Below are 54,946 nucleotides of genomic sequence, written 5' to 3' on the forward strand. Positions count from 1 at the left end.
CAACACGCGTCCTGGGCAGGTAGCTCAGTCGGTACGAGCGTCCGCCTGAAAAGCGGAAGGTCGGCGGTTCGACCCCGCCCCTGCCCACCTCTCTGAGCAGCTAAAACGCCCCGGAGCCACACGGCCCGGGGCGTTGTCTTTGACGGCAACGGACGATAAGTCGCGAGCGGACGGTCGAGGCCCCCAGGCATCTCGCCAGCTCTCCCTATCCAGGGCTGGACAATCTTGGGTTCAAGGCATACCGTCGATAGTATATATCATCAGCAGTATGTTCGAGATCGAGATGGAACCTGAGGTGGTCGCGTGGCTGGACACGTTGACGTTCACCCAGTACCAGCGCGTCATGCGCAACGTGGACGACTACCTGGTCGACCGAGGTGACATGCTCGACGGAGACCACACCAAGGCACTGCGCGACGGCGTCCGTGGACTGCGCCTCCATCTGGAGGAAACGGCCTGGCGAATCACATACTGGTTGCCGACCGGACCTGAGCGCGTGATCGTGCTGCTTACCGTGTTCCAAAAGGTTCGCAACGACGCGCAACCCCGGGACGTGGAGCGAGCGGTGAAGGCACGACAGGCCTGCGAGGCGTCCCTTACAGGCCCAGCGAACCACGTCTACGAGAGAAGCGAGTAATGGCAAACCACGCCAAGTGGAAGCTTGACCGTGCACGACGGCTACGCGAGGGAGTACCCGACCACCCTGAGTACGACCTGGCCGGCCTCGATCTCCGACTCGGCGACATGGTCCGCGAGCGCCGTAGAGAACTCGGACTCACCCAAGCAGAGGTGGCCGAACTCGCAGGCATCACACAGCCCGCACTGTCGCGCATCGAGGGCGGCGGAGGCGTGCCGACGCTAGCGATGCTGGACCGGATCGCCAAAGCCATGCACACCACGTTCACCATCACCGTTGGAGAGCACGTGGCGGCCTGACCCCCAACGGCCTTGATCTGCTCTGTATCGGCCTGATGCAGCACCACGCTGGCCGACCGGCGCCGCCGGACGACGAGTGGGACGTCAGGTTCGGCACCCAGTGACGGGCTGCGAGAAGGAGGCTGGACGATGAGCACCGGACGCCGTTGGCAGGACATCAAAGCCGAAGCCCACCGCCGCAACCCCGAACTGGCCGACCCCGAACGCCAGGCCCAGGCCCGCGCCGAACTGGACGCCTACGTCGCCGGCCACCACCTCAAGGAACTCCGCAAGGCCATCGGCAAGACACAGTGCCTCGCCACCCTCGGACTCACAACCGGCCATCAAGACCCATAATGCGAGAACGCCGGAGCCCTGCCGCCGCACCGCGTCGCCCGTCCGCCTACATGCAATCATGGCGACATGACCGGGACCTCACGAGTGACGTTCTTACGGCCAAAACTAGGCGGCCGGGACTGGCTCCGCGCCTATCGCCTGTTCATCGACGGCACCCCCCACGGAAAGATCAAACGAGGTCAAGAGATAAGCGTCGACATTGCGCCAGGACCACATGAGGTAGAGGCCCGCATCGATTGGACAGGCAGCCTTCGACTGGCTTTCACTGCGTCCCCCGGGGAGGACATCCTCATTCGGGTTGAGCCAGGAGGCCACGCTTTCCTGGCGGCGTTACGGCAAGCCAGGGCAGGCACGGGCTACATCAAGCTCACTCTTCTGCCACCCAAGGGGTGAGCGAGCGCGTACCCGGGGGCTGCGCCGCCCCCTGGACCCCCGCGAGCCGGTCTGCGCGGGGTGCTCTGGCTTGCTAACGCGGGTGCTAACGGCTGGTGTGGACGAGCCTTCTTCTGGCCACCACGGTCTGCGCGATTCGGTCAGCGATGGTCGGTACTCCGAGAATCCTGACTCCGTCTTTCTTTGGTATCGGCACCGCCCGCACCGGCGGCGGAAAGTGCGATCCCGATGACATCCGATTCCAGATCCGATACAGATTGTCTTTCAGATCCTCCTCGAACGCCTCCAGGGCCGTCCCGTCCACTCCCGGAGCGCCCTTATTGGCAGCAACTCTCTGATATGCCTGCCACACCTCCCGCTTCGAAATATCGAACGGTTTCCCGTTTGGCTGCGGCTCGCCCACTCGATCCCTCCCAGATTCCTCTGGTCGTCCGAACGAACATCACCTGGACGGTCCGGCAGCTTCGCTCCGCCCCTATTACAGGGACTTCATCGCTACTATGGGCCGGTCCGACTGCACGCCCCGCAACGGTACTCAGCACCTCACGGTTTCTGCCGCTTGGCGCACTCCCTCTCGTCCCGGGCATGACCGGAACGGTGTCAGGGCGTGCCCTCTCACGTTCCGCATGGAAGCCGCAGATCGGACTCGTGCCGCCATTCATACCGGGCACCGCCTGGCCAGTAAACGGGTATCTGCCAGACTTATCCCAGAGCACACTCTACACTCTGGTTTTGATGCCGTCTTGGCACTTTCGATGCTTCAACAGCGGAGAGCTGAGCTCATCTTCCTGATCCCCAGCTGGCGCATCTCGTGCGCCTTTTCCTCAACGCTTACCACGCCAGTCTTCAACTAACGCAGCTTGAGGTGCTTTGAAGCCTCCCCCCGTAGGGCGGCTCCGGAGGGCCACAAAACCTCCATCTCCCATGCAGTTACACGTCTCGCGAGTCCGCCCCGCCTATCGGAACGACCCACTCAACGTTCGTGACACACAGAGAGCGTGCCATTTTCCCACGATCTCCAGGGCGGCCCCGGTCTGCTGAAGTTTCTTCGCCATGCGCTCTTTCTCCCGGAGCGTCCTGGCGTGTTCCTTACGTAGCTGTTCCAACTCGACCTGCTCGGCCGTCTTCTCCGCCTTCGCCGGGCTCGCCGTTCCCGAGGCGGACGACTGGCCGCTGTCGCGCTGACGGCGCCACAACTGGATGCTGGAGTCGTACAGCCCCTCCCGGCGCAACAGGGCGCCTTTCTCGCCGTGCTCGGCCGCGTCGTGCCCCTCGATCATCCGGAGCTTGTAGGCGGCCGTGAAGGTCCGCCGCTTGGGCCTGCCGGCCCGTGGTCCCTCACCCGCGTGGAGGTCATGGTCGGTCATCGTCAATCTGCTCGGTACCCGTTCTCGCCCTGCTCATGTCAGTCTAGGAACTTTATCCACTTGTGTCCCACGTGAGCTTGGCACAGAGGGCGTCGAAACGACCGACTCAGGGCTTCAGCGTTGCAGCGATCTTGCGTGCGGCGGCATAGACCAAGTTGAGTTGCCGACTCCGCTTGTCGTCGGGCGACTGTACCCGTACCTCCACCACAAGGTTGCGGACTCTGAAGACCACCTCGGCCCCGGAGTAGTGCAGGTAGCCGTGCAGGTTGGACTGCATGTACGTGTATCTGGCGAACGCCTGCTCGCCAGGACCGGTCAGCGCACTGAAGAAGTGCTTGAACTTCGCGTCATTCTCGCTGAACGCCGGGCCGTGGGCCTCGCGGGCCAACGCATCGTACCTACGAACGGCTTCGGCCACCGCCCCACCGTCCGTTGACTTGGGAACCGCAGTGGCCCTCACCTCGTAGGTCTTATACCCATCCCCCACCTCGCTGACATGCTCGCACGACCCGCCGCGTTTGACCGGATTGGTGAAATCGCCCAGCAACTGCAGTAGCTTGCACGGATCGGGAGCGTGCGAAAACAGCGATGAGTCTGTCAAAGACTTGTTAGCGCCGTCCGAGTCGGCAGGGCGGACCGGGGCAGTCTTCGTGAACGCCTCGGCGATCGGACCGCCGATGGGCGGCTCGTAGAAGAACTTCCACCACGTTGCTGTTGCAAGCGTCAGCAGCAGGATGGAAGCCACCACTACCGTGCAAATGATCATTTTCGGCCGCATCTTGTTGATCTTGCCAGCTCGTCAGCCGTGGCGTGGTGTTTGGCCGGATCAGGTGGCCAAGATGAGACACCGGAGGCGAAGCGCCCCAATTTTATTGGAGGCTCTAGGTTGTGACTGTGACCTGCGGCTCTGTGGTGTTCTGGCGGTAGTAGAAGGCTTCCTTCTCGGCGGGTGGTGCGTGGCCGATCCCACCGTGGATCCAGGTGGTGCTGTACCAGGCCAAGTACTCGCCGGCGGCTGGCTCGACACCAGACAGGTTCTTACACGGTCCGCACCGTTTGATCAGCTCGGTCTTGTACAGCCCGATCGTCGGCTCCATCAGAGCGTCGTCGAGTGCGTCATTCGCGGTCACGTGCGGCATGGCTCAACACCAGGCCAGCGGTCATAACGGCCGAGATCGGAATGACTCCCAAGCCGACAGCGCGGTTGGATCCGAGCGATTGTCGTGCAGCAGAGAAGTACAGCAACAGTGGCACACAACGACTTACGCGACCTTCCACCGGCGCGCGTCACGGCCTGGGCAGGACCGCGAAGACCCAGGTCGCCGGTGGTCCGCATTCAGGTGACGGCGCGGCAAGCAATTATCGTCGGAGTGTGGACGAGGCCGAGGCGAGCGAGGATCTCTGGCGGGACCACGTGCGCCGGCGAGTCACCGCCGAGCAAGATCGAAACACGTTGGCTTGTCTCATCGAGTACGACGCAGATCCGTTCGAAGTCGAGCTGTACGAGTTGGCGGCCGCCCCGCAAACGTTGCTCATCGACCGTGCCCAGCGGCTCCGCGCCGCGCAGCACGAGCGGCACGTCCAGCGGTTGAAAGAGCGACGTCGGCGGGTCGATCAGTGACGGCAGCCTTGACGGCAACAACCGCAGCCAACCGGCACCACGTGCGCACGTCAGGCACCGTCTGACCTTGGTGCACGGGGCAGCCGCAGGGAGGTTGTTACTTCTGAAAAGCGGAAGGTCGGCGGTTCGAGCACGCCCTGCCCGCCCTCACCAAGCAGCAACAAGGAGCGCCCGATCTGCAAGAACAGGTCCGGGCGCTTCTCTCGTCCGTCCGACCGTGTCCGACCATCACCGGCCCTCGGCGAGCCTCCGTGCCGATATCGGGTCCACGGAAAGGGTCGCAGTCAAGTACGTCCAGGCAGCGAAAGGGCCGGCAGCCCGGCAGACCGCACGAACGCCGGGGAACCACGGCTCCAGCCTTCAAGTGACAGGCCACAAGCTGGGCGTGGTCGCCGAGCGGAAGGGCTCGAAGGCGCGGCGAACCGCCAAACGCTGTGGGAGCACGAGAACGGCGACATGCACCCAGGTCCGCACGCGCCTACTGCCTCTTGTACGAGGCCACCGAGGCGGCCGACACGATCTCGGGGCTCGGCCGGGTCTTCGACCAGACCCAGGTCCAGCACGGTACCGCCGGCGACGCACTGAAGTGAACCGGCGAGGCCGAGCCACGAGCGGCAGCATCGCGACGACCACCGTCCTCCTGGTCGGTTGATACGCCGGATCGGGCAAGACCGAGTTCGCGCGCTTCGCGGCGACATTTCGGGCTGGCCTTCCTGGACGAGGATCCCCTGACGCCACCCCTCGCCGAACGTCTGTTCACCTCGCTCGACAGCGACCCGCACGACCGCCGCACCGACCTTCACCTGAACGAGGTCAGACGCCTTGAAGGCAAATGTCTCAATCGCGAGATATGCACCCCTTGCGCATGACGCTGATCCAGCTCGCAAAGTCCCTCTCGTGAGATTCACAGCGGAGCAGATCGCAATGTCCAGTGGCAGGCCAATCCAGCATGGAAAGGGCTACTGCAAAGGTGTAGGTATCTGACGCCGCCACCTGCTCGGTTGTGCGCATCAATTGGCTCGCGCCGATCCCCACGCCGACACGATGGCCGAGGTCCGAGATGATCGCCGTGCGTGGTCGGGCGGGTGGGAGCGGGGCGATCGCTGCCGCGGGGCCTCCGGCGCCGTGACCGGGGACCTCTGCGCTCCGGGCGCCCTTGCCCTGACTTCCTGCAGCTCGGCCCGCACGTTGGGTGCCAGGGCGAGCTGAGTTGATTGTTCCATTTCATGAGGATTGTCCTCGGGCCCGGGTCTACCGGGCGGTGCGCCGATCGAACCGAACGTAAAGCGGCCGTCGTTGTTGGTCAGGATTCCGTCGCGTGGTGCGGCAGCCGGGTTCGCCGAACCTGCCCGGGGTAATGATCGCCGCGGTCCCTCCGGACCGGCTGGTCGATTCAGGGGAGATCTGAATGCGAAAGACTTTAGGTATGCTCATGGCCGCCCTTGCCTTGCTGGCAGGAATGGCCCCCACCCGTCCCGCATCCGCCGGAACCCAGAACCGCGCCGACGAATCGGGCTGGCGCACCCGGTTCACCCAGACCGACCTGATCTCCGACATCCCGGGCAGGGCGCCTCTTCAGGACCCCAAGCTCGTCAACCCGTGGGGCCTGGCGCTTGGCCCGAAGGGGCCGCTGTGGGCCGCCAACAACGGCACCGGCGTCGCAACCGTGTACACCGGTGGCGCGGGAGGCGTGACGAAGCAGCCGCTGGAAGTCACCGTCGAGGGCGGCGCGCCCACCGGAGAGGTCTTCAACGACACCGCCGACTTCAGGGTGAAGGGCGCGCCGGCCAACTTCATCTTCAGCAGCGAGAACGGCGCGATCACCGCGTGGAACCCCAACACAGGGACCACCGCGGTCCGCGTGGCGGGCACGCGCGGCTCCGTCTACAAGGGACTGGCGCTGCTGCACACCCGCCACGGGGCGTTCCTGCTGGCGACCGACTTCCACAACGGACGCATCGACGTCTTCGATGGTAGGTTCCGGCAGCTCAGGCTGCCCAAGAAGCGCTTCCACGACCCGTCGATCCCACCAGGCTTCGCGCCGTTCAACGTCGCCGTCCTCGGCGGCTCCGTGTTCGTCACCTACGCCAAGCAGGATGCGGACGCCCACGACGACGTGCCCGGCCCCGGGCTCGGCTTCGTCGTGGAGTACCGGCGGTTCGGCCGCTCGCATCACCGCTTCGCCTCCCGCGGTCCGCTGAACGCGCCGTGGGGGCTGGTGATCGCGCCCCGATCATTCGGTGACTTCGCCGGAAACGTCCTCGTCGGCAACTTCGGCGACGGCAAGATCAACGCCTTCACCCCGCGTGGCCATTGGCGGGGCGCGCTGCGCCGACCGGACGGCCGCCCGATCGTGATCGACGGTCTGTGGGCGCTTCTGCGCGGGACGCAGACGACCGGCGGCACCGACGCCGTCTGGTTCTCGTCCGGCCCGAACGACGAGACGCACGGCCTCGTCGGCCTGCTACGCAAGGCCTGCCTGCACTGAGCTTGGGACGGACCAGCGGCCGGGGCCGGCCGCTGGTCCGTCCCAATGTCGAGGGGCCTGTTCTGCCAACTGACGCCCCGCCGCGCGCCGCCTTGGACTCCTGGAGCCATGACCGGCAGGAGCCCCGGTCGCTCGGCCGAGCTGCGGGTTGAGGGACGTGCCGGAACTTCGCACGGCGGTTGGCAAGACGCAAGCCGAGGTCGCCCAGATTCTCGCCGTCCTCCAGATCGAGAACGGCGTCCTCGATGCCATGGAGTTGGAGACGCTTCGTGCCTACGCCACCGCACTCGGCGCAGCTCGATGGGTCACGCAGGCCGTAGGGATGCGTTGTTCAGGGTGGTGTAGAGGGACGAGTCGGTGAAGCCGGGGCCGGTCTCCTCGCCGATGTAGAGATCGACATGACGGTCGCCGCCGAGGCCGGGGGTGAACTCGTCCGTGATCGTCCAGCGGGAGGAGCGGAAACGGGCGCACACGTCCGCGTCGATGGCGGCGCCGTCGTCGTCCTTGCCGCACCCGGTGATGGTGAACCGGCGGCCGGGCGGCAGGACCGAACGGTCGGCGGCCGCCGAGCTCCACGGGCGCAGCGGGCGTCCGTCCGTGTCGCGCGGGGCCGAGTCCAGCCAGTAGCCCACGTCGTACGACCAGTTGAGGTAGCGCCCTCGATGGGGACCGCTGGTGACGCGGCCGGTGCCCTCGTCGCGCACGGCCTTGACGAAGTCCGACGGGTAGGAGCCGAGGGGCTCCCGCCCGCGGTCGCACCCGAGCCGCGGGCACCCTCGTACGACGCGCCGCGGACCGCGGTGAAAGGACTCGACGGCCGTGTAGTAGACGGTGACCGTCCAGCCGGCGGACTCGGGGGGCCGCGGGCGCGGGTGCCGGCGCTCGGGACCGGTGCAGGCCATTCCCGATGCCGCCGTCAGGACCAGGGCGGAGACGGCCACGGACGACCGGACCGGGCCAGGGCGACGAGCACGAGGGTGGGGTGTCCTAGCCATAGGTTGCGCCGAAGCTCCCGCACGCTCGTTGCCCTACGCCCGATGGTGGTGACCGATCCGCGAGCGCCTCACCCGAGCCGCCGGCCGCGTGCCCGCGGCCTCGCTTGACCCGCATGCACTCGGGTCGGCCCGGACGATTTTACGCAACGATCTTCAGACGACACATCCGCTACCGGCGCTCCCGGACGACCCCGCCCACAACTCCCCATGCGGTGACCACGACCGTTCACCGGGTGTGTGCGTAGATCTTCGTAGTCACCTCAGTGTCGTTGCGTCCGACGATTTCGCGGACGACGTACGGCGGTGCACCGCGGCACGCGTCGGGACGGGGAGGCTGATCGCCGCTTGGTTCGGATTCTGTTTGTTCGGCGGGGTCTGCCGGCAGGTCGCGGGTGCCGACTCCTCCCAAAGTCGGGGGTCGAAGTCTCCTAAGGGGAGGACGGCGCGGCCGGCGGTCCGATGTGCCGGCACTGCCCGCACCGCGATGCTCATCGGCATGACGAACGACACGCAGCAGACCGGGATGACCCAGACCACCGCTCGGCGTACGGGCCGCGCGATCACCGTCGCGGCGGGAGCGGCCGGCGCTCTCCTCCTGTGGGCCGTCAACGACCCCTGGGCCGGTATCGACCTCGCGGTCCGCCAGGGCGACACCGTCCGGCACATCGGCCCGGCCGCCGTCGCGGTCAGTGCTCTGGCCGCCGGCCTGGCCGCCTGGGGACTGCTCGCTCTGCTGGGACGTACCGTCCGCCGCCCCGCCCGGACCTTCCGGGCCATCGCACTGATCATGCTGGTGCTCTCGCTGGCCGGCCCGCTGGGCGGCGTGGGCCTCGGCAGCCGGCTGGTGCTGCTCGGCATGCACCTGACCGTCGGCGCGGCGTTGATCATCGGGCTGCCCGGCCGGCGGATCTGCCGGTAGTCGCCAGGCACGCGTGTGAGGGCGCGCCTCCCGCTCCCGAGGCGCCAGTGGGCGGGAGGTGGACGGCGATCATCCGTAGAGCGTGCGGGCTCCCGGGCTGTCGCCCTTGAAGCGCCGGCCCGCGGCGATCTCCTCGGCGACCACCGACCAGGCGGTCTCGTCGTCCTGGAAGGGGAGCGGGTCGACGCCGCTCGTCTCCTGGCTGATGCGTGTGACCTCGCGGTCCAGGCGCTCGAACTCGGCCTCCTCGTCGCCGCTGAAGGCGAACTCTTCGAGCAGGCGCTGGAACCTGAGGGTGACCTGGATGAGGGAGGAGGCGTCCGTGTGGAGTTCCCGCGCGGTCTCCTCGTCGGCGTCGAAGGCGTGCACCTTGCCGGAATCGGGGTCGAGGGCGAGGTGGGCGTTGAGCAGCCAGCCGATGACGGGCCATTCGCCCGTCTCCCCCGGAGCATGGACGACGTCCTGGACCAGGGCCAGCCGACCGGAGTCCTCGTCGGGCTCACGGAGCCGGAAGGTCCCGGTGGGGACGCCGACGGTCTGGAGAAGACGGGCGCCCCCGGTGTCCGCGGCGGTGGGCGGGAAGGCGGTGGCCGGCAGGGTCGCGAGTCGGTCCGCGCCGAAGAAGCCGGCGTGTTCGCTGCGGGTGACGTCGAAAAGCACTGCCGGAACTCCGGTGGGCCTAGGGGTAGGACGTGTCGTGGACACCTACCGGGGCGCCCATGGCCTCCTGTAGTGATTCCAGGAGCCTTGTCAGGTCGCGGCCTTCGGACTCGTTCAGGAACGCGGTCACGGCGGCGTAGACGTCCACCGTCGCGTCTGGATGATTCGTGTCGTACTCGCCCATGAGAAACCGAGCGAAGGTGGGCGATTCCGGGTCCTCGTCCAGCACCCATCCGCCGCCGGCCTCGCTGAACATGTACTCGGCGCAGTACGCGGTCAGATGCAGGTCGAAGGGCCCGTAGCCGATCATCTCGAACGGGGCCAGGTCGCCGGAGGCGCAGATCGTGCTCATGTGCATGAGGCCGTGGCTCGGGTGTTCGAGGAGGATCTCGGGCGGATCCCAGCGGGACAGCCGGCCCAGGTGGACGACCAGTTCGCGACTCGCCTCCGCCCAGGCCGGAAGCAGTTCCCGCCGCTCGTCGCGGACGAGGGCCGCCGCGCCCGGGGTCAGCGGGTCGGGCGGCGGCTGCTCCGGGTCGAACGGGAACGCCATCGACTCTCCTGATCTTGGAACGATCGAAGAGTGCACACTAACGCACCCGGTGCCGAGCGATCAGCCGGGAAGACGGTGCACCCGCCGGGATGGCGCGCGTCCGCCTCGGGGGCCGGGGGCCGCGGAGGCCGTCGACCAGGATCGGGAGCAACCGGGGTCCTCGGGCGTCGAGTTCGGCGTCGTCCAGGCGGGGCGACCAGCTGATGAGCACGATGACGTCGCGGGCTTCGGCGGTGGCGCGGGCGATCGCCTTCGCGATCGACCAGCCCGACGACGTCGAGATCGGCGACCTGACGATCCGGCCGACTCGCCAGGGCCGAGGCGGCGTCGGCTCCCCGGCCGCCTGCCGGGGCGCCGCGGTCACGCCGTGCCGCCGTCGAAGAGCACGGCCATGCCGGCGATCAGCCCCAGGACCGCACCGACCGCCAGGACGCAGACGAGGATCAGCAGCCACCCCAGGACGATTCCCAGCAGCGCCATCCCGCGCCCGTCCCCGGCCAGGCGGCGTCCCCGGAAGCGGCCGGCATGCCCGGCGACGATCGCCGTCAGCGCGCACAGCACCGCGAGGCCGACGAAGACGGCCGGATTGATCCAGGCGATGCCCGTGGCGAAGTTCGCCAGCGCCGCGATGCCGGAGCAGGCGAAGAACAGGCTCACCTTCGCCGGGCGGTTGCCGCTCGGCCGGGTTCGCCGCGCCTCGGCACCACTCATGATCACTCCTTCGGATTGCCGGGCACCCTACCAGCGAGAATCCGGATCGACGGCCCCCGTGGCCGGGTGGTCATGGCCATGCTCGCTCGGCGCGGCGCCACCGCTCCGGGGTGACGCCGTAGCGGTTGCGGAAGCGGCGGACGAGATAGGTGGCGTCGCGCAGGCCGGTTCGGGCGGCCACGGCGTCGAGCGGCAGGTCGGTCTCGCGCAGCACGCGCCGGACTTCGATCATTCGCCGTTCGGTGATCCATTCGAGGAGGGGACGGCCGGTGCGCCTGCGGAGGACGGTCGTGAGGTGGCCGGGGGTGTAGCCGAGGGCGCGGGCGACGTCCGCGGCGGAGACCGGTTCGCGGAACGTCGCCTCGATCTCGGCGAAGACCCGCTCGACGAGCGGGTCCGGCGCGCCGGGCGCGGAGGGCGCCAGCCGCGCCGCCGCCACCAGGAGCCGGGTGAGCGTGGCGGCGACGGCCTCGCGGGCCCCGAGACGGCCCGGGTCGGCGAGTTCCTCGGCCAGGTCCGCGAGCAGCGCCGGCCAGGTCGCCCGGTCGGGTTCGGCGACCCTGCCGTGCCCCGGGCCGAGGGCGAACAGGGCGAGGAGGGGGTGGTGCGTCCAGGTCAGCGGGGAGACCGAGGCCAGGGCGGGGACCGCGTCCGGTGTGAACGCCACCGACCAGGCGCGGCTGCGGGCGAGTCCGGTGACGTCCGCGACGCCGATCACCTGCCCGGGCGACACGGCGTGCACATCGCCGGCGCGCAGCGGCCGCTCGGCGCCGCCGATGGCGACCGTGCCCGCGCCCTCCTCGACGTAGACGAGGACGAGGAAGTCGTGGGCGTGCCGGTGGTCCGGCGGCAGGTCGGCGTGGACGGCCTCGGCGTCGAAGCGGGTCACCGAGACGGGAGGCAGGCCGGGGCGCTGCTGGTAGCGGTAGACGGGCGTCCCGTCGAGCCGGACCGTGCGCAGCCTCGACGGGTGGCCGGGCGGGCCGCCGACCGAAGAATGTCCCATGACTGCCAACGTATGTCCTGCTCGACAGCCGTGGAATGTCCAAGACTCGGAGGTGAAGGCAACAGGACCGTCACCGGACGCGCGAAGGGGCACCCATGGACGTACGCATCCTCGACCAGCGAACCCCGGAGGAGCGGGACCGCCCGTTCCTGCCGGGCGCGGGCAAGACGTGGCTTCTCCCGTTCTATGACCTCTTCTCCGGGGTGGCCGGCATCCGCGCACTGCACCGGCGCGCGGTTCGGCTCGCCGAGATCGAGCCCGGACAGGCGGTGGTCGACGTCGGCTGCGGCACGGGCAACCTGTCGCTCGCTGCGCTCGCGGCCCAGCCCGCCGCGCGGGTGACGGGCCTCGACCCCGATGCGGACGCCCTGCGCCGGGCCGCCCGCAAGGCGCGGCGCCGCAAGGTGGATCTCACCCTCGTCCAGGGATACGCCGACCGGATCCCCGGCCCGGACGCCTCTCTCGACCATGTGGTCTCGTCGCTGGCCCTGCACCATCTCGACGACGGCGGCCGGAGCGCGTTCGCCCGTGAGGCGCTGCGGACCCTTCGTCCAGGAGGGACGGTCACCATCGTCGACTTCGGCGGCCCCTCGTCCGATGTCGAGCACGGCGACCACCACGCGCACGGCCACGGCGGCGGCCCGACCCACGCCCTCCGGCACCTGCCCTTCCGGAAGCGTTCCCGGGGAGCGCACGGCCCGGCCGGTTCCCGGGACCACGGCGACGGCGTCGTCGCACTGCTCGCCGAGGCCGGTTTCGACGACCCCCGGGAGGTCGCGCACGCCGACCTGAGGTTCGGCCGCGTCACCTTCGTGCAGGCCACCCGTCCGGCCGTCTGAGGTGTCGCACCGGAGGGCCGCCGGGCCGGATCAGGGCGGGTGTTCGCGCCCCCCGCACCGGCCGGCGGCGCCGACGCGGAAGGGGCGCATCGTGAGCCGGTAGGCCTTGAGCACCGGCACCACGACGTTCTTGGGGTCGACGATTCCGATCGCGCGGGCCCTGGCGTCGCAGCCCCGGCCGCCCCTGTTGGAGGAGCCCACGGCGGGTATGAACGCCGCCGACTGGGGCGGGACCGGAGAGCTGATCACGAGACCGCGCGACGACGGCACCACGGTCGTCGTGGTGGAGCACCACATGCGACTGATCCAGACCATCTGCGACCAGGTCACCGTCCTGGCGTCGGGCGGGGTCATCGCCTGCGACGACCCCGATGTGCGCCTGCGCCGGCCCGGGATGCGCAAGGCGTGCTTCGGCAAATGAGAGGAAGGGGCCCCACCATGCCGACCATCGAGTCGCTTGAGGTGACCTACGGTTCCATCCGCGCCGTCGCGGGCCTCGACATCTCCAGGGGAGTCACCGCGTGAGCCCCCGCTGGCGGTCCCTGTACGGCGCAGGCGTTCCCGAGGAGATCGACGTCCGGGCGGAGAACGTGGTGGAGATGTTCCGCCGCCGCGTCGCCGACCGCCCGGACGCACCGCAGCTCCACTACTTCGGCGCGACCCTCGACCGCGCCGAGACCGACAGGCTGAGCGACGCGTTCGCGGCGGGACTCGAACGCCGCGGCGTCGGCGCCGGCGACCGGGTCGCGGTGGCGTTGCAGAACACCCCCGTCTGCGTGCTGGCCGTGCTCGCCGTGTGGAAACTCGGCGGCACGGTGGTGCCGGTCAACCCGATGTACAAGGCGCGGGAGCTGGCTCACCTGCTCGCCGACTCGGGCGCCCGGGTCCTGGTGGCGCACCCCGCCGCGCGGACGGCGATCGCGGCGCTTCCGGCGGGGTCCGCCCCCGAGCACGTCCTGTACTCCGGCGCCGGCGCGTTCGCCGGCGACATGGGCGGCCCCTGGCCGCGGGAGCCGGACGACGTCCTGGCGATCCTGGACGAGGGCGGCGCGCCGCGGGCCGCGCGCTCTCCGGGTCCCGGCGACGCCGCGCTGCTCAGCTACACGTCCGGGACGACCGGCCCCGCCAAGGGCGCGGTCAACACCCACCGCAACCTCGCCTACCAGGTCGACGCGTGCAGCGCCTGGATCGGGTTGGACGAGCGCGACTCGATCCTCACCGTCGCCCCGCTGTTCCACATCACCGGGCTCGCGATGCACCTGGCCCTCGGTCTCGGCGCCGGCCTGCCGCTCGTCCTCACCCACCGCTTCGACGCCGCGACGACCGGCGCCCTCATCGAGCGCCACCGGCCGACCTTCGCCGTCGGGTCGATCACCGCCTTCATCGCGCTGCTCGACGAGCCCGCCACCCGCGACCGCGACCTGAGCTCGCTGTCGAAGGTCCTCAGCGGCGGCGCCCCCGTCCCCGCGGCGGCGGTGCGCGCGTTCGCCGACGCGTTCGGCATCTACATCCACAACGCCTACGGGCTGACGGAGACGACGTCGGCCGCCGTGCTGGTGCCGCTCGGCAGGACGGCGCCGGTCGACGAGGCGTCCGGCGCCCTCGCGATCGGAGTCCCCCTGCCGAGCGTCCACGTGGAGATCCGCGACGAGCGGGGGGAGCCGCTCCCCCCGGGCGAGATCGGCGAACTGGCGATCACCGGGCCGCAGGTCGCCGCCGGGTACTGGCGCAACCCCGAGCAGACCCGCGCCGCCTTCCCGGACGGCGTGCTGCTCACCGGCGACGTCGGCTTCATGGACGTGGCGGGCTGGGTGTACCTGGTCGACCGCAAGAAGGACATGATCGTGGCCGCCGGCTACAAGATCTGGCCGCGCGAGGTGGAGGACGTGCTGTACGAGCACCCCGGCGTCCGGGAGGCGGCCGTCGTCGGCGCGCCCGACCCCTATCGCGGCGAGACCGTCCACGCTCATGTGAGCCTGCGCTCCGGCGCCACCGCCACCGCCGAGGAACTGCGCGCGTTCTGCCGCGAGCGGCTGGCCGTCTACAAGGCGCCGTCCCGCATAGAGATCAGGGACGAACTGCCCAAGAGCGTCACCGGGAAGATCCTCCGCAGAGCCCTGCGCGAAGAACCGCCCACCTGACCCACGAGAAGCGGCGTCGAGTCCCGCCGGTACGACGAAAGCGGCCCTTCCCGGAGATCCGGGAAGGGCCGCTCACTGCGTGGGACACCGCTCACGCGGCATCCCCGGATGTGTAGACCTCCACGATCCAGGCGTAGTACGTAGCCTCATCGTGCACGCTTTCGCGCGAGGCCCCGAAGTGCCCGTCGCCGAACTCGACGCGGAGCTCGGTGCCAGTGGCGAGACGGCCCTGGAGGCGACGACGCGCCGCTCGAAGGGCGGCGCGCTCCAGTTCCCGCCTGTTCTTCCCCCGGAACTCGCCCCAGAAGGTGAGCTCGGGCTCGCCGGCCTGCGCGGGCTCGCTCAGGATCACCTCGACGACCACGGAGCGGGCGTAGAAGCGGTCCTTGGACTTGATGTAGTGCGGCCTGCTCTGCACGCCGTCCTCGAACACCACGCGGTACTCGGCGTCAGGACCGAAGAACTGACGCGCCGGATGGATCGCCCTGCGCTCCATCTGCCGCATGTCGTTGCCTGTGACGGACCCCACCGGGAACGACGTGCAGGGCTGCTCGTCGAACTGCGGAGGGCCGCTCAGGACCGCTTCGACGTCCACGAACATGGAGAAGAAGGGGTCCCTGGTGTTCAGGCGTTCGGGCGTGGTGCACACGTCCCTGAACCTGACGGTGAGTTCGGCGTCAGGACCGAAGAACAGGCGGCCTTCTTGCCACGCCCTCCGCTCCATCTGCTCGATGTCGCCCCCCGTGATCAGGTCCTCAAGGGTGAGCACGCACGTGCGCGTCCCGGCCTCGGCCCGCTGGAACTCCGCGATCTCGAACTCCCCGACGAAGGGGTTGTCGCGGTTGTCCTCCCCGTGCCACTTCTTCACACGGCTGGACACCACGCGGAGCACGCTGTCGCGGCCGAACCACTCGCGCGCCTCGCCGAGTGCCGCCCGCTCCAGCGACCGCATGCTGTTCCCGGTGACACGGAACATCCGGGCCTCGCCGAGACGCCCGTCGACCCGCAGTGACGTGTTGCCCACGACCACCGCGATCTCGAACAGCGAGAAGAGGCCCGGGGGGTTCACGTCGCTCACGGCCGTGCTGAGGGTGGCGTCGGAGCCGAAGCACCGAGCCGCCTCGGCGTGGGACCTGCGCTCCATCTCCTCGGGCCTGCCTCCCTTGAGACGGGTCCCGAACATGACCGTCGTGCCGGTCGCAACGTCGGCTCGCGGAAGCTGGTCGATCGTCATGGATTCTCTCCCGACTGACGGGGGACGGTCGGACCGTCCCGTCTGGTTTGTGGGGTCCAAGGACCCGCTGCGATTTCGCTAGGAACCGTCCGGTCACGCTGTGGCCCCGCAAGGCCGGTCACTCTCGGGTAGGGGTGGCGAGGTCCCTTCGGGGGGTGATGTGCGGTCGGGTGGGCAGGGTTCATGCTCCGTGCATGAAACTGATCTTCAGAACGCTGGCGGCCGTGCTCGGCGTGGTCGCGGCCGGGGCCATGGCCGCCGGGCCGGCGGGAGCCGGGGCGCCGCGGAGCGAGCCGGCCGGTTGCGTGCCGGTGGCCCGCGCGGAATGCGGAACGGTGCGGGTTCCGCTGGTGCGGGCGAGGCCCGAACTCGGCGGCACCACCGTGGCCTACGCGCTGATCCGGCACCGTGACGCCTCCCGGCCCGCCGCGGGAACGGTGACGATCAACCCTGGGGGGCCGGGCGACTCCGCGATCGCGTCCGCCGCCAGGTACGCGCGGATGTACGGCGGGCTGCTGGAGGACCACGACCTGCTGCTGGTCGATCCGCGCGGGGTGAACCGCTCCGATCCGGTCGCCTGCGGGGCGCTCGGTTCGCTGCCCGCCACCCGCGACGGTTTCGTGCGGGCGATCGGCGAGTGCGGACGGGCGCTGGGGGTTCGCGCGCGCGGCTACACCTCGGCGGAGACCGCCGACGACATCGACGCCGTCCGCGCCAAGCTGCGGATCGGGCGGCTGGACCTGCTCGGGGAGTCCTACGGCACCTACCTCATGACGGTCTACGCGCAGCGGCATCCCGGACGGGTGCGCTCGGTGGTGCTGTCCAGCGCCTACCCGCTCGACTTCGACATGTGGGCGCGCCCCAACGCGAGCGCCGCCCGCCGGGCGTTGCGGCTGATGTGCGGTCGCAGCGCGGGCGCCTGCGACGGCGACCAGGTCCTGAGCGACATCGCGCGGCTCGCCCAGCGGCTGCGTGCGCGGCCGATCCCCTACACGCTGGAGGGCCAGAGGCGGCTGCTGGACGACACCGCTCTGGCCGCGATCGTCTACGGCTCGGCCAAATCGGCCCCCGCCGGGATCGGCGACCTGCCCGCGATGGTCCGCGCGGCCCTGCGCGCCGACGACACGATGCTGGTCGACGCCGCCCGGCGGATGGCGCCGCTGAGCGGGTCGGCGCTCCGCCGGGACGAGGAGCAGCCCTTCAACCCCGAACTGGCCGCGGTCGTGATGTGCAACGACTACCCGACGCTGTGGAACCGCCGGGCGCCGGTCGCCGCGCGGCTCCGGCAGTTCGCGGCCGGGCGCGCCGCCCTGGCGGAGCGGACGTACTGGCCCTTCGGCAAGACGGCCTGGACCAGCATGAGCTATGACCAGGGCGACGCATGCGTCCGCTGGCCCGACCGCCGCGGTCCGGTGCAGCCGACCGGCGGGCCGTTCCCCGACGTGCCGGTGCTGGTGGTCTCCGGTGATCTGGACGCCAACACCCCGACCTCCATGGGGCGGCAGGCCGCGCGCCAGTTCCGCCGCGCCGCGGTGGTGGAGGTGCCCAACGTCGGTCACGTGGCCGAGCAGGAACCCAGCGGCTGCGTGGCCGCGATACAGACCGGCTTCATCCGCGGCCTCCGGGTCCGCGACACCTCCTGCCTGGCCGACATTCCGCCCGCCCCCGTACGGCCCTGACCGGCGGGACACCCGGATGCCGGCGGACCCGTGGTGGTGCTTCGTCAGCGCTCCGTCACGGTACGGAGCGAAGGAGAAGGGCGCCCCCGACCCTGGTGCCCACAAACGAAATGAAAGAACAACAGCAGCTGCATGTCCTGCAGCAAAGGCTCAGGACGATCCGGGAAGCGTTTTCGGATCTCCCTGGAGCGAAGTTGACCGGACCCGCCTGGACTCTCAGTGCCGAGAAGCGGAGGCTGGATCTGCTGATCGCCACGGCGCTCACGCCGGTGTACGTGCCTGCGGCCACCGTCGGAGCGTCGCTGATGTTCCTGGAGGACGGCCGTGCGCCGCTCTTCCGGCAGTGGCGGATCGGCAGGGACGGCGTCCCGTTCAGGCTCCTCCACGTCCGGACGATGCGGGACGGCCGAGGTCTGGACGCGAGCCGCGGCTCCGACGACCCTCGGGCGACCCGCCGCGGGAAAGTCCTGCGCAAGGGCACCTTCGACCAGTTCTTCGAGGTGTACCACGTGCTCCGCGGGCACATGGCGTTGGCCAACCCGCGTCCCCTGCTGACGTTCGACCGGGAGCTGATGAGAGTAGTCCTGCCCCCCTCCGTGTACGCGGAGTGGGACTGGGCGACGACGATCGGCAGGCCCGGCATGTACAGCACGTTCGGGAACGAGAGCATCGGTCTGGAGCCGCAGAGCGACGCGTACCTGCTCCGGCGGTCCGAGTGCGACATCGAGGACGCGCACTGCGCGAGCCTTGAGCGGGACCTGAAGATCCTTGGCGACACCGCGAAGATCGGCTGGTCCTTCATCAGCCGCGACTCGTAGGTCGCCGGGTACCACCAGGGGAGGGCTCGACCGCCAGGCCGAGCCCTCCCTCCCTCCCACCCGTTCGCCCTCGTGCCGGGCGGGGCGCCGGGTACATTGGCCGGTCGTGGCTGAAGTGATCGACTATGGGGGTTTCGCGGACCGGCTGGGCGCCCGGACGCGCTGGGAGACGTATCGCGCCTTCCACCAGGAGTGGGGATACGAGGCGCCCGGCGGTGAGCCGGCCTGGCCGCGCTGGTCGCAGGACGAGCACAAGGCGTACGTGCGGCGGCTCCGCGGCGAAGGGGCGCCCGGCGAGGACGAGGACGACCCGTTCGAGAGCGTCGACCTCTCGCTGCCCATACCGAAGGCGCTGGACGAGTGGTGGGACCTGCCGTTCAACTCGTTCGCCCACACACCTCGCCTGTACTGGACGCATCCGGAGTATCCGCCGACCGTCCGTCCCGACCCGTCCGGGTACGGGGTGTCGGAGGGGCTGCCCAAGGACAACCCGTACGTTTCAAGCGACTCCGACCTGCGCGTCTGCGTCTTCAAGGCGGAGTACCAGTACTGCAACGAGTGGGGCTACCTCGCGGCCGAGGCCGGGCAGGAGGACCCGCGCGTGCTGGTCAGTGTGGCGGAAGACGAATGGGTGCTCCAGGCGCGTTCCATCTCGGAGTTCTTCTTGCTGCTGGCCGTCCAGCGCGTGCCCGCCGCGCTGGGCTGGAGCCTCGGCCTGGACTACGACGACCTGGAGGACGGGACGCCGATCCAGGAACGGCTGGCCGGCGCGTACCGTGAGATGGGGCTGCTGCCCTGGCGCGAACTCGGGGCCGACACCCTCGCCTACGGCGGGCAGGACGTCATCGCCCTGCACGACCGGGGCGGCATGTCGGACTGCCCCCTCCTCATCGCCGGCCGCACCCGGGAGGCCCTGATCCAGGCCGCCGACCGGCTGGACCTGGAGTGGTCGGACGAAACGCTGGAACCACCCGCGCAGGAAGAGGCGTCCTAGTCCCCCGGCCAGAGCACGCCGCCGCCTAGAGCCTGGCTCGAAGTGGCCTCGACCCCGCGCGCGAACGCGTGACCTGGCCGGTGGAGCGAAGCCGGAGGCGAGCGGAACCGGGCAGATCGCGAAGCGATGCCGCGTTCGCCCAGGCCCGGTCACGCAGCGAGCCGCCAGGCGAGCGAAGCGGGCCGGGGCTTTGAAACACAGCCTAGATCCATCCGGTGCCGTCGGCGACCCGCTACCGGTGAGCACAAGGTGACTGCTCGCCGATGCCCGCGAGCCGCCGATCGCCGTGGGTCGGCCGGCGGGCGGGACGGAAGTAGGGTCGGGGGGTGTTCTCGGATCGGGGTCCTTCCTTGCGGGAGTTGGCGGTTCAGGCGCTGTCCTCGGTCGAGGGCGGGTATGACCTGCTGGCTCCGAAGTTCGACGCGACGCCCTTTCGGACGCCCGACAGGGTCCTCGACGCGACCGCCGAGGCGCTGCTCCCGTACGGGCCGTTCGATCAGGGGCTGGACGTGTGCTGCGGCACGGGGGCGGGCATGCGGGTGCTCGGGCCTCTGTGCGACGGCCTCGGCACGGGCGTCGACTTCAGTGCGGGGATGCTCGCGCAGGCCCGGCAGGCGCACCCGGAGGCCGAGTGGGTGCGGGCCGATGTTCGGGCCCTCCCCTTCGACGAGGCCTTCGACCTCGCGGTCACCTTCGGGGCACTCGGGCACGTGCTGCCCGCCGAGCGTCCCGCGCTCTTCTCCGGGGTGTACCGCGCGCTGCGGCCCGGCGGGCTCTTCGCCTTCCCCGTCGGGGCGCCGCCGGCCGTCGGGTCCGGCCTGTACTGGGCGCTGCTCGGCTTCGATCTGGTCATGCGGGTCCGGAACGCGGTGTGGCGTCCCCCGTTCGTCATGTACTACCGGACCTGTCCGCTGCATGCGCTTCGCGACGATCTGGCGGCGGCCGGGTTCAGCGTGACGACCGTCCCCCTGGCGGCCCTGGGCACGCGTGGGGACGGCGGTCCGCGGGGGCGGCTCGTGCTGGCGCGCAGGCCCGGAACGCAGGACTGAGACCCGCGCTCAGCCGGGGCGCGACGGGAGGTCGCGGCGGTGGCGGAGCGGGCCCGCCAGGAGGATCGGGCCGGTGAGGGCCAGCGCGCCCGTTGTGATCCACATGGCGGGACGGACGCCCAGGGCCGTGCCGAGGGCTCCGCCCAGCAGGGCGCCCAGGGGGATGGTGCCGTAGCCGACCAGTTGCATGCTCACGGTGATCCGGCCGAGCAGCGGGCGGGGGCTGTAGGTCTGCCGGAAGGTCCCCTTGAGGACGTTGCCCGCCGCGGCGCCCGCGGCGATGACGAACCCGCCGGCGAAGGCCGGGAGGAGCCCCGCTCCCGGTGCGGCGAGGGGGATCAGAAGACCGAAGGGCGCGGCGCCGATCTCGGCGGCGAGCAGGGTGCGGGCCGAGCCGAGGCGGCGGGACGGGACGGGCGCCGCGGCCGCGCCGAGGACGGCGCCCAGGCCGGACGCGGCGGCGAGCGCGCCGACGGTGCCCGGGGTGACGCCGACCTCGCGGACGAGGAACACGACCAGGATCGACTGGTACCCGAACAGGCAGACGTTGCTGGCGGCCGAGAACACGGTCAGTGTCCGCAGGTAGGGATCGCGGGCCACGAAGCGGAGGCCCTCGGCGATCTCCTGGCGCAGGGTCCCGCGCCGGACGCGGGCGGGGCGGGGTTCGCGGGTCCGGATCGCCAGCAGGCAGGCCGCCGAGACGAGATGGCCGGCCGCGTCGGCGAGGAGCGCGTTCACCGCCCCGGCGAGCCGGGTGACGAGGCCGGCCAGGCCGGGGCCTCCCACCTGGGCGGCGGCCTCGGTCGCCTGCACCCTGGCGTTGCCGTCGGCCAGTTCGTCGCTGTCCAGCAGGGACGGCAGGTAGACCTGGTAGGCCGTCTGGAAGAACACGCTCGCGCAGCCGCCGCCCAGCGCGACGACCGCCAGGTGGGCGACGGTCAGCCGGTCGAGCCAGGCGGCGGCCGGGACGCTGAGGAGGAGGGGCAGGGCGAGAAGGTCGGAGGCGAGCATCACCGGCCGGCGCGGCAGGCGGTCGATCCAGGCGCCCGCCGGAAGGCCCAGGAGCAGCCAGGGCGCCCAGGCCGCGGCCGAGAGCAGCGCCACCTGGAACGTGCTCGCGTCGAGGGCGGCGACCGCGACCAGCGGGAGGGCCACGCCGGTGACGCTGCCTCCGAGCTTGCCGGTGGTCTGGCCGATCCAGAACAGGCGGAAGTCGCGGCGCCGGAGCAGGCGGCCGCGCGCCGGGGCGGTGAGGGTCACGGCCGCGGGGCGATGGTCACGGTTCGGCCGGGACGCCGTGGGCGAACAGGAAGACCGGCTCGCGGGCCTGCCCGTCGTCCGGGACGTCACGCCGCTCCCACCGTTCGAGCAGCGCGAGGATCTCCCGCTCCAGTTCGCCCAGTTCGCCCGGGGTGAGGTGCAGCCACCTGTCGACGGAGAAGGCCGCGCCGTTCCACGCCTCGCGCTGCTCCCGGACGGCGTGCCACGCGCGGACCAGGCCGATCTGCCGGTCGAGGGCGAGCGAGACCGCGGCGCCGGCCACCGCCTGGCGGGACGGGTCGTCATCGAAGTCGCCGGTGACCCAGCGGAGTTCCGGCGCGGCGAGCCGCCACCAGCGTTCGCGGCGGTCCCTGGCGAGTTCCGGCGCCTCCGCGATCAGGCCCGCGGCGGCGAGGACCTTCAGGTGGTGGCTGATGTTGGCCACGGCCTGGCCCGTCCGCTCGGCGAGGGCGCTCGCGGTGGACGGGCCGTAGACCTTGAGGACGTCCAGAAGGCGCCTGCGGAGCGGGTGCGACATCGCCGCGAGCACCCGGGAGTCGGTCACCCTGGGGGCGTCGTTCGGGTCGGTCATGCGGTCATCCTGACATACACAAGAACTCTTGCACAATGACTCTTGTGGAATGTGCGCCGATGGTGGCCATGCGGGTGCAGATCATCCTGGAGGGGGACTACCTGCGGGAGGAGCGGCCCGCCGCGGACCCGTGGGCGGCGGGCGGGTCGAACGAGGAGAACCGGCTCATCTACGCGGCGCTGCTGCGCGCGGGGGTGGACCTCGTCACCGACCTGAACCCGGCGATCTTCCACCAGAAGTTCGTCGTGCGCGACGACGGGGAGTCGACGGCGGCGGTGCTGACCGGGTCGGCGAACTTCACGCTCACCGACACCGGCACCAACCCGGCGGGGACGCAGAAGGCGGGCAACAACCTCAACCACGTGGTGGTGCTGCGGGGGCAGCGGGCCGCGTCCCTCTACCTGGAGGAGTTCCAGCGGATGCGGTCGGGGACGTTCGGGGCGCTGCACGAGCGGGCCGAGCCGCGCCCGGCGGAGTTCCGGCTGGGCATGGTGCGGGTGAAGCCGCTGTTCGCGCCCCGGCACGGCCCCGAGATGGAGATCATGAAGCAGATGCTCAAGGCGTCGGCGAGCGTGGACTTCGCGATGTTCACCTCCGCCCGCTCGTCCGGCATCGACGACACCATGATCCGGCTCGCGGGATCCCTGCGGATCCGCGGGGTGCTGGACCACGGGCAGGGCGTCCAGGCGTGGGCCGCGACCGGGCCGCTGAAGGCCGCCGGAGTGGAGTTGTTCGCGAACCGGCGGGGCACCGGGGTGCGGAAGGTGCACCACAAGCTGATGGTCGTGGACGAGCGGCTGGTGATCGCCGGCAGCTTCAACTACACCGCGCCGGCGACGACGCTGAACGACGAGAACATCATCGTGCTGGGCGACCTGGAGGAGACCCGCGCGGACGCCGAGGCCGGCCAGCGGGCCGTCGCCGCCTACGCGCCCGGGGAGATCGAGCGGATCATCGCGGAGCTGGCGGAGCCCGCGTAGGACGGGTGCGCGCGGCGGGCGGGCGGCCAGGGCACACCGCTTCCACATTTCCCCCAAAGGGCAGTCAAATGCTTTGGCGCCGCGGTTTGCCCATTATGCCCTAAAGGGGATTTCTCGACATGAACATGCAGCTCGATCGGGAGGTCTCATGACGACCAGGATGACCCATGGGGGCCGGTCGGTCTCGGCGCGCCAGGGCTACCGGCTCTCCGGATGGCTCACCTTCGCGGGTGTGCTCTCCATGGTGGTGGGCGCCTTCAACGTCATCGACGGGGTGGTGGCCCTGTTCAAGAACAGCTACTACGTCGTCAACTCCAACCAGATCCTGGTCTTCAACTTCACCGCGTGGGGCTGGTACTGGCTCGTCCTCGGCGCCCTGCAGGTCGTGATCGGCGTCGGGATCCTGACCGGGAAGATGTGGGCGCGGGTGATCGGCGTCGCGTTCGCCTTCCTCGCCGCCATCGGGCACCTGGCGTTCCTGGCCGCGTTCCCGCTCTGGTCGGTGCTGACCATCGCGCTGTGCATCCTGCTGATGTACGCGCTCATCGCCCCGCCCGCGGGCGCGCGCGGAGACTGACGCTCCGGCCCTGGTCGCGGACGACGGAAGCCGAGGTCATCGTGGTCGCGGCCGGACATGCCCCGGCCGCGCGGGGCCGGTAGAGCCGCATGGCACCGGCGTCGGCCCCGCGGCCGTGGAGGCGGGTGGGCACCGCACTGGCGGACCGGCTGGGCGGCGGGCGCCGGGCGCGCGTCGTGGTGCTGATGGGCGCCGTCCTCGCGCTGAACGCGGCGGACACCGGGGTCATCGGGGCGATCGTCCACGAGTTGCGCAGCTCCCTGCACATCGGCAACACGCAGGTCGGGGTGCTGACGGCCGCGCCGGCGGCGGTCGGCGCGGTCGCGACGCTGCCGGTGGGGCAGCTCACCGACCGGGTGCGGCGGGTCCCGCTGCTCGCGGGCAGCGTGGTGCTGTGGAGCGTCGCGATGGTCGTCGGGGGGCTGGCGGGATCCTACGAGTGGCTGCTGGCGTCCCGGGTGGCGCTGGGCGCGGTGACGGCGACGGCGGGGCCGACGGTGGCGTCGCTGATCGGGGACCTGTTCCCGCCCGAGGAGCGGGCCGCGACGTACGGGCGCGTCCTCGCCGGGGAGCTGGTCGGGATCGGGTTCGGCCTGCTGGCGGGCGGCAACATCGCCGCGTTCGCGAGCTGGCGGGTCTCGTTCTGGTTCGTCGCGGCGCTCGGGTTCGTGCTGGCCGCGCTGCTGTGGAGGATGCTGCCCGAACCGGAGCGCGGCTCGCGGGGGGCCGCCGGCGGGCGGGGCGGGGAGGAGCTCGCGCAGCGGCAGGTGGACGAGGCCGGCGTGCGGCCGGATCCGCGCAACGTCCTCGCCGAGGACCCCGAGCGGATGACGCTGCCGCAGGCCGTCCGGTACGTGCTCGCCATCCGCACGAACGTGATCATCATCCTGGCGTCCGCGATCGGCTACTTCTTCTTCGCCGGGCTCCGCACGTTCGCGATCGTCTTCGTCATGGAGCGGTACGCGGTCGGGCGGGGCGGGCTGTCGGCGTTCGTGCCGGTCGCCGGGGCGGCCGCGCTCGCCGGGGTGCTGGCCGGCGGGCGGCTGGCCGACCGCCTCCTGCGCGGCGGGAGGGTGACCGCGCGGGTCGGCGTGCCGGGCGCGGCGTTCGCCGCGTCGGCGCTGCTGTTCCTGCCCGCCCTGCTCAGCGACCGGGCGCTGGTCGCACTGCCGCTGCTGACGCTCGGCGCCGCCGCGCTGGCCGCGGCGAACCCGCCGCTGGACGCGGTGCGGCTGGACGTCGTCCACTTCCGGCTGTGGGGGCGCGCGGAGGCCGTCCGGACGATCGTGCGCATGTCCGGCGAGGCGGTGGCGCCGGTGCTGTTCGGCTGGCTGTCGGGGGTGCTCGGGGCGGGCCGGGCGGCGGGCGTCGGCCTGGACCGGGTGTTCCTGCTGGCGCTGGTGCCGCTGCTGGTGAACGGCCTGCTGCTGCTCAGGGCGCGGCGCAGCTACCCGCGGGACGTGGCGTCGGCGCTGGAGTCCGAGCGCCGCTACTCCGGCCCTTCCTAGTCGTCCTTCGGCGGTTCGTTCAGGATGCGGTAGCGGTCCAGGACGCGTTCGAGCTCGCGGCGGTCGCGCTTGGTGGGACGGCCCGCGCCGCGCTCGCGGCGGCCGACCGGGATGAGCGCCTCGCGCGGCGGCGGGGGCGGGCTCTTGTCGATCAGGCACTCCTGGGCGGCGGGCGCGCCGACCCGCTTACGGACGATCTTCTGCACGACCACGATCCGCTCCCGCCCGTCGTGGCGGAGGAGCACGACGTCCCCCGTCTTGACCGCGGTGGACGGCTTGGCACGCTCGTCGTTCACGCGGACGTGGCCCGCCCGGCACGCGGTCGTCGCCATCGAGCGGGTCTTCAGCAGCCGCACGGACCAGATCCACAGATCGACCCGCACGGACCCCTCATCGCCCATGCGTCCATGATGTCACTCGGGTACGGCGCGCCGAAACGTCATTTCGGCGCGGGCGCCCGCTGCGCGCTGATCCAGGCGTCCGCGCGCTCCCAGTTCTCGTAGAGCCAGCTGACGCGGGCGTCGCGGTCGCCGGGGACGTCCTCGGCGGGCACGCGCCACCAGCGGGCGCGGACGGGCCCCGTCAGCGGGACGCGCCGCCAGACGTCCCCGGCGGTGGCCATGTGGTCGAGCCCGCAGTGCGCGACGAACACGACGTCGGCGGAGGGGGCCGAGGCGATCGCGGCCAGCACGCCGCCGGGGCGCGGCGGCATCACGTTGCGCATCGCGGCGGCGCGGGTCGCCTCGTCCGCGCGGCGCATCCGGGCCAGCCGGCGGATCGCGCGGAGGCGGCGCGCCGGGGAGAAGTTGCCGCCCTCGGGGAAGATCAGCAACGCCTCGTCGGGGCCGAGTCCCTCGGCGAGCCGGCCGACGGCCTCGGCGGCGCCGCCCGGGGCGACGAACACGTTCGGCACCCGGTTGGCGGCGATGTCGATGCAGGGGTCGAGCTGGAGCAGCGCCTTCATGACCACCCGGGGGCGGCGCCGGTACGTCGACAGCAGGTGGTGGACGATCAGCAGCGCGTCGCCCGGCCCGGCGTGCCGGCTGAGCACGATCAGGGGGCGGTCGCCGCCGGGGCCGTCCCAGGTGCCGTCCACCTCGACGCGCAGGCCGAGCCGGCGCTCCGCGGACGCGTAGAGGGCGCCGACGTAGCGGCGGATGACGTCGTAGTGCCGGTCGTCGTGGGTGCGGCGCCGCAGCCACAGCCACCCGCATTCCAGGACCGCCGCCGTCTCCCGCGTCCCCCAGGCGAGGGTGAACCAGAGCAGGCGCAGCGCCCGTTTCCGCTCGCGCCCGGCGAGGGACGTCACCGCGTAGCCGAGCGGGAACAGCACCACGACCAGGAGGGTCAGGACGAACAGCAGCGGCGTGCACACCAGGCGGCGCACGAAACGGGGTGGCAGCATCTCACGCTCGCTCTTTGAGGTATTTCAAAGATGCCTGATAGGCGCGCTCGATGTGAGCCTGGATTCCGGACGCGTTCCGGTAGCGGACCTGGGTGAGGTCGACTCCCGCTCTCTGCGGCCCGGCCCCGGCGGGCAGGACGTGGACGGTCAGGCCGTCCGGGAGGTTCGCCATCTCCTCGAAGAACCGGTGCCGGCGCGCGATCTCGAAGGCGACGAGGCCGACCTCCCAGGGCCACCGCGGGGGTGCGAGGTCGCGCTCGATCCGTCCGACGTGCAGGACGTGGATGTCGGTGGCGCCGAGCATGACCGCCCGGCTGACCGGGATGCTGTGGACGAGGCCGCCGTCGTAGTAGTGCCGCTCCCCCACCCGGACGGGCGGCAGCAGCCCCGGCGCGGCCGACGACGCGAGCACCGCCGGGATCAGCGGGCCCGCGGTGAACCAGTGCGCCATCGCGGTCTCGATCCCGGCGGCGACGCACTGGAACGGGATCTCCAGGTCCTCGAACGATGGGACGGGGAGCAGCTCGTCCAGCATGCGGCGCAGCGGCTCGCCCGAGTGCAGGTGCGTGCCGGACCGGGCGAGCCGCCACAGCCGGGCGAGGACGGGAGAGCCGAACACGTCGCGGACGGACTCGTCCGACCACAGGCTGGTGAGCCGCTCGACCGCCGTGTCCGGACCGGCCGCGACGAACACGCCGTTGATCGCGCCGATCGACGTCCCGACGACGAGGTCGGGACGGACGCCGGTCTCCCGCAGCGCCCGGAGCATGCCGACCTCGTGCGCGCCGAGCACGCCTCCGCCTCCGAGGACGAACGCCGTCCGCGGCTCCCGTTCCACCCGGTCTCCCCTTGTGCCGATCAGCAAGGCGCTCCGCCCGTCGGGCGCTGGAGGCAGCCTCACCCATGGCAGGCGGGATAAACCGGACCAGGGCGAGCGGGGCCGTGACCAGCGGAGGCACGACCAGCGGGGCCGACCGCCCGAGGGCGGCCGGCCCCGGCGCCGGACGCCGGCCAGTGGTGGAGACGGGCCTGTGGTGGAGACGGGCCAGTGGTGGACGCGGGTCAGCGGCGGACGCGGGTCAGCGGCGGACGCGGGTCTTCAGGCCGTAGCCGTAGGGGAACAGGGGCCGGTAGTCCCGGTCGCCGACGTTGATCGGCTCCTGCGCCTCGCTCCGCGGCCAGGTCACCGGGAGCCTGCCGGTGAACGGGCGCCTGCCGAACAGGACGTCCGCGACGCCGGCGCCCTCGCTGCCGGGCAGCCAGGACATGACGAACGCGTCGGTCCTCGCCAGCTGGTCGGTGACGATCTGCGGGCGTCCCGCGACGTCCAGGACGACGCAGGTCCTGATCGCGGAGCAGATCTTGCCGACGGCCGCCCTGTCGGCGTCGGACAGGTTCAGCGTGTGGCCGTTGCCGACGTCGCCGACGCCCTCCGCGTAGGGCTTCTCGCCGACCACCACGATGCCGACGTCGTTGCCGGCCGTCGGCGCCGACGCGTCCTCGCTGTAGGTGACGTGGGACGAGTTCTGCCTGATGCCGTCCAGGATCGTCGTCCCCGGGATGACGGCGCCGGACGAGCCCTGCCAGGTGACGGTCCAGCCGCCGGCCTGGTTGCCGATGTCGTCGGCGTTGGCCCCGGCCACGTAGACGCGCTGGTTCCCGCGCAGCGGCAGCGCGTTCCCGGAGTTCTTCAGCAGGACCTGCGACTTGGCGACGGCCTCGCGGGCGACCGCGCGGTGCTCGGGCGACCCGATCGTCCCTGCGCCCGCGCGGTCGGTGAAGGGGTGCTCGAACAGGCCGAGCTCGAACTTCGCCTTCAGGATGCGGCGGACGGCGTCGTCGATCCGCGACATCGGCACGCGGCCCGCCCGCACCTCCGCCAGCAGCGTCTGGACGAACTGCGGGGCGCTGTAGGGCTCCATGAACATGTCCATGCCGGCGTTCACGGACGTGCGGACCTGCGTGGCGTAGTCGCCCGGGATCTGGTGGATGGCCTCCCAGTCGCTGATGAGGAAGCCGTCGAACCCGATCTTCCCCTTGAGGACGTCGGTCAGCAGCTCCTTGTGCGCGCTCATCTTCACCGGGTCGCCGACGCCGTCCTCCTTCCAGTCGACGCTGGAGAACGACGGCATGATGCTGCCGACGCCGTACTTCTCGACCGCCACGACGTAGGGGGCGAGGTCGACGGCCGCGAAATGCCTGCGGTCGGTGACGGTGACGCCCTGGTCGATCGTGTACGTCCCGCTGGTGGACGAGCCGAACACGGTGTCGCCGTCACCGGCGAAGTGCTTGGCCGTCGCGAGGACGTGCCGGTTCGTGGCGAGGTCGCCCTTGCTCCGTCCCTCGAAGCCCTCCAGGCCGGTCTCCATCTGGATGACGAGGCGCGGGTCCTCGCCGAAGCTCTCGTAGGCGCGTCCCCACCGCAGGTCGCGGGTGACGCAGACGCAGGGGGCGAACGCCCACTGGGGTCCGGTAGCCCTCGTCTCCATCGCCGTGATCTGCTCCTCCCGGCGGACGAGGCCGGGGTCGCGGGTCGCGCCCATCGCGATGTTGTGCGGGAAGACGGTGGCGCCGACGAGGTTGTTGTGGCCGTGCACCGAGTCGACGCCGTACAGCAGCGGGATCCTCAGGCGGGTCGCCAGGGCCTTGGACTGGTAGGCGTCGACCATGTCCGCCCAGCCCGCGGGGGTGTTGTCGGCGGGCGTCGAGCCGCCGCCGGAGAGCACCGATCCGAGGGCCAGCTTCGTGATCTGGTCGCGGTCGCCGTCGATGGCGCCGCGCTCGGCCTGCGCCATCTGGCCGATCTTCTCTTCCAGGGTCATGCGGCCGACCAGGTCCTTCACCCGGTCCGCCACGGGCAGCCGCGGGTTCAGGTACCGGGCCTTCTCGGGGGCGCCGGCCATGGCGGGGCGGGCCGCGAGGGCCTGCGGAAGGGCGGCGACGGTCGCGAGCGCGACCAGTGATCGCCCGATCCGGGTGGCGACGGCACGTCTGCGGGAGTGTGGCAACTCGTCCCTCCTGGGTCGCTCCGAAGGACGCCGCGCGGCCCGGCGGGCCGCGCACGGCGCGGCGCCGGGGCCGTGGCTCGCCCGGACGGCCGCGACCCCCGCGCCGGCGGCGTCACCTGGAACCTCCCCCGCGCCCGGACGGCTGTCAACGGATCTTCACCGGCCCGGCCGCGGCCTTGTGGAAAACATGGAAGAGGGCTTGACGCGCACTAAATTCACGAGTTGAATCACGCGCCGAACAAAGCCGGTCGGACGGGTGGCGGGCGCACGCGCGCCACCCGTCCGACCTGCTGTGCGTTCAGGTCGCGCGCATCCGTCCGCACGCGCCGCAACTCCGGCACCGCTGACCACACCCGGCCATCCAGCGCTCGCGAGGCCCCGGGCGCGCCCGAGGCGGGTGCCCCGCCGGCCGGCGGGTGAGTATCGACCGGCGGGACGTGCCGCCATCCGGGGTGGCTCGAAATCAGGTCACGCCGGCGGGCGGCCGCGCTCCTCGCGCTCGCCCGCGCCGGCGTCGCGGGCGCCGTCGTCGCGCGTGACCTCGATGCGCTCCTTGCGGAGCTCGCCGCGGACGGTCTGCTCGTCCTGCACCTGCTCGGTGCGGAGCCGGACGCGCTCGACCGGCACGGTCTCCTTGGAGATGACCGGGCGCTCCTCGTAGAGGATGATCTCCTGGTCCGCCTCGGCGATCGTCACCTTCGGGTCCGGGCGGCCGCCGGCGATGGGCTCGCGGTCGATCCGGATCTCCTCGTGCGAGACCGGGATCGTCTGCTCGACCATCTCCGTCTCGATCCACTTGCGCACCCGGACGCGGCCGGCCTCGTGCCGCTCGGTGCCGATGCGCATCTGCTCCTCGGACCGGGTGATCTCCGTCATCGGCGCCTCGGCGCCCTCGCGCGCCGACTGGGGCGGCATGGACTTCCCGGCGGCCCGCTCGCCGGCGGGACCCCGCTTGCCGCGCTCGGGGTGGACGGCCATCCCGGCGGCGCCGGTCGTCCCGGCGGTCCCGGTCGTTCCGGTGGTTCCGGTGGTTCCGGTGGTTCCGGTGGTTCCGGTCGCTTCGGCGGCGCTCCTCGTCTCGGCGGCGTCCCGGGTGCCCGCGGTCTCGCCCGTCTCGTCGGTGCCCGCCGCGTCCGGCGCCCCAGCGCTCCCGGTCGTCTCGGACGTGCCCGTCTCCGTCTCCCCGCCGGTGCGGCGGCCGCCCGGGGGACGCACCCCGTAGTGCCTGTACAGGTCCACGATCTGCGCATGCGACAGGTGCTCGTCGGCGTCGACGTTCGGGGCGCCCTTGATGGTCTCCTTGTCGTACGGGACCGTCAGGGCGTCCTCGCCCTTGCGGGCGCCGGACAGCGGGACGAAGCTCTCACGCATCCCGAACCAGCCGGTGTGCACGGTCACCCACTCCGGGGAACCGGAGTCGTCGTTCAGGTAGACCTGCTTGACCGTGCCGACCTTCGTCCCGTGGGTGTCGGTCACGCTCATCCCCATGAGCTCCCGCACCTGTGTCTGCGTCTGCACGTTGAGCACCTCCGCTTCCGTGAACGCTTCCGGACGGCGGGGGGCCGGGGGGAGGTGGAGCCCGCCAATCGGTAGCGGTGTTCAGTTGATCCCGAGTTGCCGCGTTACCTGCTGCTTTTCCGGACACGGTCGCCATAAACGCGTTTACCGGATTATGAGAGTCGTTTTGCCAAGAAGTTACAGCGACCACCTCGCAACCCTCGCCACGCCTTTTCCGACATAACCCCACAAGTGACTCATCGGCGAATGGCGCCTTTGTCAATATGGTGATCATTTTATCCGTGCGCGGTTTTCCCCGCCCCCCTCCGCGCGAAGACTGCGAGGGACGTTCCCACACATCGGAGAACCGAAATGCGCGACTTTTCTCGGGCGGCCAGGCAGGCATGGGCGGGGCCGACCCCACTGGCGATCCCACCGGCGGCCCCGCGGACGGCCAGAGCGGCGGCCACGGTGGCGGCGGTGTCGGCCGCCCTGGCGTGCACGGCGTTCACGGGGGCCGGCGCCGCCGCGGTCCGGCGCCCGCCCACCTGGTGCAAGCCCGGCGGCACGCTCACCGCCCGCGCGATGCCGCAGAGGATCAAGATCGCCGACTGCGACCTGCGCGGCCGGACCGTGCGCGGCGCGAACGGGCTCACGGCGACCGTCCCGTCCGACGGCACCTCCCTGACCGCTTACGCGCTGCGCACCGACGGCGCCGCCGAACTGCGCATCCGGGTGGACTCCCGGGCGGGTGAGATCAGCATCGGCACGCAGGGCGACCGGGTGCCGCAGGGCAGGCCGCGCCAGTTCCGGGCGCCGGCGGCCGCGTGCCAGGACGGCGCGTACCGCCCCCAGCCCAGCAGGTGGCCGAAGGGCACCACCGTCCAGTGGAGCTACTACGCCGGGACGGCCGGCCTGCCGAGGGACCCCATCGCCAGGGGCGTCGCCGCCATGCCCGAAGCCCGCACCGACTGCACGAGCGCGGGACGCTACACGCCCCGGCCGGACGTGGGCGAGCACTACGCGGGCCAGACCACCCGGCCCCCGAACGTGACGAGCGCGGCCGCCTGCGGGACCCGGGACCGGGCCAACACGTTCGGCTGGCTGGCCATGCCGAGCGCGGAGACCCCCGTCCTCGCGGCGACCTGCACATGGTTCTCCGGCCCGACGACCGTCGAGACGGACATGGCGGTGCAGTCGCAGGGCAAGCGGTGGTGGACCGGGGGGACGTGCCCGTCCGGGACCTACTCCGCCGAGGCGGTCGCGGCGCACGAGGCGGGCCACGTCTTCGGCCTCTCCCACGTGGAGGGCGCCGAGCACCGCTCGCTCACGATGACGCCGTCCCTCGCGTCCTGCGACAACGGCCCCGCCACGCTCGGCAAGGGCGACTACGACGGACTGATCGCGCTCTACGGCGGGCGCTGAGCGGCGCGAGCCGCACGCACCGTCCCAGCGTCCCGCCGCGGAGCGGGCCGGACGCGGCTCAGCGTCTGGAGTCGATCTTGCCGACGACGACGAGGCGGCGCCGGTCCGAGCCTTTGGGCGTGCAGGTGACGAGCGTGAGGTACCGGCCGCGGGGCGCGCTGGCCCGCTTGAACGGCACCGGCTCCAGAGCCCGCCGGTTCCGCGGGTCGACGACGCGCTTGCTCCGCACCTTGTACACGTAGGACCTGCGGCCCACCCGCAGGACGATCCGGTCGCCGCGCCGCACCCGGTCGAGCTGGTAGAACGGGGCGCGCCAGGTCGTCCGGTGGCCGAGAAGGACGGCGTTGCCCTCGTGCCCGGGGAGCGCCGTCCCCGGGTAGTGACCGACGCCGCGCCGCAGCACCGCCTCGGTGACGCCCTGCCTGACGCCCATCTTCAGGCCCATCCGCTTGATCCGGATCTGCGCGATCGGCGCGCCGGTCCGCGGCCGGGTCTCGGAGACCGCCGCCGGCGCGGCCCGCGCCCCGGTGACCGCGCCGAGGACGGGCACGGCGCAGCACGCGGCGAGAGCCGCCGCGAACAGGGACTTTCGGTCGAGCATGGTTCCCTCTCCATAGATCGGAACTCTGCTGACATGGGGAAGGGGCGGCACGTCTGCCGCCCCTCCTCCGCTGCTCGTCGGCCGCGGATCGTCATCCGGGCCGACGCGTGCTCAGCGCAGGACCGGAGAGCCGAGGGTGACGGGCGAGTCCTTCCCCGTCGGCACCTTCGGGCCGATCTGCCCGGGCTTGACGTCCACTCCGGGCACCGCGCCCCTGAGCCCGTCCACGAACCCCTTGACGGCGGGCAGGGCGTCCGCGCGGCGGTAGTTCGGGGCGGTCTTCGGCGCGGTGTTGGCGATGCGAGAGCCCTCCGAGCGCATCGTCGAGGGCAGCTTCTTGTGCTTGGCGGCCGGACGGTGCTTGGACGGCTTGTAGGGCTTCTTCTTCTTGGGCGTCCGCAGGGTGGGCGGCAGCTCCTTGTGGCCGTGCCCCTCCTCGACCGTCGCCCCTCCCTTGCACTGCGCCTCCGCGAGGCCGAGCAGCGAGACGGCGTTGCCGCACGCGTTGATCGGGGCCTTGATCGGGACGTAGGCCTGGGTGCCGTTCGCGGCGCCGAAGTTGCCCGTGCTCGTCATCTTCACCTTGGGGTCGCCGTGCCGCTTGACGGACGCGCCGCCCTTGCACGCGGCCTGCGCGGCGCCGAGCACGCCGACGGCGTTGCCGCAGACGTCGACGGGGATACTGATCGGCGCGAAGACCTGGGTGCCGTTCAGCAGCCCGAAGTTGCCGGCGCTCGTCATGTCGACGCCGCGGCCGCCGTGCTCGCCGCCCCAGCCGCCGCCGCCCCAGTCGCCGGCCGTCCGGTAGCCCGAGTCGGCCTGCCGGTGGTTGCTCTTGACGGACGCGCCGCCCTTGCACTGGGCCCGCGCGAGCCCGACGACCGCGATGGCGTTGCCGCAGACGTTGACGGGGATGCTGATCGGGGCGAACACCTGGGTGCCGTTCAGCAGCCCGAAGTTGCCGGCGCTCGTCATGTCGACGCCGCGGCCGCCGTGGCCGCCGAACGACTCGTCGGCGCTGGCCGGGACCGCGGTGGCGAAGGCGGCTCCGACGGCGAGGGCGCTCGCGGCCACCAGGGCGGCGCGGCCGGTGTTCCTGGACCAGATGCGCATGATGTGTTGCTCCTGTCGGTTCGTTGCGAATCGGTGGTGATCGGTGGTGATCGCTGCGCGGCACCATCCGGGTGGGCGCAGGACCGGCAGCGGCCAGGCGCGGCCGTTGCGTTTCCGGGAAAGATCGAGGTGAGGGCGGGCGGCGTGCTTCGCGCACGCGGCCGCCGTGAGCCGGCCGTTCACGGCCGGGCGGGGGTTTCCTAGTCGGGGACGACGGAGGGGCCGCCGGGCGCGGCCACGTCGCGCAGCGCCGTACGGCGGAAGGTGCCCGGGTCGCCGGCGGACGGCGCCGCCGGGTACTGGCGGTCCAGCAGGTCGGCGAACGGGGCGAACGGGTGCCCGCCCGCCGAGCCGCCGCCGCGCGGGGCGTCCTGACCGGACGGCAGCGCGGGACCGGGCGACGGTGTGCGCTGATCGCCGCGGCAGCCCGTGCAGGGAGCGGAACTCTCGCGCGCCGGTCCGTCCGCGGTCGCCGCGAGCGGTGCGGCGGCGGACCTGGCGTGCGCCGCGGCGGCGTGCGCCGCCTCGGCCCGCGCCCGGTCGACGCCGGGCCGTGCCTTCGCCCCCTGCTCGACCGCGGGCGTCGCGGCGTCGCTCAGGAGGGACCGCTGGTCCGTCACCCGGTGGACGAGGCCCCCGATGACGGGACGCCCCTGAAGAAGGTCGGGCATCCCCACGTGCGGAACGCCGGCCTCGTCGGCCACGTCCCGCACGCGCCGGACGGCCCGGTCCTTCCCGGCGAGCAGGTCCTGCTGCCGCGCCCGCAGGTACCGGACGGGGTGCTCCCCGACCTCCCGCACGACGCTGGAGACGGCAGCGGGAACAGCCCCGCCGACAGGGCCCGTGCCGAGCCCGGAGCCGGAGACCGCGCTCGGCACGGCCTCGGAGAGCGATCCCGAAGCATCGCCGACCGGGGACTCGGAGCGCCGGCCCTCCCGGACCTGCTGGTCATGGCGGGCCCGACCATCGTGGCCGGTCTGACCGTGGCCGGTCTGACCGTGGCGCATCTGGCCGCCGTGGTCGGCGGTGAGGCGGCGGATCGGGGCCGTGGCGTCCAGGTTCGCGACGCGCGGGGTCTGGGCGAGCAGGCCGCCCTCGTTCCGCTTGGCGTCCGGGCCGGCGGCGGGGTGCGCGGCCCGCTCCGCCGCGAAGGCGGAGTGGGTCAGCGCGGAGAGCGTGAGCCATCCCGCGAACACGAAGCCCGCGACGGCGACCATGCGCACCAGGACGGAGGGGAGGGCGTGCGGCAGCCGACCCTGCGGGCGCTTCGCCCCGCGCTGGATCGGTTCCGTGTGCACAGCCGCTTCCTCTCGATCACCGTGGCCGTTTTCCGGGCCCCGGTCGTTCTGGACGGCATGAACGTAGCACCGGAACGGAACCGATCAGGGAGCCATTGCCCGGTCTCCCGCCGTGTCTCCCCATCATTTACCGTGGCATTAATCCGGCTTTTATTTCGGCCGGTTTCCCGGTACCGGCCATCCGTTTTGCCAGGCTCTTGCTATTTGTCTAACCCGCGCGCTTTCTTCGGGGTTCCGGGGCCCTGGCGAAACCGGCAGGGGGCGCCTCCATGCCAGGCGTCCGGGAGCAGCATGGTGGACGGCATCGGTGCGCTACATTCAGTGAACAAGTGGTCACTCTCGGCCGTCCTCCGAGGAGCTTGCGATGATCGATCCCTCGTCGGCGATGGCGCGCCTGCTGCTCGCGCGCACCCAGCGCCCCCGCCGCCAGGCCCGCCGGTTCGTCACCCGGGCCGATGCCGACCTGATCACGCTTTCCGCCGTTTCCGCCGCTCAGGACGCGCCCCCCGCGCGCGGAGCGTGGACGCTCTACTCGCGCCTTCAGTGGTCCGTGGCCGTCGCCAAGGCCGAGCGCGCGCGCCGCCGGGCGCGGCCGCCCTGGGGGTGAGGGGCGGCCGGGGCCGGAGAACCGGAAGCCGGCGGGCGCCCTGAGGCGCACCGCCGGCCCGGAGGATGATTCTTCACCGCTGGGAGGAGGTTCCCGGCTCCAGAAGGCCCGACCGCCGGCTCGCGGGCACGCGCACGCGCGGCGTCCGCCGGACGATGTGGCGCGCGATCCGCCGTGCGGCGAAATCGGAGCCGTGCACGAACCGCATGACCGGCCCGAAGGTGGAGGCGGCGGCGAGGCCGGCGAAGTAGAGGCCCGGCGTGGACGCCTCGAAGTCGCGGCTGAGCACCGGCGCGCCGAGCCGGGTCGTGATGCGGTCGCGCAGCTCGGGCGCGAGCAGGGTGAGCCGCTCGACGTCGGGGACGAACCCGGTGGCGGCGATGACGTGCTCGACCTCCGTGACGAGGCGGCGCCCCTCGTGGTCGGTGGTGGTGAGGGCGACGCCGTCGTCCTGCTCGACGGCCTTGCCCAGCAGGCGGCCCGTCGAGACGCGGATCCGCTCGTCCAGCCGGTCGCGCAGCCACCACGCGCCCGCCGGCGGGAGCGTCTCGCGCACGATGCGCCGCCGGGTCCGCTCCGGCAGGTACCGGACGAGACCGGGCCGCTCCGCCCAGATCCACGTCCGGTAGCCGGTGCCGAGCCCGGACCTCGGGCCCTCCCGCAGCAGGGCGCGCGGCGACCGGTGCTCCTCGGGGACGGTGTTCCAGTCCAGGACGCGCCGCCGGGCGATCAGGTGCGGCCGCGCCCCCGCGTCGGCCAGCAGCACCGCCGTCTCCAGCGCGGACTGCCCGGCGCCGACGACCGCGACCTCCTTGCCCGCGAACAGGCCGAGGTCGCTGTGGGCGCTGCTGTGCGAGACGAGCCAGGACGGCATGCCCGCCAGCTGCTCCGGGATGTGCGCGAACGGCCCGACGCCGACCGCGACGACGACCGCGCGCGCCGCGATCGCCTCGCCCGAGGACAGCGTGACGAGGTAGCCGCCCGCGATGCCCCGCTCGACGTTCACGACCTGCGCGTCCTCGATGCCCGGGACGGCCTCGGCGGCGAACCAGCGCCCGTACTCCACGAACGTCTCCAGCGGGATCGGCTGCCCCATGCGCCAGCCCGGATGGCGGTCGGTGAACCGCAGGCCCGCCTGCGGAGCCCCGAGGTTGGAGGCGAACGGCTCGGACTTGAGGTACATGCCGAGCGGCATGTTCGCGTCCCAGAACCGCATCGGCTCGCCGATGACCCGGACGTCGAGCCCGAGATTCTGCAGGTAGGCCGCCGTCGACAGGCCGTAGGGCCCGGCGCCGGCGATGACGACGTCGCTGGCCGAGTCGCTCATGTTCCATTCCCCCCGTGTGTGCGTGGTGTTACCTGGTGCGGAGCCGTTCGACCGCGCGGAGCGCGCTGCGCCGCCCCATGGCGAGGAAGGGCGGCAGGTCGTCGCCCGCGTACCAGGCGAACTCGTCGGCCTCCCGCAGCGGGCGGAGGGTCTCCCGCAGCGGGCGCAGCCGCGGAATCCGCGGCGGGCCGGGACGCGATGGCGTCCCGTGGCGCGGCCGCCGGGCCGACCGCGCGAGGTAGTGGTTCTCCACGAGCAGGTTGCGGCCGGGCGCGGGCCGCGCGTCCGGGACGGGCCGCCCCGACTGATGCAGGTGCAGCACGCGCGCGAGGTCGAGGCCGTCCCGGTCGGTGAACAGGCGGAACTGCGCCCCGATACGGGGGTTGAAGTCCAGCAGGTGGTGGCCGCCGCCGGCGGCGTCGAACCGGAAGTCGAGGTCGACGAGGCCGCGGCAGCCGAGCAGGTTGACGATGCGGACCGCGAGGCGTTCGAGCTCGGGGCTGGCGACCCACTCCCCCGCGACCGTGTGCCCGGCCTGGGGCGGGTGCGCGAGGTGCTTGCGGCCGGTCCCGCCGAACAGGCAGTCGCCGTTCTCGTCGAAGTAGCCCTGGAAGAACCAGTCGCCGCCCGTCGGCGGGATGCGCCGCTGCAGGATCAGCGGGCCCGCGCCGCCGTCCGCCTCGTCGGCCGGGCGGCGGTCGCGGGTGGCGGCGAAGAGCCGGTGCAGCTCGCCGAGCGTGGGCACCAGCGTGGTGCTGCGCATCCCGGGGCGCATCCGCCACGGCCGCGCCCACTTGGCGATCAGCGGCAGGCCGAGCTCGGCGGCGGCCTCGTCGACGTCGGCGGCCGACTCCGGCGTCAGGCTCGGCGGGCAGGGGAGGCCGTGCCGGCGGCACGCCTCCAGCAGCCGGGCCTTGTCGGCGACGCCGCGGGGGACGCCGGGGTCCTGGCGGGGGAAGACGAAGTGGGGTCCGAGGCCGTCCGCGTGCTCGGCGACGAAGATCGCGCCCGCGTCGTCCATGGGGACGAGGAGCGCGGGACGGCCGATCCGCTCGCCGATGGCCCGCAGGTGGCGCAGCAGGTCGTCCGGCCGTTCCGCGGGCGGGCCCCAGGGGTGCCCCCGGTACAGGTAGCGGGATCGGGACGAGGGGTTGCCGCGCCCTTCCAGGATCGCGTGCACGGGGACCCCGGCGCGGCCGAGGCTGCGGATCGCCGCGAGCGTGCCGTGGTGGAAGAGGTTGCGGTCGGTGCGCAGCAGAAGGACGGGAAGGCCCGGGTCGAGGCGCGCGCCGCGCGTCCGGGCGGCCGGCGGCCGGCTGTCGAAGAACATTCGTTCAGGCCCATTCCCTCGTATCGCGGCGCACGACATCCCTTCCTCACGGTAAATTTTCACATCTTCCGCCCGGCCGACTTTTTCACGGTGGGCCTCCGAGGGCATACGATACGCATGCGAGCTGCGGATATCCATTCGGCAGGACGGCCGTCGCGACCCCGGCGTAAAAGGTCGCCGTTCTGGTGTCCGCTCCCTCCTATTCTGGCCGCATCCGTGGTGTTGTTCGCCCTCATGGCGTCGGCACTGGTGACGTGGCAGCAGCCCCGGGCGATTCACCGATGGACGGCGCATGTGCCGCTGGGGGCGTTTCTGGGTTCGGGTCCGGAGGGCGTGGCCCGGGTGGCCCGCTTCGAGCGCTGGCTCGGTTCGACGGTGACGGTCGGGCGCACCTACCTGCCGGGCGACGACTGGTCGGCGATCGAGGGGCCGCGGGCGATGCTGGCCGCCTGGGCGCACTGGAAGGCCGCCGACCAGCGCCGCATGCTCGTGGTCAACGTCCCGATGATGGCGCCGAACGAGGCGGGGATCCCGGTGCCGGTGCTGGCCTCGCTGCTGCGCGGCGGCGCGCTCGGCACGTTCGACGCGCACTACCGGACGCTCGCCCGCCGGCTGGTCTCCCTGGGCGTGGGCGACACGGTCATCGTCCTCGGCTGGGAGATGAACGGGGAGGTCTACTCCGGGCGGTGCGCGCCGGATCCGTCCGCCTGGAAGGAGTATTGGCGCAGGATCGTCGGCACCATGCGCGCGGTTCGGGGGGCGCGTTTCCGTTTCGATTTCGCGCCGACGCGGGGGCAGGACGCGATCCCGTGGACGGAGTGCTATCCGGGTGACGACGTCGTCGACATCGTAGGTTCGGACAGTTATGACCAACCCGAGGGAAAGTCATTCCAGGATTTCGTCGACGAGCCGTATGGTCTGCGGGATCAGGCGGCGTTCGCGACCGCGCACGGCAAGCCCCTCTCGTTTCCTGAATGGGGCCTGTTTCGCAATTCCGACAATCCCGAATACATCCGGGGGATGCACGACTGGATCATGTCGCACGACGTCGTCTACCAGTCGATCACGGACTACTGCCCGCACGGGGTCTGGTCGTGCGGCGGCAACCCGCGCTCCTCCGCCGCCTACCGGGAGCTGTTCGGCGGCGTGATCGCCCCGCCGCCCCCGGGCAAGGGGCCGTTCACCCCGACACCGGCCACGTCCGCACCGGCCACCTCGGCACCGGCCACCTCGGCGCCCGCGACCTCGGCACCGGCCGTCCCGGCGGCCTCGGCACCGGCCGTCCCGGCGCCCTCGACCACCGCGCCGCCCATCAAACCGCCTTCCAGAACGCCCTCCAGGCCGCCCAAGCCGGTGACGCCGCCGTGGACGGGCCCGCCCGCCACCGCCCGCGCGTCCACCAGGGCCTCCTCCGGGGTCTCCCCGAACCCGGCGACGTCCCGGGTGACGTCCGCGAGGAGCGCCACCGTCCAGCGGATGTCGTAGGCGGCGGACGCGGCGGACGCCGCGCGGCCCTCCCGCTCGGCGATCCCGGGGAACAGCAGCCGCCCGGCCATCTCCTCGGCGAGCGCGCCCGGGTCCTCCATGGGCACCAGCGCGCCGAGCCCGGGACGGACGACCTCGGTGATGCCCGGGATGTCCGTCCCGACGAGGGGGCGCCCGGTCGCGAGCGCCTCCAGCGCCGTCAGCGGCAGGCCCTCCCACCGCGACGGCAGCACGACGAGGTTGGACGCCGAGAGCCAGTCGCGCGGGTCCTCCACGGCCGGGACGAACCGGACCCCGGCCACCCGCTCGCCGCGCAGCCGGTCCAGGTCCTCTCCGTCCCCGACGATGGCGAGCTGGGCGGACGGGCAGCGCGCGGTGACGCCCGGCCACGCCGCGACCAGGACGTCCTGCCCCTTCTGCCGGGTCAGCCGCCCGACGCACACCGCGAGCGGCACGGCGGCCTCCAGGCCGAGCCGCGTGCGGGCGGCGAGGCGCGCGGCGGCGTCGGCGGGCGTGAACCGGGCCCGGTCGACGCCGTTGCGGACGAGCCGGTACGGCCCCCGCACGCCCGCCCGCATGCCCTCGCGCAGCTCGCCGATGCCGACGCAGACCAGGGCGTCGCTCCACCGGGCGCCGGCGCGCTCCCACCGGCGGCTGAGGCCGTCCAGCCGCCCGGTGGCGGCGAGCCACGACCAGCCGTGCGGCTGGAAGATCGTGGGCGTGCCGAGCGGGCGGCGCAGCAGCCTCCCGGCCAGGCCCGCCTTCGACGAGTGCAGATGCACGACGTCCGGCGCGAAGCCCTTCACGAGACGGCGAAGGGCGAGCGCCTCCAGCAGGGTGCGGGGGCCGGGGGCGCGCCCGGCGTCCCAGTTGAGCCAGGGCACGCCCGCCGCCATGCACCGCTCGGGCAGGTCGCCGCCGGGCGGGCAGGCGACCGCCACCTCCCAGCCGCGCCGGCGCTGGTCGGCGGCCGCCTGCCCGACGTAGACGGCGACGCCGCCCGCGTTCGGCTGGCTGACGTGCAGGATCCGCAGCGGGGTGTCGTCCCGCGGGTCGGTCATGGAGCGGAGGGGACGCGGCCCCCGGCCGGGCGGACGTGCGCCCCCGGTCCGCCGCGCCGCTGTTCCGACAGGTACGCGCGGGTCCGGGCGAGCCCGGCGTAGGCGGTGGCCGAGACGGTCCGCCCGAGGATGATCCGCTCGTTCCGGACGGGCGTCGGCCGCCACTTCAGCTTGTACGGCTCCTCCCCGCGCAGCAGGCTGACGCCCTGGCGGTGCCGGTCGCCCGCGAGGGCGAGGTCCTCGCGCAGCATCATCAGCGAGACGTCCACGCGGGACCGCAGGTCCGGGAGCGCCCCGTACAGGTAGGCGCCGACGTGCCGGTGCCCGATCAGCACGAGGTCGCTGGCGACCAGCCGGTCGTCCCACCGGTACTGCAGGACGGCGGCGCGCCCGTCGCGGACCATCCCGGCCGCCGCCTCGGCGAGGTGGCGGCGGAACCGCCCGCGGGTGTGCTCGGGGTTGATCGGGCGGCCCCGCCACTGCCGGGCGTGCAGGTCGAGCAGCGCGTGGACGGCGTCCGGGACCTGGTCCGCCGGGACGCTCTCCGCCGTGATGCCGCGCACGTCGATCTTGCGGAGTTTGGCGCGCATCTTGCCGGCGGTGCGGCGCGGAAGCCGGTCCAGGACGGCGTCGATGCCCGTGCCGAAGCCGGCGTCCCCGGCGACGGGCAGTTCGAGGCACACCGAGGACGGCGTCCGCCAGGCCCGGCGCGGCCACTGCGCCGCGAGCAGGTGCGCCGCCGAGCCGGGGCGGACCTCCCGCAGGTCGAGCGCGCACCATCCGCGCTCGTCCAGCAGGGCCCGCACGAGGTGCCGGACGGCGCCGTCCGCGTGGACCGGGTCGATGAGGACGTCGGTGAAGTCGCTCTGGTCGGCGGCGATCGGGACGAGCACCGGGAACCCGTGCCGCACGCCCGCCGCCAGCGGCGCCGCCGCGACGAGCCGGCCGCGGAACCGGACGGCGGCGAGGCGGAGCCGCCCGCGCGTCCCGTACCAGCCCCACCACGACTTGATCCACTCGTAGGCCTGGAAGGGCGTCGCGGCAGGGCAGCGGTCGTAGAGGTCGCGCAGGTCGTCGGCCAGGGCGACGAGGGCCTGCTCGTCCCGGTGCACCTCGGCCGACCACTCCGTGGAGGCGCCCGGCAAGGCCGCCGGCCGCGCGGCCGGCCTGCCGGAGAGCGCGGTCGCGGTCACGAGCCCACCTCCACGCGGCCGGTGGGGACGGGACCCGAGAGCGCGGCCGTTCCCGGCGCCGCGGGAACGCGGTCCCCCTCCCGGCGGTCGGCCCGACCGCGCCGCCCGCTCATGACGGCGGCGGCGAGCCCGGCGAGCAGGATCCCGGACGCGGTGCCGACGGCGACGCCGAGCGGCAGGTTCGGCGACGACGGCTCGGCGGGCGGCTCGGCGAGCGTCATCAGCGCGACCCGGACGCCGGTGTCGGAGCGGTGGGACGTGCCGTACCGGACGAGCGCGTCGGCGGCGGCGTTGGCGAACGCGGCGGCGTCGCGGGCCGTCCGGCCGCTGCCCGCGAGCTTGATCAGCGGCGTGTCCGGCGAGGTGGACGCCTGGATGTGCGCGCGGGTGGAGGCGTCGCCCCCGTCCGGCAGCGGGATCGATGAGTAGGCGAGGGTCTCCGGGAGCGGCGCGAGCCGCCCGAACGCCTGCGCGAAGCTGACCGCCGCCGGGCCGGACCGGCCCTCCCCGGCGTCCACGACCAGGACGAACGCCGTCGCGGTGTAGGTGGTGGGCGCGAACACGGCGTAGCCGAGCCCGCCGAGGAACCCGGCGAGCACGAACGCGATGGGCAGGCCGAAGCGCCGCGCCGCCGCGGCGGTCCACCCGCGCAGGCGCCGGGCCGGGGCGAACCGGCCGGCCCGGCCTGCCCGCCGCACCGGTCCCGGCGGTCCCGGCGGCCTCGGCGGCCTCCTCCTGGCGTCACGTCGCTGCATCATGAGCCCTCTCTCGTGTCGGTTCGGCCCGGCCGGCGAGCGGCTCGGGGCGGTAGAGCCGGGCGAGCTCGGCGGCCCGCTCGGCGACGGCGTAGCGGGAGACGGCCGGCGGCACCCGCCTCCGGTCGCGGGGTTCGCGCAGGGCGCGCCCGAGTTCGGCGCTCCAGACCCCGGCGTCGGAGGGCAGGCGCCGCGCGTCCGGGGCGTCGCCGGGCGGGAGGCAGTCGAGGGCGGGGCAGGCCGTGTAGCGGACGGGCAGCCCGGCGGCCAGCCCCTCCAGGACGCCGAGCCCGAACGTCTCCTGGACGGACGGCGCGGCGAGCACGTCCATGGCGGCGAGGGCGCCCGCGACGTCCGAGGTCGCCCCGGCGAACACCACGCGTCCGGAGACGCCGCGCTCGCGCGCCAGCCGGGCGAGCGCCTCCCGCGCCGGGCCCGCGCCGACGAGCAGCAGCCGGACGCCGTCCAGCCGCGCGACCGCCTCGACCAGCACGTCGAACCGCTTGGTCGGGACGAGCCGCCCGACGCCGCCGACGACCGGCTCGTCCCGGCCGATCCCGAGGCGGCGGCGCGCCGCGGCCCGGCGGGCCGGGTCGAACGCGAACGCGGCGGCGTCGACGCCGTTCGGGATGACGACGATCCGGCCGGGGCGCACGCCCCAGGCGCGCAGGCGCGCGGCGACCGCGGGCGACACGGCGACGGTCGCGGACCCGAGCCGCTCGGTCGCCCGGTACAGGGCCCGGACGCCGCGCGTCGTCGCCCGCCCCTCGATGTGGCCTTCGCCGAGCGAGTGCTCGGTGGCGATGACGCGGGGCGTCCCCGCCATGCGCGCGGCGATCCGGCCGTACACGCACGCCCGGTAGAGATGGGTGTGGACGACGTCGTACCGCCCCCGGCGGATCAGCCGGGCCAGCCGGGGCAGCGCCCCGAGGTCCCGGTTGCCGCGCATCCCGATCTCGTGGACGGGCACGCCCGAGCGGCGGATCTCCGCGCCGAGGGCGCCGGCCCGGGTCAGGGTCGCGACCTCGCAGGACACCGGCAGGTGGCGAAGCAGCAGCACGAGCTGGCGTTCGGCGCCCCCGTGCTCCAGCCCGGTGATGACGTGCAGGACCCGGGTCACACGCGGCTCCTCCGGCGCAGCTCGTGGCGGACGAGCTTGACGCGCAGCCGCAGCGGGCCGTCCCGGTCGCCCACGTAGGTGCGCGGCAGCGCGTGCCGTCCCGGCTCCTCGGGGCGGATGTCGCACGCGTAGTCGTAGCCCGCGGCGCGCACGGCCTCGACCTCGCGGACCGTGGCGTGCCCGTACGGGTAGGCGAAGCCGGTGACCGGGCCCTCGACGAGGTCCTCCAGCGCGGCCCGGCTCTCCTCCAGTTCCTCGCGCAGTTCGGTGTCGTCCGTCTCGGGGAGCGAGACGTGGTGGCGGCCGTGGGAGGCGACCTCCATCCCGACGTCCGCGACGGCGCGGATCTGCTCGGCCGTCATGAGCGGCTTGCGCGGGCCGTCGTCCCACGCGTTGTAGGTGCCGATCCGCCCGGAGACGACGAACACCGTGGCGCCGAACCCGTAGCGCACCAGCGCCGGGACGGCCCGGGTCGCGAAGTCGGCGTACCCGTCGTCGAAGGTGAGCCCGACCATGCCGCGGGCCCGTCCGGCGGCGTGCGCGTCCAGCAGTTCGCGCATGCCGACGCCGCGCAGGCCGCGCGCCCGCATCCACGCCATCTGCCGCCCGAACCGCGCCGGCGACACCGTCACCAGGTGCGGGTCCTCATCGAAGTGGTCGACCGAGTGGTACATCAGCACCGGCGGCGCGTGCCGGATGCCCTCGGCCGTCCGCGCCGGTCCCGGAGGCCGCGCCGGTCCCGGAGGCCGGGCCGGTTCGGTCAGATGCGTGGGTTCTGTCGGCTTGCTCACTGCTGTCCCCCGATTCGGTGCGGCCGCGCCGGTGGCGCCCACCGAGCGGCCGTGAAGCGATCCATGGAGCGACGAGGTCTGGGCCCGCCAGGACGGCGAGGACGGCGAAGGCGCCGGCGACCACGAGCCCGCCGACCGCCAGCCGGACGAGCACCGGCGCGTCCAGCGCCCCGGCGGCGAGCGTCCCCGCCGCGCAGGCCCCCGCGGCGGCGAGCACGAGCCGCGACACGTCGGCGGCGATCCGGCGCAGCGGGACGGGCGCGACGCCGCGCCGGAGCCCGGCCAGCATCAGGACGGCGGCGAGCGTGATCCCGGCGGCGTTCGCGGCGGCCAGCGCGAGCGTCCCGGCGGACGCGGCGAACGCGCCGCCGATCGCCGCCGTGGCGGCCAGCCCCACGGCGAGCACGGCCGCCGGGCGCCAGGTCGGCTCCCTGCGCGCGAAGAACGCGCGGGCGGCGAGGCCGACCGCCGTCTGCCCCCACAGGCCGAGCGCGTACACGCGCAGGATGGCCGCGGTGCTCGCGGTGTCGGCGGACGTGAACTCGCCGTGCTCGAACAGCACCCCGATGACGACCGGCGCGAACGCGACCAGGAACGCGGTCGCGGCCAGCACCATCGCGCTGGCGACGGCGAGGTCCTGCCGGATGCGGCGGGCGACCTGCGCGGTGTCCCCGTCCGCCGAGGCGCGGGCGAGCCTCGGGAACGTCACGGTGACGATCAGCAGCGACAGCACCATCGGCACCTGCGCGACCTTCTGCGCGTAGTTCAGGTGCGAGATCGACCCGGCGGCCAGCCCTGCCCCGAGGAACCGCTCCACGAACACCTGCGACTGCCGCGTGACCGTGTAGACGACGATGGGGGCGATGGCCGCCAGCCCGAGCCGGACGTCCACGCCCCCGGACGGCGCCGCGTCCCGTTCCCCGGGCGCGTCCCGCAGGCAGCGCAGGAACGCCGGGAGCTGCACCGCGACCATCAGGAGGCTGCCGCAGGCGACGCCGACCGCCGCGCTGGTGATGCCGACGGCGCCGGACAGGCCCGCGATCAGCGCGAGGATGCCGACGTTGTAGGCGAGGTAGATGGCGGCGGGCGGCCCGAACCGGTGGTGGGCGCGCAGCGTCGCGCTCATGAAGCCCGCGACGCCGAACGTCACGACGGTGACCGCGGTCAGCCGGACGCACTGGACGGCCGGGCCCTGCTCGGTCAGGCCGGGCGCGAGGGCGTCCACCACGGCGGGCGCCGCGATCGCGAGCGCGCCGGTGACCACCGAGAGGCCGAGCACCATGCGGGGCAGGGCCGTGCCGACGAGGAGGCGCAGGCCGTCGCCGCGCGCGAGGAGCCGCGTGACGACGGGGACCATGAGCAGCGCCATGGCGTCCTCGATCAGCAGCGGCGAGACCGTCTCGGGGATCGTCCAGGCGACGAGGAACGCGTCCGTGCTGCCGCTGGCGCCGAACAGGTCCGCCATCACGAGGTCGCGCAGGAACCCCAGCGCGGTGCCCGCGACGACGAGCACCCCCGACACCATCGCGGCCCGTCCCACGGAACTGCCGGGGACGCGCTCGCCGCGCTCGGTCATGGTGCCCTCCCTGAGGGGGACGCCATGTCCGGGGAGGCGCCGGCCGCCCCGAACGCGCGCGCCGCCGTGAGGCCGAGGATGACGCCGACGAGCGCGCACGTGGGCCCGCCCAGATCCGCGTACAGGAAGTTGACCAGCAGGAAGGCCAGCAGCGCGACGCTCGCCAGCCAGAACGGGTCGCGGGGGTCGCGCCGCGTCCACAGCCCGGCGACGATCACGGCGAGCAGCGCGGCGAACCCGGCGAGGCCCACCACGCCCTGCTCGGACAGGAACAGCAGGTACTCGTTGTGCGGCGACAGGAGCGGCTGCCGCACGTACCCGTTGACGGGGTCGTCGGTCTCGCTGCCGGACGACAGCTCGATCGTGGCGTAGGTGTCGCGGTAGGCCGGGAAGTTCTTCACCCCCACGCCGGTGACCGGGTGGTCCTCCCAGATCCGGACGGCGGCCGCCCACAGGTCGTACCGGTCGTCCACGGACCGGTCCGGGGAGGTGACCGAGCCCACCGCCGACCTCGCCCGCTCGACGACGGCCTGCGATCCGCCGCCCGCGACGCCGAGCAGGACGAGCATCAGCGCGCCGCAGCAGGTCAGCACCTTGACGGCCGTCCACCGGTCGAACAGCGCGAGCGTGAGGACGGCGGCGGCGCCGAGCGCGATCCACGTCCCGCGGCTGAGCGCGAGCGCCAGCGCGGCGCCGAGGACGGCGATCCCGGCGAGCGCGGCCGGGACCGCCGCGGCGCCGTGCCGCGGCGCCACGAGCGCGAACGCGGTCAGCACGAGGAACGCGAACCCGACGACGATCGACATGGCCATCACGTCGAGCGCGCCGAACGTCCCGACCGCGCGGATGTTCTGGCCGCCCATCGACGCGCCGTTCCCGGTGACGGCCTGCCAGATCCCGTACGCCGCCTCCGCGAGGCCGAGGCCGAGCACCGACCAGCAGACGGTGGCGAGGTCGCGCCGGTCCCGGACGAGCACGACGACGGCGAGCGGCACCAGCACGAAGACCTGGAGGTCGCGGACGAACCCGGCGAGGCTGGAGCCGATGTCGGCCGAGTGCACGGTGCTGATCCCGAGCGCCGCGACCAGCGGCCCGAACGCCGGCAGCACCCGGCGCGGCAGCCGCGCCCGGCCCGTGGCCAGCATCCCGACCGCGGCGAGCACGAGCACGGCGCTGGCGACGTCCCCGGCGGTGGCCTGCGCGCCGGACCCGGTCGCCTGCGCGCCGGACGGGATCCCGGCGCACGCCACGGTCGCCGCGATCAGCAGGCTCGGGCGCCTCGGCGGCGACCACGCCACGAGGGGGGCGGCGGCCTGCGCCGTCATGCGGCGTCCCGGCAGAGCATCGCCCGCGCCGTCAGCAGCAGGATCCTCAGGTCGCCGGTGAACGACCAGTGGTCGATGTAGTGGTTGTCGAGCCTCGCCCGCAGCTCGATGGAGGTGTCGCCCCGGAAGCCGTGGATCTGCGCCCAGCCCGTCATCCCGGCCGGGACGCGGTGCCGCGCCACGTAGCCGGGGCAGGTGCGGGAGAACTGCTCCACGAAGTGCGGCCGCTCCGGGCGCGGCCCGACGAGGCTCATGTCGCCGCGGATGACGTTCCACAGCTGCGGGAGCTCGTCCAGCGACGTGGCGCGCAGGAACCGCCCGACCCGGCCCATCCGCTCGTCGTCCTTGACGGTCCAGCGGGTGTCGGACTCCCGCTCGTCGGCGGGCTTCAGCGTCCGGAACTTCAGCAGCACGAACTCCCCGCCGCCGAGCCCGACCCGCCGCTGCCGGAACAGCACGCCGGGCCCGCCCTCGGCCCGCACGGCGACCGCGCACGCCGCGAGCAGCGGCGACGCGAGCACCAGGACCAGGGCCGCCACGACGACGTCGAGCACCCGCTTCGCGCGGCGCGCCGCCGGGGACCGCAGGCCCCACTCGACCCGCGCGCACGGCAGCCCGGCGAGGTACTCGCGCCGCCCCGGCACCACCGGGACGACGTCGGACGGCGGCTGGACGACCAGCGTCTCGCAGGGCAGCGCGAACGACATCCGCAGCACCGCGTCGAGCCGCTCGCGCGGCACGTCCTCCGCGACGACGACCAGCGTCCCGATCCCGTGCGCCTCCACGAGCGACGGCAGCTCGGAGGTCTCCCCGAGGACGGGCGCCGCCCCCGGGGGCCCCTCCGGATCTCCCACGGACACCTGCCCCGCCACCGCGAGCCCGAGGTCGCCGCGCTCGCGCAGGAGGTCGAGCACGTGGGCGGCGGTCCCGCCCGTCCCGACGACCAGCGCGGAGCGCGCCCGGGAGCGGCGGTTCCGGTACGTCCGCACCAGCGCGTTCACGAACCCGCGCGCGCCGAGCTGCACCGTCCCGCACAGCACCGCGGTCCACAGCCAGGAGGGGGCGTCCGCCCGCACCAGCGCCGCGATCCCGCAGACGAGCAGCGTGCGGAGAAGGAGCGGCGGCGCGGCGGCGAGCAGGGACGGGGCGCGGCGCGGCCGGTACAGCCCGCCCGCGCCGTTGAGCGCGACGACCGCTAAGGCCGCGAGGCCCGGCAGGACGCCGCCCCCGGACAGGGACACCGCGGCGGCCGTCGTCCAGCCGTCCAGCACGGCGAGCCCCACCGGGCACAGCCCGGCGAGCATCCGCGTCCTTCGCGGAACGACCGGCCGGCCGCCCGCCGAAAGGAGTTCCGGAGGAACCGCGCCGGAGTCGACGGAGAAACTCAGCCCCTGGGCTCTCATCGCGCGTCCCCTTCACAGACAAGCACCTTGCGGGGCCGTCGCAGGCGGCCAGGGATCAGCATCGCACCTGGTCAGAGCACAAATCGCCGCTTTTAACCGGGGCCGCCGCAGTCTTGAAGAGAAGATCGACGGAACGGTCGCCGCGGCCATGGCCCCAGAAAGATCATGCGAAGTGGTCACCGCATGCGAACCTCTGCGAGACCATGGACGTCTATAGGTGAGTCGGACGCCGAGACCTGCCGTCACGCCTCCGGGCGGGACGGGAATAAAAGGCCGTTCCGTATTCGATCTTGTTGCCGGTCCCGTGTGGCGCGGGACCCGGCGGGCTGTTGAGGGAGAACGGTGCGAGGTAAGGCGTTGGCAGTGGCGCTCGTCCTGGGCCTGGCGACCGCGTGCGGCGGGAGCAGCGGCGGTGGCGGCGGAGAGACGACCACGAAGGGCGACGACGGCGGCCCCCAGGTGACGATCGCCCCGGCGAACGGCGACGGCAAGGCGCGCCCCGACCAGGGCGTCACGGTGACCGCGGCGGGCGGCAGGCTCGGCGACGTCTCGGTGAAGCTGAAGGGCGCCGACGTCCCCGGCGCCCTCTCCGCCGACAAGACCAAGTGGCGCTCCGCATGGACGCTGCAGCCGGGCGGAAGCTACCAGGTGTCGGCCACGGCGACGTCCGACAAGGGCAAGTCCGTCACCGCGACGAGCGCCTTCCGCACGTCCCGCTCGACCGCCGCCACCCGCGTGAACAACGTCGTGCCGAGCCAGAACGAGACGGTCGGCACCGGGATGCCGGTCTTCGTCCAGTTCAACAAGGCCGTCCCGGAGAAGGCCAAGCCCGCCATCGAGCGCGCCATCGAGATCTCCTCGTCCACGCCCACCGAGGGCGCCTGGCGCTGGCTGAGCGCGGGCGAGTCCTTCAACGGGCTGCCCTCGGTCGTCTTCCGCCCGAAGCAGCCGTGGAAGGCCCACCAGACCGTCAGCGTCAAGGTCCACTTCGCCGGCCTGAAGATCGGCGACAACGTCTTCGGCGACCGCGACACGGTCCGCACCTTCAAGATCGGCGACTCCCACGTCGTCAACATCAGCGCCAGGACGCACCGCGCCGTCGTGAAGAAGAACGGCCGCACCGTCCGCAACTGGGGCGTCAGCCTCGGCAGCGGCGGCGACGTCCAGGGCGACGGCGTCGACCACCTGCTCACCACCAGCGGCGTCCACCTGACCATGGACCACGTCCGCCTGGAGCGCATGCGCCCGCCCGGCAAGAAGAAGGGCGACCCCGGCTGGTACGACGAGAAGGTGCCGTGGGCGACCCGCATCTCCAACAGCGGCGAGTACATCCACCAGAACATGGACGACCCGACCTGCCTCGGGAACCGCAACTGCAGCCACGGCTGCGTCCGCTCGCCCTCGGGCGACGCGCAGTGGTTCTTCCACTGGTCCTACCGCGGCGACATCGTCACCATCACCGGCACCAAGCGCAGCCTCCAGTGGACGAACGGCTGGGGCTACTGGCAGCTCCCCTTCTCCAAGTGGACCAGCGGCAGCGCGCTCGGCAAGCCCATCACCACGTCCCACGCCTGACCCGTCCGGGCCGCTACCCTTCGTGACCAGTAGGTCGCGGAGGGGGAGGGCCCGGTGGCGGCGAAGATCATCATTCACATCGGCGTGCAGAAGTCGGGCACGACGTTCCTGCAGCACGTGCTGCAGGCGAACGCCGACGCACTCGCGGGCGCGGGCGTCCGCTACCCCGTCAGCCCCGACTGGGCCCGGGGGAAGCGGACGGTCGCCAACCACGAATGGGCGAGCTACGGGCTGCTGGGCGCGGAGTTCCCCTGGGTCTCGCAGAACCGCGCGTCGGAAGAGACCGCCTCCTGGCAGACTCTGCTGGACGACGTCCAGTCGACGCCCGGCACGGTGCTCCTGTCGGCCGAGGCCCTCGCGGTCATCCGGACACCCGGGATCCGCCGCCTCCTGGAGGCGCTCGGCGCCGACGTCTTCGAGGTCGTGGTCACGGCCCGCGGCCTGGGCTCGGCCCTGCCCTCCCTCTGGCAGCAGCACATCCGCAACGGCCGGACCATGAATTTCGAGAGGTACCTCTCCGGTCTCGCCGACCAGCGGGAGAAGGGGCGGGACCACATCGAGACGGACCCGGCCGCCCACCTGTGGCGCGCGTTCCACCTCGGCGGCCTGGCCCAACGCTGGTCGGACGCAGGAGCCACCCGCGTCAGCGTCGTCACCACCCCCGGCACGCCTCCGCACCTCCTGTGGCAACGCTTCGCGGAGGCGATCGACCTCTCCGCCCTGGCCGAACCGCCCATCATGCCCACCGAACGCGCCCACACCGGTCTGACGGCACCGGAGACGCTGGTCATGTCGTCCATGAACGCGGCCATCCGGGAGACCGGGTGGAGCGGTCAGAAGGCCGACTGGATCCGCCAGGCCGTCACGGCCCGCTTCCAGACCCGCTCCGAACGCGGCAGCAAGGTCGTCATCCCACCCGAATGGCAGGCCCGTGTGGCGGAGTGGAGCGAGGAAGACCTGGCCGCCCTCCAGCGGACGCCCGCCCAGATCGCCGGCGACATCGAAGACCTGCGCTACGACCCGTCCTTGGAAACGGCGTCCCCGCCGACCACCCACGAGATCGCCCAAGCCGGCGCCGAAGCGGCACTGGCCCTGGCAGCGGTGGCACTCCAGGAGACCCTGCTCCAACGCAACATCCGCCGCCTGCGCGACCGCCTCACCACGTAGCCGGAAACAACCGCCCCTTCAGCACGGAATCGACCCGCTCCCCGGCTGCCTTGGCGTCTCCGCACGGGAAGAGGACCAGCCCCCGCTGAACATCCTGGTAGACCCAGGCCCCACCCACGGCCCGCACCCGAACGACCACGCCCACGTCTTCCGCGACGCCGCTCGCGTACACCCAGAGCAGCGGCGTAGGGAACTCGCGCCCGTACAGCTTCACGCACCGCCACCCCCGCGCCCCGACCGCGAGCGCAAGCAGATCCAGATACCGGACGGCCCTGCTCCGTCCACGCCTCAGCACCGAGACCCTCGCCCACACCCACTTGCCAGGGACGGCCTCGGTCACCCCGCACTCGGACGCCAGCGCCTGCACGAGCGGTAACCCCCACCCGCCGGTCCCGTCGTCGTACCCGTCGTCCAGCGCCCGAGCGTCCGGCCCGAAATCCCCCGGCCCCATCACCGGCCGCGTCACCGGCCTCTCGTCGGACGAGTCCCACACCGCCACCAGGACGCCCCGCGCCTCCCGCACGCACCTGACCCGGATCTCCCGCTCCCCCGCGACCCGCACGGCATTGGTGACGAGCTCCGCGACGATCACCAGAACACTCTCGGCCACCCTCTCCAGCCCCCATTCCGAGAGCCGCAACCCGACCACCGTCCGCACCATCCCCGGCACCGTCCGATCAGCCAGACAAGAAATGTCCACCTCGCCCGCATCCACGGCTTCTATCGCCATTTCCTCCCGCCTCTCATCTCGATGTTCCAGAGACAAGCGTGACCGCGCCGAGTTAATTTCGAAAGGTTCGTGAAACAGATGCAACGACGGAGGCAAGCGAATGAGCCGCGCCGACTCACTGCGCCCCGACTTCTCGCTCTGGCATCTCATAGCCGTTGAGCTGCGCAGACAGCGCCAGATGCGGCGGATCTCGGGAGCCGCCCTGGCCGTCGTACTCGACTGCGATCGGTCGACTGTTGCACGGTATGAATCGGGGGACGTGCAGCTCCCCACAGGGCGCGCCAGGGTAATAGATCAAGAATGGGGCCTTCAAAGCCTCTTCGAGAACCTGGTCAAACACGCCAAGAACGCCCGAGACCTCGACTGGTGGGAGACGTTCAAGGAATACGAGCACCGAGCGAACCTCATCAAAACCTACGAGCCCTCACTGATCCCGGGGCTCCTCCAACGCGAGGCCTACGCACGCGCCATCTTCACGTCCAGCCGCAGGACGGACGCCGACGCCGCGGTCACAGAGCGCCTGGCCCGCCAGGAGATTCTCACCCGTTCGCATCCCTGCAAGCTCATGGCCATCCTCGACACCGCAGCCGTGTTGCGCTCGTTCGGCGATGTGGACGTCATGCGCGACCAACTCGGCCACCTTCTCGAAGTGTCGGAGTGGCCGAACGTCTACCTGCGAGTGACCTCTGACAAGCTGATCGGCTACGGCGGCGTCGGAGGCGGATTCACCGTGATGCAGACCCCCACCGGCGACCTCGGCTTCGCCACTGTCGGCTCCACAGGCCACATCTCTCTCGATCCCATCGATATCCAGGAACAAGCGATACGGTATGACGAGATCGGCATGTCTTCGCTGTCCGTCGAGGCATCCCGTGCATTCATCACCAAGACGCTGGACTCGCTCTCATGAACATTCACTGGCGTAAATCCACTCGGTCGGAAGATCACGGCAACTGCGTCGAACTGGCCCGCCTCCCTCACGCGATCGGCGTCCGAGACAGCAAAGCCCCCGGCGCAGGCCACCTCACCCTCACCCGCCACGCCTTCGCCGACCTCCTCTCCCGCGCCAAGCGAGACTCTCTGCCGCGTTGACCGCCCGGACAGGTCACCCGCCATGCCGAGCGACGCGGTACGCCTTCCGCGTGTGCACGGAGCGTCCTGAGCGCCTTCGCTGTCCAGGGACCACAGTGACGCGGCCACCGGCGCCCGCCGGTCCCCCGTACCGGACGCCCACGATCAAGCCGCACCGGCTGGGCTATAGGCTGATCTGCGCAAACTTCGCTTATCGGGATTGATCGGGGTGACCGGACCGCGATGCCGACTCACGAGTGGACCATGGCCGATGATGACCACGGTTCGCGTCCGCGCCCGAGGCGGAAGACCTTGGTGATCTTGGCTTTGGGTGTGCCAGGGCTCCTGGGGCTACTCGCCGCGCTCTACTCGATCGGCGCGCTGGAAGGGAGCACCCCGTCCCTTGGCCCGAAGAACTACAGCACCC

General features: G+C 72.4%; 57 protein-coding genes, 1 tRNA gene and 1 pseudogene (1 of these 59 cut by a window edge). 25 read left to right on the forward strand and 34 right to left on the reverse strand.

Annotation, left to right across the window (positions count from 1 at the left end; translation table 11 throughout):
- Positions 1-13: 13 nt before the first annotated feature.
- The 4 genes from ACQEU6_RS26105 (at position 14) to ACQEU6_RS26120 (ending at position 1,272) form a co-directional block, all read left to right on the forward strand.
- A tRNA-Phe gene (locus ACQEU6_RS26105) sits at positions 14-87 on the forward strand.
- Positions 88-268: 181 nt separating this feature from the next.
- Positions 269-637 (forward strand): type II toxin-antitoxin system RelE/ParE family toxin, encoded by a 369-nt coding sequence (locus ACQEU6_RS26110; RefSeq protein WP_499335659.1) that lies wholly within the window; start codon positions 269-271, stop codon positions 635-637.
- A complete protein-coding gene (locus tag ACQEU6_RS26115) occupies positions 637-936 on the forward strand; it encodes a helix-turn-helix domain-containing protein (protein WP_499335660.1) in 300 nt (99 codons plus the stop codon). The genes ACQEU6_RS26110 and ACQEU6_RS26115 overlap by 1 nt, the downstream gene beginning before the upstream one ends.
- A 129-nt stretch (positions 937-1,065) precedes the next feature.
- Positions 1,066-1,272, forward strand: a complete 207-nt coding sequence (locus ACQEU6_RS26120; RefSeq protein WP_499335661.1) for a hypothetical protein — start codon at positions 1,066-1,068, stop codon at positions 1,270-1,272.
- A 478-nt stretch (positions 1,273-1,750) separates the two neighbouring features.
- Here ACQEU6_RS26120 and ACQEU6_RS26125 read toward each other — a convergent pair whose 3' ends face one another.
- The 4 genes from ACQEU6_RS26125 to ACQEU6_RS26140 form a co-directional block, all read right to left on the reverse strand.
- Positions 1,751-2,068, reverse strand: a complete 318-nt coding sequence (locus tag ACQEU6_RS26125; RefSeq protein WP_499335662.1) for a hypothetical protein — start codon at positions 2,066-2,068, stop codon at positions 1,751-1,753.
- A gap of 553 nt (positions 2,069-2,621) precedes the next feature.
- The gene (locus tag ACQEU6_RS26130) at positions 2,622-3,032 is read right to left on the reverse strand and encodes a transposase (protein WP_499335663.1); all 411 of its coding nucleotides are present in this window, start codon (positions 3,030-3,032) and stop codon (positions 2,622-2,624) included.
- A gap of 106 nt (positions 3,033-3,138) precedes the next feature.
- Positions 3,139-3,810: a hypothetical protein gene (locus tag ACQEU6_RS26135; protein ID WP_499335664.1), complete on the reverse strand. Its 672-nt coding sequence runs from the start codon at positions 3,808-3,810 to the stop codon at positions 3,139-3,141.
- A gap of 103 nt (positions 3,811-3,913) precedes the next feature.
- Positions 3,914-4,171 (reverse strand): hypothetical protein, encoded by a 258-nt coding sequence (locus ACQEU6_RS26140; protein ID WP_499335665.1) that lies wholly within the window; start codon positions 4,169-4,171, stop codon positions 3,914-3,916.
- Positions 4,172-4,404: 233 nt separating this feature from the next.
- Here ACQEU6_RS26140 and ACQEU6_RS26145 point away from each other — a divergent pair, with 233 nt between their 5' ends.
- Together ACQEU6_RS26145 and ACQEU6_RS26150 are read left to right on the forward strand one after the other, a co-directional pair.
- Entirely contained in the window at positions 4,405-4,653 is a 249-nt protein-coding gene (locus ACQEU6_RS26145) for a hypothetical protein (protein WP_499335666.1), read from the forward strand.
- A gap of 1,432 nt (positions 4,654-6,085) precedes the next feature.
- Positions 6,086-7,141 (forward strand): TIGR03118 family protein, encoded by a 1,056-nt coding sequence (locus ACQEU6_RS26150; protein ID WP_499335667.1) that lies wholly within the window; start codon positions 6,086-6,088, stop codon positions 7,139-7,141.
- Positions 7,142-7,446: 305 nt separating this feature from the next.
- On the opposite strand, the gene ACQEU6_RS26155 is transcribed toward ACQEU6_RS26150, so the two are convergent.
- A complete protein-coding gene (locus tag ACQEU6_RS26155) occupies positions 7,447-8,082 on the reverse strand; it encodes an RlpA-like double-psi beta-barrel domain-containing protein (protein ID WP_499335668.1) in 636 nt (211 codons plus the stop codon).
- Between the two features lie 550 nt (positions 8,083-8,632).
- Between ACQEU6_RS26155 and ACQEU6_RS26160 the strand changes: the two genes are divergently transcribed.
- Positions 8,633-9,055: a DUF6069 family protein gene (locus ACQEU6_RS26160; protein ID WP_499335669.1), complete on the forward strand. Its 423-nt coding sequence runs from the start codon at positions 8,633-8,635 to the stop codon at positions 9,053-9,055.
- 69 nt (positions 9,056-9,124) lie between these two features.
- Here the strand turns inward: ACQEU6_RS26160 and ACQEU6_RS26165 are convergent, their stop codons facing one another.
- The 5 genes from ACQEU6_RS26165 to ACQEU6_RS26185 all read right to left on the reverse strand — a co-directional run bounded on the left by ACQEU6_RS26165 (position 9,125) and on the right by ACQEU6_RS26185 (position 11,985).
- Positions 9,125-9,715 carry an SUKH-4 family immunity protein gene (locus ACQEU6_RS26165; protein WP_499335670.1) on the reverse strand — a complete coding sequence of 197 codons (591 nt, stop codon included), beginning with the start codon at positions 9,713-9,715 and terminating at the stop codon, positions 9,125-9,127.
- A gap of 19 nt (positions 9,716-9,734) precedes the next feature.
- Complete coding sequence (locus ACQEU6_RS26170) at positions 9,735-10,268, reverse strand: hypothetical protein (protein ID WP_499335671.1); 534 nt, start codon at positions 10,266-10,268, stop codon at positions 9,735-9,737.
- 37 nt (positions 10,269-10,305) lie between these two features.
- Complete coding sequence (locus tag ACQEU6_RS26175; protein ID WP_499335672.1) at positions 10,306-10,632, reverse strand: hypothetical protein; 327 nt, start codon at positions 10,630-10,632, stop codon at positions 10,306-10,308.
- On the reverse strand, positions 10,629-10,979 hold the full coding sequence (locus ACQEU6_RS26180) for a hypothetical protein (protein ID WP_499335673.1): 351 nt from the start codon (positions 10,977-10,979) through the stop codon (positions 10,629-10,631). Before ACQEU6_RS26180 ends, ACQEU6_RS26175 begins: the two co-directional genes overlap by 4 nt.
- A gap of 70 nt (positions 10,980-11,049) precedes the next feature.
- A complete protein-coding gene (locus ACQEU6_RS26185) occupies positions 11,050-11,985 on the reverse strand; it encodes an AraC family transcriptional regulator (RefSeq protein WP_499335674.1) in 936 nt (311 codons plus the stop codon).
- A 95-nt stretch (positions 11,986-12,080) separates the two neighbouring features.
- Between ACQEU6_RS26185 and ACQEU6_RS26190 the strand changes: the two genes are divergently transcribed.
- A complete protein-coding gene (locus tag ACQEU6_RS26190) occupies positions 12,081-12,824 on the forward strand; it encodes a class I SAM-dependent methyltransferase (protein ID WP_499335675.1) in 744 nt (247 codons plus the stop codon).
- A gap of 30 nt (positions 12,825-12,854) precedes the next feature.
- On the opposite strand, the gene ACQEU6_RS26195 is transcribed toward ACQEU6_RS26190, so the two are convergent.
- Positions 12,855-13,025, reverse strand: coding sequence for a hypothetical protein (locus ACQEU6_RS26195; protein ID WP_499335676.1), 171 nt, complete (start codon positions 13,023-13,025; stop codon positions 12,855-12,857).
- A gap of 7 nt (positions 13,026-13,032) precedes the next feature.
- Here ACQEU6_RS26195 and ACQEU6_RS26200 point away from each other — a divergent pair, with 7 nt between their 5' ends.
- Both ACQEU6_RS26200 and ACQEU6_RS26205 read left to right on the forward strand, forming a co-directional pair.
- On the forward strand, positions 13,033-13,245 hold the full coding sequence (locus ACQEU6_RS26200; RefSeq protein WP_499335677.1) for a hypothetical protein: 213 nt from the start codon (positions 13,033-13,035) through the stop codon (positions 13,243-13,245).
- A gap of 100 nt (positions 13,246-13,345) precedes the next feature.
- On the forward strand, positions 13,346-14,965 hold the full coding sequence (locus ACQEU6_RS26205) for an AMP-binding protein (protein WP_499335678.1): 1,620 nt from the start codon (positions 13,346-13,348) through the stop codon (positions 14,963-14,965).
- Positions 14,966-15,056: 91 nt separating this feature from the next.
- Here ACQEU6_RS26205 and ACQEU6_RS26210 read toward each other — a convergent pair whose 3' ends face one another.
- On the reverse strand, positions 15,057-16,199 hold the full coding sequence (locus ACQEU6_RS26210; protein ID WP_499335679.1) for a hypothetical protein: 1,143 nt from the start codon (positions 16,197-16,199) through the stop codon (positions 15,057-15,059).
- A gap of 194 nt (positions 16,200-16,393) precedes the next feature.
- On the opposite strand from ACQEU6_RS26210, the gene ACQEU6_RS26215 reads away from it, so the two are divergent.
- The 4 genes from ACQEU6_RS26215 to ACQEU6_RS26230 all read left to right on the forward strand — a co-directional run bounded on the left by ACQEU6_RS26215 (position 16,394) and on the right by ACQEU6_RS26230 (position 20,739).
- Entirely contained in the window at positions 16,394-17,878 is a 1,485-nt protein-coding gene (locus ACQEU6_RS26215) for an alpha/beta fold hydrolase (RefSeq protein ID WP_499335680.1), read from the forward strand.
- A 194-nt stretch (positions 17,879-18,072) separates the two neighbouring features.
- Positions 18,073-18,696, forward strand: a complete 624-nt coding sequence (locus ACQEU6_RS26220; RefSeq protein WP_499335681.1) for a sugar transferase — start codon at positions 18,073-18,075, stop codon at positions 18,694-18,696.
- A gap of 106 nt (positions 18,697-18,802) precedes the next feature.
- Positions 18,803-19,690 carry a hypothetical protein gene (locus tag ACQEU6_RS26225; RefSeq protein WP_499335682.1) on the forward strand — a complete coding sequence of 296 codons (888 nt, stop codon included), beginning with the start codon at positions 18,803-18,805 and terminating at the stop codon, positions 19,688-19,690.
- A gap of 359 nt (positions 19,691-20,049) precedes the next feature.
- Positions 20,050-20,739 carry a class I SAM-dependent methyltransferase gene (locus ACQEU6_RS26230; protein ID WP_499335683.1) on the forward strand — a complete coding sequence of 230 codons (690 nt, stop codon included), beginning with the start codon at positions 20,050-20,052 and terminating at the stop codon, positions 20,737-20,739.
- Between the two features lie 9 nt (positions 20,740-20,748).
- Here the strand turns inward: ACQEU6_RS26230 and ACQEU6_RS26235 are convergent, their stop codons facing one another.
- Together ACQEU6_RS26235 and ACQEU6_RS26240 are read right to left on the reverse strand one after the other, a co-directional pair.
- Complete coding sequence (locus ACQEU6_RS26235) at positions 20,749-21,999, reverse strand: MFS transporter (protein ID WP_499335684.1); 1,251 nt, start codon at positions 21,997-21,999, stop codon at positions 20,749-20,751.
- A 16-nt stretch (positions 22,000-22,015) separates the two neighbouring features.
- Complete coding sequence (locus ACQEU6_RS26240) at positions 22,016-22,591, reverse strand: ArsR/SmtB family transcription factor (protein WP_499335685.1); 576 nt, start codon at positions 22,589-22,591, stop codon at positions 22,016-22,018.
- 59 nt (positions 22,592-22,650) lie between these two features.
- Between ACQEU6_RS26240 and ACQEU6_RS26245 the strand changes: the two genes are divergently transcribed.
- The 3 genes from ACQEU6_RS26245 to ACQEU6_RS26255 all read left to right on the forward strand — a co-directional run bounded on the left by ACQEU6_RS26245 (position 22,651) and on the right by ACQEU6_RS26255 (position 25,656).
- On the forward strand, positions 22,651-23,571 hold the full coding sequence (locus ACQEU6_RS26245; protein WP_499335686.1) for a phospholipase D-like domain-containing protein: 921 nt from the start codon (positions 22,651-22,653) through the stop codon (positions 23,569-23,571).
- Between the two features lie 148 nt (positions 23,572-23,719).
- Positions 23,720-24,148 (forward strand): DUF7144 family membrane protein, encoded by a 429-nt coding sequence (locus ACQEU6_RS26250; protein WP_499335687.1) that lies wholly within the window; start codon positions 23,720-23,722, stop codon positions 24,146-24,148.
- A 125-nt stretch (positions 24,149-24,273) separates the two neighbouring features.
- Complete coding sequence (locus ACQEU6_RS26255; protein WP_499335688.1) at positions 24,274-25,656, forward strand: MFS transporter; 1,383 nt, start codon at positions 24,274-24,276, stop codon at positions 25,654-25,656.
- On the opposite strand, the gene ACQEU6_RS26260 is transcribed toward ACQEU6_RS26255, so the two are convergent.
- The 5 genes from ACQEU6_RS26260 to ACQEU6_RS26280 form a co-directional block, all read right to left on the reverse strand.
- Positions 25,653-26,057 (reverse strand): RNA-binding S4 domain-containing protein, encoded by a 405-nt coding sequence (locus ACQEU6_RS26260; protein WP_499335689.1) that lies wholly within the window; start codon positions 26,055-26,057, stop codon positions 25,653-25,655. The genes ACQEU6_RS26255 and ACQEU6_RS26260 overlap by 4 nt on opposite strands.
- Before the next feature lie 38 nt (positions 26,058-26,095).
- A complete protein-coding gene (locus ACQEU6_RS26265; protein WP_499335690.1) occupies positions 26,096-27,061 on the reverse strand; it encodes a 1-acyl-sn-glycerol-3-phosphate acyltransferase in 966 nt (321 codons plus the stop codon).
- A 1-nt stretch (position 27,062) separates the two neighbouring features.
- Complete coding sequence (locus ACQEU6_RS26270) at positions 27,063-27,899, reverse strand: patatin-like phospholipase family protein (RefSeq protein WP_499335691.1); 837 nt, start codon at positions 27,897-27,899, stop codon at positions 27,063-27,065.
- A 241-nt stretch (positions 27,900-28,140) separates the two neighbouring features.
- On the reverse strand, positions 28,141-30,069 hold the full coding sequence (locus ACQEU6_RS26275; RefSeq protein WP_499335692.1) for a glycoside hydrolase family 3 protein: 1,929 nt from the start codon (positions 30,067-30,069) through the stop codon (positions 28,141-28,143).
- 468 nt (positions 30,070-30,537) lie between these two features.
- A complete protein-coding gene (locus ACQEU6_RS26280) occupies positions 30,538-31,587 on the reverse strand; it encodes a PRC and DUF2382 domain-containing protein (RefSeq protein ID WP_499335693.1) in 1,050 nt (349 codons plus the stop codon).
- Positions 31,588-31,938: 351 nt separating this feature from the next.
- Here ACQEU6_RS26280 and ACQEU6_RS26285 point away from each other — a divergent pair, with 351 nt between their 5' ends.
- On the forward strand, positions 31,939-32,991 hold the full coding sequence (locus ACQEU6_RS26285; RefSeq protein WP_499335694.1) for a matrixin family metalloprotease: 1,053 nt from the start codon (positions 31,939-31,941) through the stop codon (positions 32,989-32,991).
- A 58-nt stretch (positions 32,992-33,049) separates the two neighbouring features.
- Here the strand turns inward: ACQEU6_RS26285 and ACQEU6_RS26290 are convergent, their stop codons facing one another.
- The 3 genes from ACQEU6_RS26290 to ACQEU6_RS26300 all read right to left on the reverse strand — a co-directional run bounded on the left by ACQEU6_RS26290 (position 33,050) and on the right by ACQEU6_RS26300 (position 36,003).
- Positions 33,050-33,592: a class E sortase gene (locus ACQEU6_RS26290; protein ID WP_499335695.1), complete on the reverse strand. Its 543-nt coding sequence runs from the start codon at positions 33,590-33,592 to the stop codon at positions 33,050-33,052.
- A 111-nt stretch (positions 33,593-33,703) separates the two neighbouring features.
- The gene (locus ACQEU6_RS26295; RefSeq protein WP_499335696.1) at positions 33,704-34,705 is read right to left on the reverse strand and encodes a chaplin family protein; all 1,002 of its coding nucleotides are present in this window, start codon (positions 34,703-34,705) and stop codon (positions 33,704-33,706) included.
- Between the two features lie 200 nt (positions 34,706-34,905).
- The gene (locus tag ACQEU6_RS26300; protein ID WP_499335697.1) at positions 34,906-36,003 is read right to left on the reverse strand and encodes a hypothetical protein; all 1,098 of its coding nucleotides are present in this window, start codon (positions 36,001-36,003) and stop codon (positions 34,906-34,908) included.
- Positions 36,004-36,367: 364 nt separating this feature from the next.
- Here ACQEU6_RS26300 and ACQEU6_RS26305 point away from each other — a divergent pair, with 364 nt between their 5' ends.
- Entirely contained in the window at positions 36,368-36,610 is a 243-nt protein-coding gene (locus ACQEU6_RS26305; protein WP_499335698.1) for a hypothetical protein, read from the forward strand.
- A gap of 73 nt (positions 36,611-36,683) precedes the next feature.
- Here ACQEU6_RS26305 and ACQEU6_RS26310 read toward each other — a convergent pair whose 3' ends face one another.
- From ACQEU6_RS26310 to ACQEU6_RS26320, 3 genes are all read right to left on the reverse strand, one after another.
- Complete coding sequence (locus tag ACQEU6_RS26310; RefSeq protein ID WP_499335699.1) at positions 36,684-37,937, reverse strand: NAD(P)-binding domain-containing protein; 1,254 nt, start codon at positions 37,935-37,937, stop codon at positions 36,684-36,686.
- A gap of 28 nt (positions 37,938-37,965) precedes the next feature.
- On the reverse strand, positions 37,966-39,267 hold the full coding sequence (locus tag ACQEU6_RS26315) for a carboxylate--amine ligase (RefSeq protein ID WP_499335700.1): 1,302 nt from the start codon (positions 39,265-39,267) through the stop codon (positions 37,966-37,968).
- A 392-nt stretch (positions 39,268-39,659) separates the two neighbouring features.
- The gene (locus ACQEU6_RS26320; protein ID WP_499340605.1) at positions 39,660-39,845 is read right to left on the reverse strand and encodes a hypothetical protein; all 186 of its coding nucleotides are present in this window, start codon (positions 39,843-39,845) and stop codon (positions 39,660-39,662) included.
- 82 nt (positions 39,846-39,927) lie between these two features.
- Between ACQEU6_RS26320 and ACQEU6_RS26325 the strand changes: the two are divergent.
- Positions 39,928-40,104, forward strand: a pseudogene (locus ACQEU6_RS26325) (glycosyl hydrolase family 26); the annotation flags it as partial.
- A gap of 287 nt (positions 40,105-40,391) precedes the next feature.
- Here the strand turns inward: ACQEU6_RS26325 and ACQEU6_RS26330 are convergent.
- Genes ACQEU6_RS26330 through ACQEU6_RS26365 form a run of 8 tightly spaced genes read right to left on the reverse strand, consistent with a single transcriptional unit; the run spans position 40,392 to position 49,976 of the window.
- Positions 40,392-41,813, reverse strand: a complete 1,422-nt coding sequence (locus ACQEU6_RS26330; RefSeq protein ID WP_499335701.1) for a glycosyltransferase family 4 protein — start codon at positions 41,811-41,813, stop codon at positions 40,392-40,394.
- Positions 41,810-43,006: a GNAT family N-acetyltransferase gene (locus tag ACQEU6_RS26335; protein ID WP_499335702.1), complete on the reverse strand. Its 1,197-nt coding sequence runs from the start codon at positions 43,004-43,006 to the stop codon at positions 41,810-41,812. The genes ACQEU6_RS26330 and ACQEU6_RS26335 overlap by 4 nt, the downstream gene beginning before the upstream one ends.
- A complete protein-coding gene (locus ACQEU6_RS26340; RefSeq protein ID WP_499335703.1) occupies positions 43,003-43,764 on the reverse strand; it encodes a YveK family protein in 762 nt (253 codons plus the stop codon). The genes ACQEU6_RS26335 and ACQEU6_RS26340 overlap by 4 nt, the downstream gene beginning before the upstream one ends.
- Positions 43,748-44,881: a glycosyltransferase gene (locus tag ACQEU6_RS26345; RefSeq protein WP_499335704.1), complete on the reverse strand. Its 1,134-nt coding sequence runs from the start codon at positions 44,879-44,881 to the stop codon at positions 43,748-43,750. Before ACQEU6_RS26345 ends, ACQEU6_RS26340 begins: the two co-directional genes overlap by 17 nt.
- The gene (locus ACQEU6_RS26350) at positions 44,878-45,555 is read right to left on the reverse strand and encodes a polysaccharide deacetylase family protein (protein WP_499340351.1); all 678 of its coding nucleotides are present in this window, start codon (positions 45,553-45,555) and stop codon (positions 44,878-44,880) included. The genes ACQEU6_RS26345 and ACQEU6_RS26350 overlap by 4 nt, the downstream gene beginning before the upstream one ends.
- Positions 45,527-47,248 (reverse strand): murein biosynthesis integral membrane protein MurJ, encoded by a 1,722-nt coding sequence (gene murJ, locus ACQEU6_RS26355; RefSeq protein ID WP_499335705.1) that lies wholly within the window; start codon positions 47,246-47,248, stop codon positions 45,527-45,529. Before murJ ends, ACQEU6_RS26350 begins: the two co-directional genes overlap by 29 nt.
- Complete coding sequence (locus tag ACQEU6_RS26360; protein ID WP_499335706.1) at positions 47,245-48,573, reverse strand: O-antigen ligase family protein; 1,329 nt, start codon at positions 48,571-48,573, stop codon at positions 47,245-47,247. The genes murJ and ACQEU6_RS26360 overlap by 4 nt, the downstream gene beginning before the upstream one ends.
- Positions 48,570-49,976, reverse strand: coding sequence for a sugar transferase (locus ACQEU6_RS26365; RefSeq protein WP_499335707.1), 1,407 nt, complete (start codon positions 49,974-49,976; stop codon positions 48,570-48,572). Before ACQEU6_RS26365 ends, ACQEU6_RS26360 begins: the two co-directional genes overlap by 4 nt.
- Positions 49,977-50,339: 363 nt before the next feature.
- Between ACQEU6_RS26365 and ACQEU6_RS26370 the strand changes: the two genes are divergently transcribed.
- Together ACQEU6_RS26370 and ACQEU6_RS26375 are read left to right on the forward strand one after the other, a co-directional pair.
- The gene (locus tag ACQEU6_RS26370) at positions 50,340-51,551 is read left to right on the forward strand and encodes a L,D-transpeptidase (protein WP_499335708.1); all 1,212 of its coding nucleotides are present in this window, start codon (positions 50,340-50,342) and stop codon (positions 51,549-51,551) included.
- A 54-nt stretch (positions 51,552-51,605) separates the two neighbouring features.
- Positions 51,606-52,718, forward strand: a complete 1,113-nt coding sequence (locus ACQEU6_RS26375; RefSeq protein WP_499335709.1) for a hypothetical protein — start codon at positions 51,606-51,608, stop codon at positions 52,716-52,718.
- Here the strand turns inward: ACQEU6_RS26375 and ACQEU6_RS26380 are convergent.
- Positions 52,708-53,379: an ATP-binding protein gene (locus tag ACQEU6_RS26380; RefSeq protein WP_499335710.1), complete on the reverse strand. Its 672-nt coding sequence runs from the start codon at positions 53,377-53,379 to the stop codon at positions 52,708-52,710. The two genes, ACQEU6_RS26375 and ACQEU6_RS26380, sit on opposite strands and share 11 nt — an antisense overlap.
- Before the next feature lie 169 nt (positions 53,380-53,548).
- On the opposite strand from ACQEU6_RS26380, the gene ACQEU6_RS26385 reads away from it, so the two are divergent.
- The 3 genes from ACQEU6_RS26385 to ACQEU6_RS26395 all read left to right on the forward strand — a co-directional run.
- The gene (locus tag ACQEU6_RS26385) at positions 53,549-54,358 is read left to right on the forward strand and encodes a helix-turn-helix domain-containing protein (RefSeq protein WP_499335711.1); all 810 of its coding nucleotides are present in this window, start codon (positions 53,549-53,551) and stop codon (positions 54,356-54,358) included.
- On the forward strand, positions 54,355-54,540 hold the full coding sequence (locus ACQEU6_RS26390) for a DUF397 domain-containing protein (protein WP_499335712.1): 186 nt from the start codon (positions 54,355-54,357) through the stop codon (positions 54,538-54,540). Before ACQEU6_RS26385 ends, ACQEU6_RS26390 begins: the two co-directional genes overlap by 4 nt.
- A gap of 243 nt (positions 54,541-54,783) precedes the next feature.
- Positions 54,784-54,946, forward strand: partial view of a hypothetical protein gene (locus tag ACQEU6_RS26395; protein ID WP_499335713.1) — the beginning only. It continues 239 nt past the right edge of the window; only the first 163 of its 402 coding nucleotides appear in the window; it begins with the start codon at positions 54,784-54,786; its stop codon lies off the right edge, out of view.

The organism is Spirillospora sp. CA-108201 (assembly GCF_050936235.1).
Classification (GTDB): Bacteria; Actinomycetota; Actinomycetes; order Streptosporangiales; family Streptosporangiaceae; genus Spirillospora.

Coding starts and splice junctions, on each gene's coding strand:
- ACQEU6_RS26380 (WP_499335710.1), bottom strand. CDS start 53,379: ATGGTGCGGACGGTGGTCGGGTTGCGGCTCTCGGAATGGGGGCTGGAG.
- ACQEU6_RS26215 (WP_499335680.1), top strand. CDS start 16,394: ATGAAACTGATCTTCAGAACGCTGGCGGCCGTGCTCGGCGTGGTCGCG.
- ACQEU6_RS26140 (WP_499335665.1), bottom strand. CDS start 4,171: ATGCCGCACGTGACCGCGAATGACGCACTCGACGACGCTCTGATGGAG.
- ACQEU6_RS26315 (WP_499335700.1), bottom strand. CDS start 39,267: ATGTTCTTCGACAGCCGGCCGCCGGCCGCCCGGACGCGCGGCGCGCGC.
- ACQEU6_RS26160 (WP_499335669.1), top strand. CDS start 8,633: ATGACGAACGACACGCAGCAGACCGGGATGACCCAGACCACCGCTCGG.
- ACQEU6_RS26250 (WP_499335687.1), top strand. CDS start 23,720: ATGACGACCAGGATGACCCATGGGGGCCGGTCGGTCTCGGCGCGCCAG.
- ACQEU6_RS26360 (WP_499335706.1), bottom strand. CDS start 48,573: ATGACGGCGCAGGCCGCCGCCCCCCTCGTGGCGTGGTCGCCGCCGAGG.
- ACQEU6_RS26240 (WP_499335685.1), bottom strand. CDS start 22,591: ATGACCGACCCGAACGACGCCCCCAGGGTGACCGACTCCCGGGTGCTC.
- ACQEU6_RS26150 (WP_499335667.1), top strand. CDS start 6,086: ATGGCCGCCCTTGCCTTGCTGGCAGGAATGGCCCCCACCCGTCCCGCA.
- ACQEU6_RS26170 (WP_499335671.1), bottom strand. CDS start 10,268: ATGGCGTTCCCGTTCGACCCGGAGCAGCCGCCGCCCGACCCGCTGACC.
- ACQEU6_RS26340 (WP_499335703.1), bottom strand. CDS start 43,764: ATGATGCAGCGACGTGACGCCAGGAGGAGGCCGCCGAGGCCGCCGGGA.
- ACQEU6_RS26210 (WP_499335679.1), bottom strand. CDS start 16,199: ATGACGATCGACCAGCTTCCGCGAGCCGACGTTGCGACCGGCACGACG.
- ACQEU6_RS26310 (WP_499335699.1), bottom strand. CDS start 37,937: ATGAGCGACTCGGCCAGCGACGTCGTCATCGCCGGCGCCGGGCCCTAC.
- ACQEU6_RS26185 (WP_499335674.1), bottom strand. CDS start 11,985: ATGGGACATTCTTCGGTCGGCGGCCCGCCCGGCCACCCGTCGAGGCTG.
- ACQEU6_RS26285 (WP_499335694.1), top strand. CDS start 31,939: ATGCGCGACTTTTCTCGGGCGGCCAGGCAGGCATGGGCGGGGCCGACC.
- ACQEU6_RS26260 (WP_499335689.1), bottom strand. CDS start 26,057: ATGGGCGATGAGGGGTCCGTGCGGGTCGATCTGTGGATCTGGTCCGTG.
- murJ (WP_499335705.1), bottom strand. CDS start 47,248: ATGACCGAGCGCGGCGAGCGCGTCCCCGGCAGTTCCGTGGGACGGGCC.
- ACQEU6_RS26180 (WP_499335673.1), bottom strand. CDS start 10,979: ATGAGTGGTGCCGAGGCGCGGCGAACCCGGCCGAGCGGCAACCGCCCG.
- ACQEU6_RS26265 (WP_499335690.1), bottom strand. CDS start 27,061: ATGCTGCCACCCCGTTTCGTGCGCCGCCTGGTGTGCACGCCGCTGCTG.
- ACQEU6_RS26135 (WP_499335664.1), bottom strand. CDS start 3,810: ATGCGGCCGAAAATGATCATTTGCACGGTAGTGGTGGCTTCCATCCTG.
- ACQEU6_RS26130 (WP_499335663.1), bottom strand. CDS start 3,032: ATGACCGACCATGACCTCCACGCGGGTGAGGGACCACGGGCCGGCAGG.
- ACQEU6_RS26290 (WP_499335695.1), bottom strand. CDS start 33,592: ATGCTCGACCGAAAGTCCCTGTTCGCGGCGGCTCTCGCCGCGTGCTGC.
- ACQEU6_RS26365 (WP_499335707.1), bottom strand. CDS start 49,976: ATGAGAGCCCAGGGGCTGAGTTTCTCCGTCGACTCCGGCGCGGTTCCT.
- ACQEU6_RS26190 (WP_499335675.1), top strand. CDS start 12,081: ATGGACGTACGCATCCTCGACCAGCGAACCCCGGAGGAGCGGGACCGC.
- ACQEU6_RS26295 (WP_499335696.1), bottom strand. CDS start 34,705: ATGCGCATCTGGTCCAGGAACACCGGCCGCGCCGCCCTGGTGGCCGCG.
- ACQEU6_RS26115 (WP_499335660.1), top strand. CDS start 637: ATGGCAAACCACGCCAAGTGGAAGCTTGACCGTGCACGACGGCTACGC.
- ACQEU6_RS26110 (WP_499335659.1), top strand. CDS start 269: ATGTTCGAGATCGAGATGGAACCTGAGGTGGTCGCGTGGCTGGACACG.
- ACQEU6_RS26385 (WP_499335711.1), top strand. CDS start 53,549: ATGAGCCGCGCCGACTCACTGCGCCCCGACTTCTCGCTCTGGCATCTC.
- ACQEU6_RS26330 (WP_499335701.1), bottom strand. CDS start 41,813: ATGACCGACCCGCGGGACGACACCCCGCTGCGGATCCTGCACGTCAGC.
- ACQEU6_RS26350 (WP_499340351.1), bottom strand. CDS start 45,555: ATGTACCACTCGGTCGACCACTTCGATGAGGACCCGCACCTGGTGACG.
- ACQEU6_RS26200 (WP_499335677.1), top strand. CDS start 13,033: ATGAACGCCGCCGACTGGGGCGGGACCGGAGAGCTGATCACGAGACCG.
- ACQEU6_RS26305 (WP_499335698.1), top strand. CDS start 36,368: ATGATCGATCCCTCGTCGGCGATGGCGCGCCTGCTGCTCGCGCGCACC.
- ACQEU6_RS26245 (WP_499335686.1), top strand. CDS start 22,651: ATGGTGGCCATGCGGGTGCAGATCATCCTGGAGGGGGACTACCTGCGG.
- ACQEU6_RS26390 (WP_499335712.1), top strand. CDS start 54,355: ATGAACATTCACTGGCGTAAATCCACTCGGTCGGAAGATCACGGCAAC.
- ACQEU6_RS26120 (WP_499335661.1), top strand. CDS start 1,066: ATGAGCACCGGACGCCGTTGGCAGGACATCAAAGCCGAAGCCCACCGC.